The organism is Streptomyces sp. NPDC001351, assembly GCF_042896045.1.
Lineage (GTDB): Bacteria > Actinomycetota > Actinomycetes > Streptomycetales > Streptomycetaceae > Streptomyces.
Genome location: NZ_JBIAWS010000022.1, coordinates 1 through 56,041, shown reverse-complemented (window position 1 = coordinate 56,041; position 56,041 = coordinate 1). Strand labels below are relative to the sequence as shown.

General features: G+C 72.1%; 53 protein-coding genes and 1 pseudogene (1 of these 54 cut by a window edge). 32 read left to right on the top strand and 22 right to left on the bottom strand.

Annotated features, from left to right (window positions below; all coding sequences use genetic code 11):
- The 3 genes in view from ACFY1U_RS46935 to ACFY1U_RS46925 are tightly spaced (each overlapping or abutting the next) and all read left to right on the top strand, a layout consistent with a single transcriptional unit that may run on beyond the window.
- Positions 1–174 carry the 3' end of a Gfo/Idh/MocA family protein gene (locus tag ACFY1U_RS46935; RefSeq protein ID WP_390700221.1) on the top strand. 1,014 nt of this gene lie to the left of the window's left edge, so 174 of the gene's 1,188 nt are visible here — the last part of the coding sequence; its start codon lies off the left edge, out of view; its stop codon occupies positions 172–174.
- Positions 171–1,097 (top strand): PmoA family protein, encoded by a 927-nt coding sequence (locus ACFY1U_RS46930; RefSeq protein ID WP_390700220.1) that lies wholly within the window; start codon positions 171–173, stop codon positions 1,095–1,097. Before ACFY1U_RS46935 ends, ACFY1U_RS46930 begins: the two co-directional genes overlap by 4 nt.
- Positions 1,091–1,810, top strand: a complete 720-nt coding sequence (locus tag ACFY1U_RS46925; RefSeq protein ID WP_390700219.1) for a cupin domain-containing protein — start codon at positions 1,091–1,093, stop codon at positions 1,808–1,810. The genes ACFY1U_RS46930 and ACFY1U_RS46925 overlap by 7 nt, the downstream gene beginning before the upstream one ends.
- A 27-nt stretch (positions 1,811–1,837) precedes the next feature.
- Here the strand turns inward: ACFY1U_RS46925 and ACFY1U_RS46920 are convergent, their stop codons facing one another.
- Entirely contained in the window at positions 1,838–2,422 is a 585-nt protein-coding gene (locus ACFY1U_RS46920; RefSeq protein WP_390700218.1) for a DUF4328 domain-containing protein, read from the bottom strand.
- A 197-nt stretch (positions 2,423–2,619) separates the two neighbouring features.
- On the bottom strand, positions 2,620–3,090 hold the full coding sequence (locus ACFY1U_RS46915; RefSeq protein WP_390700217.1) for a winged helix-turn-helix transcriptional regulator: 471 nt from the start codon (positions 3,088–3,090) through the stop codon (positions 2,620–2,622).
- A gap of 107 nt (positions 3,091–3,197) precedes the next feature.
- Here ACFY1U_RS46915 and ACFY1U_RS46910 point away from each other — a divergent pair, with 107 nt between their 5' ends.
- Positions 3,198–4,367 carry a thiolase family protein gene (locus ACFY1U_RS46910; protein WP_390700216.1) on the top strand — a complete coding sequence of 390 codons (1,170 nt, stop codon included), beginning with the start codon at positions 3,198–3,200 and terminating at the stop codon, positions 4,365–4,367.
- A 7-nt stretch (positions 4,368–4,374) separates the two neighbouring features.
- On the opposite strand, the gene ACFY1U_RS46905 is transcribed toward ACFY1U_RS46910, so the two are convergent.
- Complete coding sequence (locus ACFY1U_RS46905; RefSeq protein WP_390700215.1) at positions 4,375–5,139, bottom strand: TVP38/TMEM64 family protein; 765 nt, start codon at positions 5,137–5,139, stop codon at positions 4,375–4,377.
- 49 nt (positions 5,140–5,188) lie between these two features.
- Between ACFY1U_RS46905 and ACFY1U_RS46900 the strand changes: the two genes are divergently transcribed.
- The 5 genes from ACFY1U_RS46900 to ACFY1U_RS46880 all read left to right on the top strand — a co-directional run bounded on the left by ACFY1U_RS46900 (position 5,189) and on the right by ACFY1U_RS46880 (position 9,963).
- Positions 5,189–5,911 carry a DNA alkylation repair protein gene (locus tag ACFY1U_RS46900; protein WP_390700214.1) on the top strand — a complete coding sequence of 241 codons (723 nt, stop codon included), beginning with the start codon at positions 5,189–5,191 and terminating at the stop codon, positions 5,909–5,911.
- Positions 5,912–6,183: 272 nt separating this feature from the next.
- Entirely contained in the window at positions 6,184–7,353 is a 1,170-nt protein-coding gene (gene tuf, locus ACFY1U_RS46895) for an elongation factor Tu (protein WP_390700213.1), read from the top strand.
- A gap of 278 nt (positions 7,354–7,631) precedes the next feature.
- Positions 7,632–8,471 carry a patatin-like phospholipase family protein gene (locus tag ACFY1U_RS46890; RefSeq protein WP_390700298.1) on the top strand — a complete coding sequence of 280 codons (840 nt, stop codon included), beginning with the start codon at positions 7,632–7,634 and terminating at the stop codon, positions 8,469–8,471.
- Positions 8,472–8,525: 54 nt separating this feature from the next.
- Positions 8,526–9,371 carry a spermidine synthase gene (locus ACFY1U_RS46885; protein WP_390700212.1) on the top strand — a complete coding sequence of 282 codons (846 nt, stop codon included), beginning with the start codon at positions 8,526–8,528 and terminating at the stop codon, positions 9,369–9,371.
- Positions 9,372–9,510: 139 nt separating this feature from the next.
- A complete protein-coding gene (locus tag ACFY1U_RS46880; RefSeq protein WP_389080645.1) occupies positions 9,511–9,963 on the top strand; it encodes a DUF4442 domain-containing protein in 453 nt (150 codons plus the stop codon).
- A 111-nt stretch (positions 9,964–10,074) separates the two neighbouring features.
- Here the strand turns inward: ACFY1U_RS46880 and galU are convergent, their stop codons facing one another.
- Positions 10,075–11,013 carry a UTP--glucose-1-phosphate uridylyltransferase GalU gene (gene galU / locus ACFY1U_RS46875; protein WP_390700211.1) on the bottom strand — a complete coding sequence of 313 codons (939 nt, stop codon included), beginning with the start codon at positions 11,011–11,013 and terminating at the stop codon, positions 10,075–10,077.
- A gap of 361 nt (positions 11,014–11,374) precedes the next feature.
- On the opposite strand from galU, the gene ACFY1U_RS46870 reads away from it, so the two are divergent.
- The 4 genes from ACFY1U_RS46870 to ACFY1U_RS46855 all read left to right on the top strand — a co-directional run bounded on the left by ACFY1U_RS46870 (position 11,375) and on the right by ACFY1U_RS46855 (position 18,185).
- Positions 11,375–13,165, top strand: a complete 1,791-nt coding sequence (locus tag ACFY1U_RS46870) for an RICIN domain-containing protein (protein ID WP_390700210.1) — start codon at positions 11,375–11,377, stop codon at positions 13,163–13,165.
- Between the two features lie 270 nt (positions 13,166–13,435).
- Positions 13,436–15,901, top strand: coding sequence for a beta-glucosidase (locus tag ACFY1U_RS46865; RefSeq protein ID WP_390700209.1), 2,466 nt, complete (start codon positions 13,436–13,438; stop codon positions 15,899–15,901).
- Positions 15,898–17,454: a carboxylesterase/lipase family protein gene (locus ACFY1U_RS46860; RefSeq protein ID WP_390700208.1), complete on the top strand. Its 1,557-nt coding sequence runs from the start codon at positions 15,898–15,900 to the stop codon at positions 17,452–17,454. Before ACFY1U_RS46865 ends, ACFY1U_RS46860 begins: the two co-directional genes overlap by 4 nt.
- 86 nt (positions 17,455–17,540) lie before the next feature.
- Positions 17,541–18,185, top strand: a complete 645-nt coding sequence (locus ACFY1U_RS46855) for a DedA family protein (RefSeq protein WP_390700207.1) — start codon at positions 17,541–17,543, stop codon at positions 18,183–18,185.
- A gap of 47 nt (positions 18,186–18,232) precedes the next feature.
- Here ACFY1U_RS46855 and ACFY1U_RS46850 read toward each other — a convergent pair whose 3' ends face one another.
- Entirely contained in the window at positions 18,233–18,760 is a 528-nt protein-coding gene (locus ACFY1U_RS46850; protein ID WP_390700206.1) for a gamma carbonic anhydrase family protein, read from the bottom strand.
- Positions 18,761–18,866: 106 nt separating this feature from the next.
- On the opposite strand from ACFY1U_RS46850, the gene ACFY1U_RS46845 reads away from it, so the two are divergent.
- Positions 18,867–19,631, top strand: a complete 765-nt coding sequence (locus ACFY1U_RS46845) for an acyltransferase (protein WP_390700205.1) — start codon at positions 18,867–18,869, stop codon at positions 19,629–19,631.
- A 7-nt stretch (positions 19,632–19,638) separates the two neighbouring features.
- On the opposite strand, the gene ACFY1U_RS46840 is transcribed toward ACFY1U_RS46845, so the two are convergent.
- Positions 19,639–20,496, bottom strand: a complete 858-nt coding sequence (locus ACFY1U_RS46840; RefSeq protein ID WP_390700204.1) for an EamA family transporter — start codon at positions 20,494–20,496, stop codon at positions 19,639–19,641.
- 114 nt (positions 20,497–20,610) lie between these two features.
- Between ACFY1U_RS46840 and ACFY1U_RS46835 the strand changes: the two genes are divergently transcribed.
- Entirely contained in the window at positions 20,611–21,183 is a 573-nt protein-coding gene (locus ACFY1U_RS46835; protein WP_030927780.1) for a helix-turn-helix domain-containing protein, read from the top strand.
- Between the two features lie 32 nt (positions 21,184–21,215).
- Positions 21,216–21,770, top strand: coding sequence for a YbaK/EbsC family protein (locus tag ACFY1U_RS46830; protein ID WP_390700203.1), 555 nt, complete (start codon positions 21,216–21,218; stop codon positions 21,768–21,770).
- Positions 21,771–21,849: 79 nt separating this feature from the next.
- On the opposite strand, the gene ACFY1U_RS46825 is transcribed toward ACFY1U_RS46830, so the two are convergent.
- Positions 21,850–22,905: a cation diffusion facilitator family transporter gene (locus ACFY1U_RS46825; protein ID WP_390700202.1), complete on the bottom strand. Its 1,056-nt coding sequence runs from the start codon at positions 22,903–22,905 to the stop codon at positions 21,850–21,852.
- Between the two features lie 62 nt (positions 22,906–22,967).
- Between ACFY1U_RS46825 and ACFY1U_RS46820 the strand changes: the two genes are divergently transcribed.
- Positions 22,968–23,327, top strand: coding sequence for an ArsR/SmtB family transcription factor (locus ACFY1U_RS46820; RefSeq protein WP_390700201.1), 360 nt, complete (start codon positions 22,968–22,970; stop codon positions 23,325–23,327).
- Between the two features lie 12 nt (positions 23,328–23,339).
- Here ACFY1U_RS46820 and ACFY1U_RS46815 read toward each other — a convergent pair whose 3' ends face one another.
- The 3 genes from ACFY1U_RS46815 to ACFY1U_RS46805 all read right to left on the bottom strand — a co-directional run bounded on the left by ACFY1U_RS46815 (position 23,340) and on the right by ACFY1U_RS46805 (position 26,948).
- Entirely contained in the window at positions 23,340–24,557 is a 1,218-nt protein-coding gene (locus ACFY1U_RS46815) for a 4-hydroxybenzoate 3-monooxygenase (RefSeq protein WP_390700200.1), read from the bottom strand.
- Positions 24,558–24,631: 74 nt separating this feature from the next.
- Complete coding sequence (locus ACFY1U_RS46810; protein WP_390700199.1) at positions 24,632–26,269, bottom strand: APC family permease; 1,638 nt, start codon at positions 26,267–26,269, stop codon at positions 24,632–24,634.
- Positions 26,270–26,540: 271 nt separating this feature from the next.
- On the bottom strand, positions 26,541–26,948 hold the full coding sequence (locus ACFY1U_RS46805; RefSeq protein ID WP_390700297.1) for a CoA-binding protein: 408 nt from the start codon (positions 26,946–26,948) through the stop codon (positions 26,541–26,543).
- Positions 26,949–27,101: 153 nt separating this feature from the next.
- On the opposite strand from ACFY1U_RS46805, the gene ACFY1U_RS46800 reads away from it, so the two are divergent.
- The 6 genes from ACFY1U_RS46800 (at position 27,102) to ACFY1U_RS46775 (ending at position 34,350) form a co-directional block, all read left to right on the top strand.
- Positions 27,102–27,434, top strand: coding sequence for a DUF190 domain-containing protein (locus ACFY1U_RS46800; protein WP_390700198.1), 333 nt, complete (start codon positions 27,102–27,104; stop codon positions 27,432–27,434).
- A gap of 130 nt (positions 27,435–27,564) precedes the next feature.
- On the top strand, positions 27,565–28,329 hold the full coding sequence (locus tag ACFY1U_RS46795; RefSeq protein ID WP_390700197.1) for a hypothetical protein: 765 nt from the start codon (positions 27,565–27,567) through the stop codon (positions 28,327–28,329).
- Positions 28,326–28,943, top strand: coding sequence for a SixA phosphatase family protein (locus ACFY1U_RS46790; RefSeq protein WP_390700196.1), 618 nt, complete (start codon positions 28,326–28,328; stop codon positions 28,941–28,943). Before ACFY1U_RS46795 ends, ACFY1U_RS46790 begins: the two co-directional genes overlap by 4 nt.
- Positions 28,944–29,009: 66 nt before the next feature.
- Entirely contained in the window at positions 29,010–29,636 is a 627-nt protein-coding gene (locus ACFY1U_RS46785; protein WP_390700195.1) for a YigZ family protein, read from the top strand.
- Between the two features lie 107 nt (positions 29,637–29,743).
- Positions 29,744–30,907, top strand: coding sequence for an exonuclease SbcCD subunit D (locus tag ACFY1U_RS46780; protein WP_390700194.1), 1,164 nt, complete (start codon positions 29,744–29,746; stop codon positions 30,905–30,907).
- Positions 30,904–34,350: an AAA family ATPase gene (locus tag ACFY1U_RS46775; RefSeq protein ID WP_390700193.1), complete on the top strand. Its 3,447-nt coding sequence runs from the start codon at positions 30,904–30,906 to the stop codon at positions 34,348–34,350. Before ACFY1U_RS46780 ends, ACFY1U_RS46775 begins: the two co-directional genes overlap by 4 nt.
- On the opposite strand, the gene ACFY1U_RS46770 is transcribed toward ACFY1U_RS46775, so the two are convergent.
- Complete coding sequence (locus tag ACFY1U_RS46770; protein ID WP_390700192.1) at positions 34,344–34,790, bottom strand: Lrp/AsnC family transcriptional regulator; 447 nt, start codon at positions 34,788–34,790, stop codon at positions 34,344–34,346. The genes ACFY1U_RS46775 and ACFY1U_RS46770 overlap by 7 nt on opposite strands.
- A gap of 127 nt (positions 34,791–34,917) precedes the next feature.
- Between ACFY1U_RS46770 and ACFY1U_RS46765 the strand changes: the two genes are divergently transcribed.
- The 3 genes from ACFY1U_RS46765 to ACFY1U_RS46755 all read left to right on the top strand — a co-directional run bounded on the left by ACFY1U_RS46765 (position 34,918) and on the right by ACFY1U_RS46755 (position 36,879).
- The gene (locus tag ACFY1U_RS46765; protein ID WP_390700191.1) at positions 34,918–35,400 is read left to right on the top strand and encodes a rhodanese-like domain-containing protein; all 483 of its coding nucleotides are present in this window, start codon (positions 34,918–34,920) and stop codon (positions 35,398–35,400) included.
- 73 nt (positions 35,401–35,473) lie between these two features.
- Positions 35,474–35,992 carry an immunity 21 family protein gene (locus tag ACFY1U_RS46760; protein WP_390700190.1) on the top strand — a complete coding sequence of 173 codons (519 nt, stop codon included), beginning with the start codon at positions 35,474–35,476 and terminating at the stop codon, positions 35,990–35,992.
- A gap of 41 nt (positions 35,993–36,033) precedes the next feature.
- Positions 36,034–36,879 carry an SDR family oxidoreductase gene (locus ACFY1U_RS46755; protein WP_390700189.1) on the top strand — a complete coding sequence of 282 codons (846 nt, stop codon included), beginning with the start codon at positions 36,034–36,036 and terminating at the stop codon, positions 36,877–36,879.
- A 12-nt stretch (positions 36,880–36,891) separates the two neighbouring features.
- Here the strand turns inward: ACFY1U_RS46755 and ACFY1U_RS46750 are convergent, their stop codons facing one another.
- The 4 genes from ACFY1U_RS46750 to ACFY1U_RS46735 all read right to left on the bottom strand — a co-directional run bounded on the left by ACFY1U_RS46750 (position 36,892) and on the right by ACFY1U_RS46735 (position 43,529).
- Positions 36,892–38,583, bottom strand: coding sequence for a DUF885 domain-containing protein (locus ACFY1U_RS46750; RefSeq protein ID WP_390700188.1), 1,692 nt, complete (start codon positions 38,581–38,583; stop codon positions 36,892–36,894).
- A 139-nt stretch (positions 38,584–38,722) separates the two neighbouring features.
- Entirely contained in the window at positions 38,723–40,159 is a 1,437-nt protein-coding gene (locus tag ACFY1U_RS46745) for a GNAT family N-acetyltransferase (protein WP_390700187.1), read from the bottom strand.
- 195 nt (positions 40,160–40,354) lie between these two features.
- Positions 40,355–41,935, bottom strand: coding sequence for an alkaline phosphatase D family protein (locus ACFY1U_RS46740; protein ID WP_390700186.1), 1,581 nt, complete (start codon positions 41,933–41,935; stop codon positions 40,355–40,357).
- Positions 41,936–42,107: 172 nt separating this feature from the next.
- Positions 42,108–43,529 (bottom strand): PLP-dependent aminotransferase family protein, encoded by a 1,422-nt coding sequence (locus tag ACFY1U_RS46735; protein WP_390700185.1) that lies wholly within the window; start codon positions 43,527–43,529, stop codon positions 42,108–42,110.
- Between ACFY1U_RS46735 and ACFY1U_RS46730 the strand changes: the two are divergent.
- Positions 43,520–44,365, top strand: a pseudogene (locus ACFY1U_RS46730) (DMT family transporter); the annotation flags it as partial. The gene ACFY1U_RS46735 and the pseudogene ACFY1U_RS46730 overlap by 10 nt on opposite strands.
- Positions 44,366–44,458: 93 nt before the next feature.
- Here the strand turns inward: ACFY1U_RS46730 and ACFY1U_RS46725 are convergent.
- Together ACFY1U_RS46725 and ACFY1U_RS46720 are read right to left on the bottom strand one after the other, a co-directional pair.
- Positions 44,459–45,289, bottom strand: a complete 831-nt coding sequence (locus ACFY1U_RS46725) for an alpha/beta fold hydrolase (protein WP_390700184.1) — start codon at positions 45,287–45,289, stop codon at positions 44,459–44,461.
- Between the two features lie 110 nt (positions 45,290–45,399).
- A complete protein-coding gene (locus ACFY1U_RS46720; protein WP_390700183.1) occupies positions 45,400–46,053 on the bottom strand; it encodes an NADPH-dependent F420 reductase in 654 nt (217 codons plus the stop codon).
- A gap of 111 nt (positions 46,054–46,164) precedes the next feature.
- Between ACFY1U_RS46720 and ACFY1U_RS46715 the strand changes: the two genes are divergently transcribed.
- Together ACFY1U_RS46715 and ACFY1U_RS46710 are read left to right on the top strand one after the other, a co-directional pair.
- Complete coding sequence (locus ACFY1U_RS46715; protein ID WP_390700182.1) at positions 46,165–47,049, top strand: RNA polymerase sigma-70 factor; 885 nt, start codon at positions 46,165–46,167, stop codon at positions 47,047–47,049.
- Positions 47,050–47,238: 189 nt separating this feature from the next.
- Positions 47,239–48,000 carry a GntR family transcriptional regulator gene (locus ACFY1U_RS46710; protein WP_390700181.1) on the top strand — a complete coding sequence of 254 codons (762 nt, stop codon included), beginning with the start codon at positions 47,239–47,241 and terminating at the stop codon, positions 47,998–48,000.
- Between the two features lie 64 nt (positions 48,001–48,064).
- On the opposite strand, the gene ACFY1U_RS46705 is transcribed toward ACFY1U_RS46710, so the two are convergent.
- The 3 genes from ACFY1U_RS46705 to ACFY1U_RS46695 form a co-directional block, all read right to left on the bottom strand.
- Positions 48,065–49,222: an ROK family transcriptional regulator gene (locus tag ACFY1U_RS46705; RefSeq protein ID WP_390700180.1), complete on the bottom strand. Its 1,158-nt coding sequence runs from the start codon at positions 49,220–49,222 to the stop codon at positions 48,065–48,067.
- A 206-nt stretch (positions 49,223–49,428) separates the two neighbouring features.
- Entirely contained in the window at positions 49,429–50,091 is a 663-nt protein-coding gene (locus ACFY1U_RS46700; RefSeq protein WP_390700179.1) for a response regulator, read from the bottom strand.
- A 14-nt stretch (positions 50,092–50,105) separates the two neighbouring features.
- Positions 50,106–51,263 carry a sensor histidine kinase gene (locus tag ACFY1U_RS46695; RefSeq protein ID WP_390700178.1) on the bottom strand — a complete coding sequence of 386 codons (1,158 nt, stop codon included), beginning with the start codon at positions 51,261–51,263 and terminating at the stop codon, positions 50,106–50,108.
- A 108-nt stretch (positions 51,264–51,371) separates the two neighbouring features.
- Here ACFY1U_RS46695 and ACFY1U_RS46690 point away from each other — a divergent pair, with 108 nt between their 5' ends.
- Positions 51,372–52,292, top strand: coding sequence for an ABC transporter ATP-binding protein (locus ACFY1U_RS46690; RefSeq protein WP_390700177.1), 921 nt, complete (start codon positions 51,372–51,374; stop codon positions 52,290–52,292).
- A 2-nt stretch (positions 52,293–52,294) separates the two neighbouring features.
- Positions 52,295–53,017, top strand: coding sequence for an ABC transporter permease (locus ACFY1U_RS46685; RefSeq protein WP_390700176.1), 723 nt, complete (start codon positions 52,295–52,297; stop codon positions 53,015–53,017).
- Between the two features lie 148 nt (positions 53,018–53,165).
- Here the strand turns inward: ACFY1U_RS46685 and mug are convergent, their stop codons facing one another.
- Positions 53,166–53,717 carry a G/U mismatch-specific DNA glycosylase gene (gene mug, locus ACFY1U_RS46680; RefSeq protein WP_390700296.1) on the bottom strand — a complete coding sequence of 184 codons (552 nt, stop codon included), beginning with the start codon at positions 53,715–53,717 and terminating at the stop codon, positions 53,166–53,168.
- Positions 53,714–55,156: an adenylosuccinate lyase gene (purB, locus tag ACFY1U_RS46675; protein WP_390700175.1), complete on the bottom strand. Its 1,443-nt coding sequence runs from the start codon at positions 55,154–55,156 to the stop codon at positions 53,714–53,716. Before purB ends, mug begins: the two co-directional genes overlap by 4 nt.
- Before the next feature lie 501 nt (positions 55,157–55,657).
- Between purB and ACFY1U_RS46670 the strand changes: the two genes are divergently transcribed.
- The gene (locus ACFY1U_RS46670; protein WP_390700174.1) at positions 55,658–55,915 is read left to right on the top strand and encodes a recombinase family protein; all 258 of its coding nucleotides are present in this window, start codon (positions 55,658–55,660) and stop codon (positions 55,913–55,915) included.
- Positions 55,916–56,041 lie beyond the last annotated feature (126 nt).

Below are 56,041 nucleotides of genomic sequence, written 5' to 3'. Positions count from 1 at the left end.
GACGGGCGCACCAGCCTGGAGCTCATCGCCGCGATCTACAAGGCGGCGTTCACGGACACCACGGTGCGGGCCGGCGAGATCGGTCCCGGCGACGCGTTCCACACGGCGATGCACGGCGGAGCGCCCGGCTGGGCACCCGTCGCTCCCGTGGCGGCCCAGGAGGTGTCCGCATGACCGGGTTGTGCGTCGTGCACGCCCACGGCGACCGCATCACGATCACCGAACGGTCCGGCGGCGTCGAGCTGTTGAGCTACGTCTACGCCCCGGAAGCGGCCTGGGAGTCCCCGAAGCCGTACATCCACCCGCTGCGCACCCTGGCGGGCGACGTGGTCACCGACTACCGGCCCAACGACCACCGCTGGCACAAGGGGCTGCAGCTGACGGCCTCGCACCTGTCGGGTGCCAACCTCTGGGGCGGCAACTCCTACGTCCACGGCGAGGGCTACCTCGAACTGCCCGAACGTGTCGGCTCGATGGCGCACGTCGCCTTCGACGAGGTGGCGGTGCACGACGACCGCGCGGTGATCGCGGAACGGCTGACCTGGCACCCGTACAGCGGGGAGCTGTGGGCCGACGAGGAGCGTCGTGTCGAGATCCACGACGTCGACGCGGAGTCCGGCTCCTGGGCGCTGACCTGGACCAGCGCCGTCACCAACCGCCGGGACGAGCCGCTGCGCTTCGGCAGCCCGACCACCGCGGGACGTGAGATGGCCGGGTACACCGGCCTGTTCTGGCGCGGCCCGCGCGCCTTCCGCGACGGCCGGATCATCGGCCCCGACGCCGAGGGCCCCGGCCTGATGGGCGAGCAGTCTCCGTGGCTCGCCTTCTTGGGCGAACACGACGGCAGCGACGGGCACGCGACCCTCGTCTTCGCGCACGCCCCCGAGAACGACCACCTGGGCGAGCGGGGCACCCACCCCGCCCACTGGTTCGTACGCAACGAGCCGTTCGCCGCCGTCGCCCCGTCCTGGGCGTTCTACGACGAGCTGGAGCTCGCTCCCGGCGACACCCTCACCCGCCGCTACCGGATCGTGGTGGCCGACGGATCGTGGGAGCGGGAGGAGATCACCAAGTACCTGGAGGCGCATCCGTGGTGAGCACAGGGGAGTTCGCGGGACTGCCGGGCTCGGTCGCCGTCTCGCACCTGTCCGTCTACGACTGGCCGGCCGTCGACGGTGTCTGCGGCGGAACTCCCCATATGCACCTGAGCTGTTCGGAGGCGTATGTCGTCACCGGCGGCCGGGGTGCGGTGCAGACCCTCACGACGTCCGGGTACGAGGTCACGCCCCTCGTACCCGGCACGGTCGCCTGGTTCACCCCGGGCACCATCCACCGCCTGGTCAACGAGGACGACCTGCGCATCACGGTGCTGATGCAGAACAGCGGCCTGCCGGAGGCGGGCGACGCGGTCCTGACGCTGCCGCCGCGGTACCTGAGCGACGCGGAGACGTACGCCGCCGCGACCAGGATTCCGGCGGATGTGCCGGAGGAGGAACAGGAGCGGTTCGCCCGCACCCGCCGGGACCTCGCCCTGGAGGGCTACCGGGCCCTGCGCGACGCGGACGGCCCCGAGGCGCTGGCCGCCTTCCATCGCGCCGCCGCGGCGCTGGTACGCCCCCGGCTCGCCGAGTGGCGCGAGCGCTGGCGACAGGGCGCACAGGCGGCCGCCGCAGCCACGGGGGAGCAACTCGACCGCCTGGAAAAGGGCGACGTCGGCCACCTCGCGGGGGCCGTCGTCAGGGCTGAACTGCCTTCGGCGCAGGGGAAGTTCGGGATGTGCGGGTGGTTGGACGTGTACCGGGCCGACTAGGCCGTGCCGCCTTGGGACTGCTCCGCCTCACCGCGCTGCAACAGGTGTGGGTGACGCGGCGCTGAGCGCTGCGCTCTGCAGTGCGGTGATGCGCTGGATCACGAACACCGCGAGCACGGCCGCGGCCAGGTTGAGCGCCTCCGTCACCACCAGCAGGGGCCAGGTCCCGCCCCCGAACCGGGATGCCATGGCGATCACGGTGTGCCCGGCCCAGGCCGCCCACCAGACGTTCACCAGGACCTCGTCGCGGCCCTTCTCCGTCGTGCCGGGGCTGCTCGCCCGCTGGACCTCCAGGACGAGTCCGCGCGGAACCCACAGGTTGACCACCGGTATCAGCCAGGCCACGACGGCCCACACGCCGGGTTGCGAGGCGGCCCCCGGAGAAAGCACCCGTGCGTTTCGCCGGCAGCGGCTGAACCACACCAGGAAGAGCACGACCGCCGCGGTCATGACGTTCACGAACACCATCGATCTGAAGCCGAACTCGTTCAGCGACGCGTTCGTGGGGCGCAGATCATGAGCTCTGAGGGCCAGTGCCCGGAAGACGTCCGCGACGGCTGCCGCGGCTATGGCGGCTTGCGAGAAGCGGGCGAGCAGCCATGGTGCGTTCATGACAGGGCTGTTCGTCGTGCCGACCGGACTGTTCACAGTGGGAGACCTATTTCTGGCGGGGCGGCACGCACTGTGGCGGCGCGGCAGAGGGATCGGGCGCCTCGGATCATAGATCGCCCCGCGCCCGGGCGGGCCGGATCTGCCGCGACATCGCCAGACGCGGGGCGAGGGCGCTCGCCGATCCTGGTTTCTCCGGGTCAGGCCGCCGACGGCCCCTTCACCGTCCACCCCTCTGCCTGCGGGTGGGCGGTGAGGTCCTCGTGGTGCACCGGCTCTCCGCAGGCCTGGCAGGTGACGACCGGGACGAGTTCGTTGCCGCAGATGTGCTCGACCACCATGGGGAGGCCGACCCCGTTGCGCAGGTGGCGGTCGCCCCACTCCTTGAGGGTCATCAGAACCGGCTCCAGTTCGAGCCCCGCCTGGGTGGGCCGGTACTCGAAGCGCTGCGGCCGTTCGCTGTAGGCGCGCTTCGTCAGGATCCCGGCGTCCACGAGGCGCCGCAGACGGGCGGCCAGGACGTCGCGCGGGGCGCCGATGTTGCGCACCAGCTGGTCGAAGCGCCCGTTGCCCAGGCACACCTCGCGCACGACGAGCAGGGAGTACTTCTCGCCCACCAGCGCCAGGGTGTCGGCGATGGAGCAGGGGCGCGGGTCTTTGGTGGCGGCCATGACGCCCAGTCTAGGGGAGGGTTTGTTTTTCCAACCTTCGGAGTTATGGTGAGTTTGGATTTCCTACTCACGAGTAGTTCCCGTCGATCCGCCGTGGAGGCAGACACATGCGTGACGCAGTCATCGTCGAAGCCGTACGCACCCCGATCGGCAAGGGCAAGCCGGGCGGCTCCCTCGCGCACGTCCACCCCGTGGAGCTCCTCGCCCACACCCTGCGCACCCTCGTCGACCGCTCCGGCGTCGACCCGGCACTGATCGACGACGTCATCGGCGGCACCGTCGACCAGGTCGGCGAGCAGGCCATGAACACCACTCGCTACGCCGTGCTGTCGGCGGGCTTCCCGGAGACCGTCCCGGCGACCACGGTGGACCGCCAGTGCGGCTCCTCCCAGCAGGCCGTGCACTTCGCCGCGCAGGGCGTCATCTCGGGCGCCTACGACCTCGTCGTCGCCTGCGGTGTGGAGTCGATGAGCCGGGTGCCGATGTGGTCGAACGTGCCGCCCGGCAAGGACCCCTTCGGCCCCGGCGTCGCCGAGCGCTACCCGGAGGGCCTGGTCCCCCAGGGCATCAGCGCCGAACTCATCGCCGCCAAGTGGTCGATCACCCGCGACCAGATGGACGCCTTCGCCGTCTCTTCGCACCGCAAGGCCGCCGAATCCTGGGCCGGCGGGCTCTTCGACAGCGAGGTCGCGCCCCTGGAGGGGGTCACGCGCGACGAGTGCGTACGGCCGGGCAGCACCACCGAGATCCTCGCCGGCCTCAAGCCCGCCTACCACGACCCGGCCTTCGCCGAGCGCTTCCCGCAGATCGAGTGGAACGTCACCGCGGGCAACGCCAGCCCCATCAACGACGGCGCCTCCGCCGTGCTGATCACCTCCAGCGAGACCGCGGCCCGCCTCGGCCTGCGCCCGCTCGCCCGGCTGCACAGCTTCGCCGTCACCGGCTCCGACCCGCTGCTGATGCTCACGGGCGTCATACCGGCGACCGAGAAGGTGCTGCGCAGGGCCGGCCTGACCCTCGACGACATCGACCTGTTCGAGGTCAACGAGGCGTTCTCCAGCGTCGTCCTGGCCTGGCAGCAGGAGACCGGCGCCGATCTCGCCAAGGTCAACGTGCACGGCGGCGCGATCGCGATCGGCCACCCGCTCGGGGCCAGCGGCACCCGTCTGACGACCACCCTCGTGCACGCCATGCGCGCGCGTGGCGCACGCTACGCCCTGCAGACGATGTGCGAGGCGGGCGGACTCGCCAACGCGATGATCCTGGAAGGCGTCTAGCGGGCCGTCAGCGACCGCGCAGCTGGTGCCGCTTGCGCCAGGCCACCACCGCGGCCGCCAGCGCCGGTACGGCGATACAGGCCATGGCGATCAGGAAGGCGGGGGACGTCGGCGCGGAGGCACGGGCACCGGCGACGGCGTACGCGGCGGTGTTCGGCACCGAGCCGAGCGCGGTCGCGAGCACGAACGGCACCCAGCCCATGCGGGAGACGGCGGCGCAGTAGTTCGCAGCCCAGAACGGCACGCCGGGGAACAGCCGGGCCGCCATCATCGAACGGAACCCGTGCCGGCTGAGCTGCCCGTCCGCCGCCTTCAGCAGCCGGCCCCGCAGCAGCGGGCGCAGCGCGTCCTGCCCCAGCAGCCGGCCCAGCCCGAAGGCGACCCCGGCGCCGAGCACCGTACCCACGAGGGCCGTCCCGGTCCCCAGCTGGGAGCCGAAGAGTGCGCCCGCCCCGAGGTTCAGCAGCGGCCGCGGCACGAACGCCACGGTGCACAGGCCGTACGCCGCCGCGAACACCATGGCCGCCGCTGCCCCGCCGAGCTGCGGCGGCCAGCCGTTCGCCAGCATCCGCTGTGGCTGGAAGAGCAGCACGGCACCGGCGGCACTGGCGAGCAGGACGACGAGCAGCGTCAGCCGCGACCACGGCGAGAGCAGCACGCGCGTGCAGCGCGCGCCGAGGCTCGGCGGTGGTACGGCGACAGCGAGCTCCGTGGCGGCGGCCCGGGGAGAGGCCGTGGCGGTGCCCCCAGAGCGGGTGGTGGCATCGAGCATCCGGTGACACTAACCGACGCATGTGTGTGATCGCCGTATGGTTCGTCCCATGAGCGTCACAGGTGAGGCCATACCGCATGTGCCGTTCAGCACACTCGCCGACACCGTGCTGGAGCGGCTCACCGCCACCTACGCCGCCGCGGCCGACCCGGAGCGCGCCGAGTCCATGCGCGCGTACATGAAGGACGTGGCCCCCTTCCTGGGCCTCGGCACCCCCCTGCGCCGGACCCTGTCCCGCGCCGTCGTCGCGGGCCTGCCGCGGCCCGACGAGGGCGACTGCACGGCGATCGCCCTGCGCTGCTGGCAGTTGCCCGAGCGGGAGTACCACTACTTCGCCGTCGACTTCCTGCGCCGCCACGCGCGCGTGTGCACCTCCGGCTTTCTGCCGGTGGCCCGGCACCTCGTCGCCACCGTCCCCTGGTGGGACACCGTCGACGCGCTCGCCGCCCATGTCGTGGGTGCGCTGGTCGCGGCCGACCCCCGGCTCACGGCGGACATGGACGCCTGGATCGCGGACGACGACCTGTGGATCGCACGCACCGCGCTGCTCCACCAGCTGCGCTACAAGGAACGCACCGACACCGAGCGGCTCTTCGCCTACTGCCTGCGCCAGTCCGGGCACCCCGACTTCTTCATCCGCAAGGCCATCGGCTGGTGCCTGCGCGAGTACGCCAAGACCGACCCGGAGGCCGTACGGGCCTTCCTGGCCCGGGAACGCAGCCGGTTCGCGCCGCTGTCGGTGCGGGAGGCACTGAAGAACATCGGGCCCTGAACCGGAGCGGCACCCGAACTCGTGTGACCTGAAAAATCATTCGACGCCGGGCAACGCGTCGGCAATGATCGGCGTCATGTTCCGGTACGCCTTCCACCTCGCAGCATCCGCAGTCGCGGATGCCCCGAAGGCTGCCGTTCCCACTCTCGTCGCCGCAGTCGACGGCGCCCGAAGCTGACCCTCTCCGGATCGTCCGGCGGACCCCGCAGGGGGAGGGTCGGCGAGTCCTTGGGGTCCCCATCTCTCCTACGAAGAGGCTTCGAGGTATCGCCATGCCCAAGACGGCGTACGTGCGCACCAAACCGCATCTCAACATCGGCACCATGGGCCACGTCGACCACGGCAAGACAACCCTGACTGCCGCCATCACCAAGGTGCTGGCCGAGCGCGGCACCGGCACCTTCGTGCCGTTCGACCGCATCGACCGCGCCCCGGAGGAGGCCGCCCGCGGCATCACCATCAACATCGCGCACGTCGAGTACGAGACCGACACCCGGCACTACGCGCACGTGGACATGCCGGGCCACGCCGACTACGTCAAGAACATGGTCACCGGCGCCGCGCAGCTCGACGGGGCGATCCTCGTCGTCTCCGCGCTCGACGGGATCATGCCGCAGACCGCCGAACACGTCCTGCTTGCCCGGCAGGTGGGCGTCGACCACATCGTCGTCGCTCTCAACAAGGCCGACGCGGGCGACGAGGAGCTCACCGACCTCGTGGAACTGGAGGTGCGCGAACTGCTCACCGCGCAGGGTTACGGCGGCGACGCCGTGCCCGTCGTACGGGTCTCGGGGCTGAAGGCCCTGGAGGGCGACCCGCGGTGGACGGCGTCCATCGAGGCGCTGCTCGACGCCGTGGACACCTATGTGCCCATGCCCGAGCGGTACTTGGACGCGCCGTTCCTGATGCCTGTGGAGAACGTCCTCACCATCACCGGCCGGGGGACGGTGGTGACGGGTGCGGTCGAGCGCGGTGTCGTCCGCCTGGGCGACCGGGTCGAAGTGCTCGGCGCCGGGCTGGAGAGCGTCGTCACCGGCCTGGAGACCTTCGGCAAGCCCATGGAGGAGGCGCAGGCAGGCGACAACGTGGCGCTGTTGCTGCGCGGGGTCCCGCGGGACGCGGTCCGGCGCGGACACGTCGTGGCGGCGCCCGGCAGCGTGGCGCCGAGCCGCCGCTTCTCCGCGCGCGTGTACATCCTGTCGACGCGCGAGGGCGGGCGTTCGACCCCGGTGTCGAGCGGCTATCGGCCGCAGTTCTACATCCGCACCGCGGACGTGGTCGGCGACGTCGACCTCGGCCAGGCAGCCCTCGCCCGGCCCGGCGACACCGTGACCATGACGGTCGAACTCGGCCGTGACGTGCCGCTGGAGCCGGGACTCGGCTTCGCGATCCGCGAGGGCGGCCGCACGGTCGGCGCGGGGACGGTGACGTCGGTCGGTTGAAATGTGCACGGCGCTCGCTTCTTCGGGGGCGGGCGCTGTGTGCCCGGTTGTCCGGCGCTGGGCGCCGCTGTGTTGGCGAGGCCGGTTCGGCTTCGCGATCCGCGAGGGCGGCCGCACGGTCGGCGCGGGGACGGTGACGTCGGTCGGCTGAGCCTGTGCGGCGCCCGCCTCCTCAGGGGCGGGCGCCGCACAGGCGGCCGTTCGGAGCCGATTGTCAGTGCCGTGCGCAAGACTTGATCGCATACGCAGTCGTGGGTCGTGGAGAGACGGGGGAGACCATGGCGGGCAGGGCGTTGGTACTCGGCGGCGGGGGCGTCGGCGGCATCGGGTGGCTGGCCGGGATGGTGTACGGACTGTCCGAGGCGGGCGTCGATCTCGGGAACGCCGACGCGGTGTTCGGTACGTCGGCAGGGTCGGCGGTGGCCGCCCAGCTCCTGGCGGTGCGCACAGTGCAGGAGCTGTACGAGCGTCAACTGGCCGAACCCGAAGGTGAGATACCCGCACGCATGGGCGCCGGTGTGATCGCCCGCTTCGTCTGGGCCACGCTCACCTCACGCACACCCGAGGCGTACGGCCGCAAGCTCGGCCGGATGGCGCTGCGCGCGCGGACACCCTCCGAAGCGGCCCGCCGGGCGGCGATCGAGAGCCGGCTGGTGTCTCCTGGATGGCCGGACGGTCCGCTCCGGATCACCGCCGTGGACACGGGGACCGGGGCGCTCCGGGTGTTCGACAAGAACAGCGGCGTGCCCCTGGCGGACGCCGTCGCCGCGAGCTGCGCGGTGCCGGGCGTGTGGCCGGCCTGGCCGATCGAGGGCCGCCGCTGGACGGACGGCGGGGTGTACTCACCGGCCAACGCCCACCTGGCGAGCGGATACGAACGCGTCGTCGTCCTGGCCCCCATCGCCTCGGGCGGCGGCCCCGTCGCCTCGGTGGCCGACCAGGGCAGACGGCTCGCCGAGCAGGGCACCCGGGTCGCGGTCGTGACACCCTCGGCGGCCGCGAAGGAGGCGATCGGGCCCAACGCGCTGGACCCCGCGGTCCGGGCGGCCTCGGCACGGGCGGGACTGGCACAGGCGAAGGAGCACGCGAGACAGGTGGCGCAGGTCTGGAGCACCTGAACCCACGAGCCCGGACCGCACGCCCGCGGCTCCCGCTCCCGGCACAATGGACCCGTGGACGAGCCGATACCCGTGACCCGAGACGTCGATCACGGCACCGCCAAGCTGATGCCCGACGTCGACCGGAAGCGGGCCTGGCTGCTGACGGTCGACGGGGCGCCGCAGTCGTATGTGGATCTGGACGAGCCGGCACACCTGGAGTTCGAGTACGCACGACGGCTCGGGCACGTCCTCGACACCGTCGCCGGACCGGGCAGCCCGCTGGACGTGCTGCACCTCGGCGGGGGCGCGCTCACCCTGCCCCGGTATCTGGCCGCGACCCGGCCCGGCTCACGACAGGACGTCGTCGAGGCGGACCGCGCCCTGCTGGAACTGGTCCTGGAGCACCTGCCGCTCCCGGACGGCTCGGCCGTCACCCTGCACACCGCCGACGCCCGCACCTGGCTGGAGGCGGCCGCCGCGGACTCGGCGGACGTGCTCATCGCCGATGTCTTCGGAGGCTCCCGCGTCCCGGCACACCTCACCTCCGTCGCCTACGCCCGCGAGGCCGCCCGGGTGCTGCGCGACGGGGGCGTCTACCTGGCCAACCTCGCCGACGCGGCGCCCTTCGCGTTTCTCCGTTCCCAACTCGCCACCTTCGCAACGGAGTTCCAGAACCTGGTGGTGATCGCCGAACCGGCCGTCCTGCGCGGGCGGCGCTTCGGCAACGCCGTACTCGTCGCCGCTCACCACCCCGTCGACACGGCCGCCCTGGCCCGGCTCATGGCAGCCGACGCCTTTCCCGCACGGGTCGAGCACGGGCAGGGAATCCACGACTTCATCGCGGGCGCGCGCCCGGTGCGGGACGAGGACGCCGTTCCGTCGCCCGAGCCCCCCGACGGGGCGTTCGGCATCGGCTGAACCGTCCAGGGGACTCGGCGGAACCGCCCCCCCCCTGATCTGGTGCTCCGCCGCGCGCTGCGCACGTTCGGCACGCGGGCCACCGCCGCTGAAGCAGCCCTCTGGTCAGCGAAGGCTACTCGTGGGTAACATGCCCGACATGAGCGCAGACCAGATGTCGATCGGCGAGATGCTCGCCGCGACGGTGCCGATGGCCCGGACCCTGAACCTCCAGTTCCTGGAGACCACGCCCGAGAAGGCCGTGGTGGCCCTGCCGGACCAGGGTGAGTACCACAACCACGTCGGCGGGCCGCACGCCGGCGCGATGTTCACCCTCGGTGAGACCGCGAGCGGGTCGATCGTGCTGGCCGCCTTCGGGGAGCAGCTCGCGCGGGCCGTGCCGCTCGCGGTGCGCGCCGAGATCGCGTACAAGAAGCTCGCGATGGGAGCGGTCACCGCCACCGCGACTCTCGGTCGCCCGGTGGCCGATGTCGTCGCGGAGCTGGATGCCGGGGAGCGGCCCGAGTTCCCGGTGTCGATCGAGATCCGGCGCGCGGACGGTGCCGTCACCGGCGAGATGACCGTGGTGTGGACGTTGCGTCCCAACGGCTGAGCGCTGACTGCGCACTGGGCCCGGAGGCGCCTCGCCCCGGGCCTAGTGCGCGTCAGGTGCGGTGACCCGCGGCGAGACCGCTGAGGTCACAGCACCCGAGGGCACGCGGTCTCAGGCCGCCAGCGGACGGCGTCCGGGGCCGGTGCCTTCCTCCAGCCCGGCGACGAACTCCTTGAGCCAGGCGGTGAATTCGGGACCGAGGTCGTCGCGGTCGCAGGCGAGGCGGACCACGGTGCGCAGATAGTCGGCCTTGTCGCCGGTGTCGTAGCGCAGTCCGTCGAAGACGACGCCGTGCACCGTGCCGCTCGAGGCCAGTTCCTGCAGGGCGTCGGTGAGCTGGATCTCGCCGCCGCGGCCGGGTGGGGTGCGCTCCAGGGTGCTGAAGACGGCCGGGTCGAGGACGTAGCGGCCGATGACCGCGTAGCTGCTGGGTGCGTCCTGGTGGGACGGCTTCTCGACCAGGCCGGTGACACGGACCACGCCGTCCTCGCCGGTCGCCTCGACCGCGGCGCAGCCGTAGAGGTGGATCTGCTCCGGCGGGACCTCCATGAGGGCGATGACGCTGCCCGCGTGCCGGTCCCGCACGTCGAGCATGCGGCTGAGGAGGGTTTCGCGGGGGTCGATCAGGTCGTCACCGAGCAGGACGGCGAAGGGCTGGTCGCCGACGTGGCGGCGGGCACACAGGACGGCATGGCCGAGGCCGAGCGGCTCGCCCTGGCGGATGTGGTGGATGCTGGCCAGGCGGGCGGGATCGCGCACCGCGTCCAGACGTACCGCGTCGCCCTTGGCGGCGAGAGCCTGCTCCAGTTCGAAGGCGCTGTCGAAGTGGTCCTCGATGGCGCGCTTGTGGCGTCCGGTGACCATGAGGACGTCGTCGAGCCCGGCCGCGGCGGCCTCCTCGACGACGTACTGGATGGCCGGCTTGTCGACCACCGGCAGCATCTCCTTGGGGGTCGCCTTGGTCGCGGGCAGGAAACGGGTGCCGAGGCCGGCGGCGGGAACCACGGCCTTGGTGACCGCACGGGGGGAAGTGGCGTGGGGGACGATCATGCGGCTCATGCTGGCGTACGCGGATGAGAGCCGGCAGAGAGAAACATGGGATCCCGCTGTGCGTCGGCCCGGCAGTGGAGGTTTCGTGTACCAAGCGCCCGGGGGTGTGCACAACTCGCCGGCCGCCCTACGGTTGTTTCGAATGCCGGTGCGGATACCGCCGGTAACTTATCTGAAGTTGCCGCGTTTTGAACTTTCGTCACTTGAACTCCTTGTTTCCCGTACGTCAATTGTGCGAAAGTGAACGGCCCTGTAGCGGTCCCAGAACCTGACCCGACATAGGTATGCACCAAAGAGGCGCCTGCTTTCCTATGGACGCGAAATCCGCCTACCGTCCTGCGGCTTGGAAGGAAATGGTTCAGTGCAATCCCCCCACCCCCCACGACCGCCGTACCCGCCCCGTCCCGGATCGGGGTCCGCCGAGTCCGACCGCAACCTCATCGCGCAGCTGGGCGCGGGCGCAGCGGGCGCCCGTGCGGGCGCGCTGCTGCTGGCCCGGCACTGGCGGGCCACGTACGACTACGCAGTCATATGTCTTGCCTCCGGGGAGAGTCCGGCATCAATGGCCGCGGCCGCCGCGTTCCACCGGGTGTTGGGCCGGCCGGGCGGCGGCGCCCTGCGGCCCCAGCTCCTCACGGCCGTACGGGACACCGTCAAGGAGTGGGCCGCGGATGACGGTATTTCCGCTCTTCTGCCGGAACTCCGCAAACCGACCGGCGGGCGCGGACTGCGTGCCGCGCGGTCCGCGACGCCCGAAAGACGGCATATCGCCGAGCGGGCATTCCGGGCCCTTCCGGGAGCCTCGCAATGTCTGCTGTGGCACTCGGAGGTCGAGGCCGAACCCATAACCGTACCGGCTGGTCTGTTGGGAGTGGATGCGCCCACCGCGTCGGCCGCTCTGGAGCAGGCGCGCGAGCAATTCCGGGTGGGCTGTGTGCGCGCCCACCGGGAACTCGCACCCGGTAGGGAATGCCGCTTCTACAACCGCCTCCTCGACGTCCCGATCCGCCGTGGCGGTGCCCTGCTCCCGGATGTCCAGCAGCATCTGATGGAGTGCCGGTACTGCCGCCACGCCGCCGAACAACTCAGTCATTTCGAGGGCGGCCTGGAGGTGCTGCTCGCGGAGACCGTGCTCGGCTGGGGCGCCCGGCGCTATCTCGACTCCCGCCCCGGCCGCGGCGGAGACCTGGCGTTCACGCCCGGCCGCGGCGGCGCGCGTACCGGTGGCGGGCGGCACCGGCCCGACTCGCCGCGCAAGCACACCAAGGCCGTCGTCGTGGGTGTCGGTCTGACGACGCTCGCCCTGCTCGCCACGGTGCTCGTCAGCAAGGGCTGGTCCGACGACAACGCCGTCCCGGGCTCCGGCGTCACCTGGGGAGCACCCAGCAGCAGCACCCTGCACCCCACGCCCCGCCCGGGCGACGCCTCGTCGGCCGGCTCGCCCTCGCCCGCCTCCGCGGGGCAGCCCGTCGAGGTCGGACGCGGCAGGCTCCGCAACCCGAAGGCCGGACTCTGCCTCGACGTCGAGGGCGGCAGGCCCAGGCCCGGTGCCGCGGCCGTACTCGCGGCCTGCTCCACGTCCGGGTCCCAGCAGTGGTCGTACCAGGACGACGGTCTGCTGCGCAGCGCCGCCGCTCCCGCCCTGTGCCTCGACTCCGACGCCGACAGGAACTCGGTGACCCTGGCCGACTGCGTGGCGCACGCGGGCGCGGTGCGCTACGACCTCACGGTCCGTGGGGAGCTCCTGCTGCGCGGCGGCAAGGGACTGCTCGTCGCACCGGGCAAGCGGGCGGACGTCGTCGTCACCGCGCGGGACGGTTCCGACGGGCAGCGGTGGACGCTTGAAGCCGGCATCGACGGCACCGGCCGCACGGAGCAGCAGGGCGGAGCGCAGGAGAGCGGTCGCTCCGCCGGCCAGGGCTCTTCCAGTCGCGCGCCGCGGCCGCCCGGCTCCCAGGTGCCGGAGCGGAAGCCCGAGGCCGAACCCTACGACGGGCAGTACGAGGAGCGGTTCGCCCAGGTCGACAAGGAAACCGGACCCTCCCGGCCGCCGGCGCCCCTCGACCGGGTGCGCACGCTCCCGGCCGACGCGCTGGGCACGGTCACCTCCGTCGCAGGCATGGCCGCAAAGCTCGGGGCCGCCCTGCACTGATCAACGCTGATACAGGGACATACAACTCATCTGGGGCCGCCCCTTCGGAGCGGTCCCAGCTTCGTTTCTTGTCGACATCAGAGTGATTCTTGTTCGCTTCATTGACACGAGTCACTAGCGGTCATAGTTTTCCCGCCGCGCCCACGGTGCCCTACGGGGTGTCAGGTCGGTCCTGAAGCAGACTGCGTTCAGATGCCGAACGCAGTCGGGGCCGCCGGGCGTGCCTGCGGTTCACATCGTCGTGCCCGCACACCGAAGGAGTGACGGCCCATGACCGACACTGTCTCGCGGAGATCCGCACTACGTCTGCTGGGCGGCTCGATCGCCGTCGCCGCGGCGGCCACCAGCGGTCTCACACCCCCAGCGCACGCACTGGACAGACCAGAGGCGGGGGCCGGCTCCCGCGTCGAAGGCCTGATCGGCAAGCTCACCCTCGACGAGAAGCTCTCCCTCCTGCACGGCGCCACCGACGCGAAGTCGCTCGGCCAGGCGGGTTACATCCCCGCTGTCGAGCGCCTCGGCATCCCCTCGCTCCGGCTCGCCGACGGTCCCGCCGGAGTCCGCGTCACCCGGCGCGCCACCGCCCTGCCCGCCCCCGTCCTGCTGGCCTCCGCCTTCGACCCGGACCTGGCCCGCCGCTACGGACAGGTCATCGGACGCGAGGGCCGCGCCCTCGGCCAGGACGTCCTGCTCTCCCCGATGGTCAACCTGATCCGCACCCCGTACGCGGGCCGCAACTTCGAGACCTTCAGTGAGGACCCGCTGCTCGCCTCCGGCATGGTCGCCGCCGAGATCGGGGGCATCCAGGGCGAGGGTCTCATCGCCACCGTCAAGCACTACGCGCTGAACAACCAGGAGAAGGACCGCATGTCGATCGACGTGCGCGTCGACGAGCAGACCATGCACGAGATCGAACTGCGCGGCTTCGAGGCGGCCGTCGGCGCCGGAGTCGGCGCGGTGATGGGCGCCTACAACAAGGTCAACGGCACGTTCTCCTGCGAGAACAAGACCCTGCTCACGGACATCCTGCGCGACCGGTGGGGCTTTGACGGCTGGGTGATGACCGACTGGTTCGCCGCGCACAGCACCGTCGCGGCGATCACCGCCGGCCTCGACATGGAGATGCCCGACGGCACCCACTTCGGCACGGCGCTCAAGTCGGCCGTCCAAAGCGGCAGCGTCCCCGAGCGCTACGTCGACCGTTCCGTACGCCGCATCCTCACCGTCATGGACCGCTTCGGCCTCCTCGACGGCAGTGCCCCGCCGCGCCCGGACCGCGACGCACCGGCGGGAGCCGCCCTGGCGCTGGAGGTCGCCAAGGCGGGCGCGACACTCCTGCGCAACGAGCGCCACACGCTGCCCCTGGCCCGGGGCGGCACCGTCGCGGTGATCGGCCCGACCGGCACCCTGCCCTTCGTCAGCGGTGGCGGCAGCGCACACGTCGTGCCGGACCACGCCGACAGTCCGCTGGACGCCATCAAGTCCCGGGCGGGGAAGGTCACTTACGCCCTCGGCGAGGATCTGTTCGGCAAGCCGGTCCCGGCGTCCGCGCTGAGCCCCGCCTTCGACAGCGAGGGGCAGGGGGTGGACGCCGGCAAGGTCTGGACGTACGACGGGACGCTCACCGTCCCCGAGAACGACGAGTGGACCTTCGTCCTGCACTTCTCGTCCGCGCCCACGGCCCGCCCCAAGGTCCTCCTCGACGGCACGGAACTGTTCCCGCAGGCCTCGGGCTACGGCGAGTTCTTCACCGGCGGCCTGGTCTCGGCCGCTCCCGACGGATTGTCCGTGCGCCGCAAGACCCTCACCCTCGCCAAGGGCGCCCACACGCTGAAGATCACCGCGCAGGGCGGAGCCGACGGTCTGCTGTTCCGGCTGCGGCGCAGCACCGGCGCGACCCGCGCGCAGGACGTCGCCGAGGCCGTCAAGGCCGCCCGCGCCGCACGGGACGTCGTCCTCTTCGCCTACGAGGACGCCACCGAGGGCCAGGACCGCACCACGATCGCCCTCCCCGGCCACCAGCGGCAGCTGATCGAGGCCGTCACCGCGGCCAATCCGCGCACCACGGTCGTCCTCAACACCTCGTCCTCGACCTCGATGCCCTGGCTGCGGCGCACCGGCGCCGTGCTCCAGATGTACTACCCGGGCCAGGAGGGCGCGGCCGCCACCGCCGCAGTGCTGTACGGCGAGTGCGACCCCGGCGGCCGCCTCACTCAGTCCTTCCCCGTCGACGACGACCACCACCCGGTCGCCGGCGACCCGCGCCGCTACCCGGGCGTGGACGGCACCGAGGAGTACTCCGAGGGCATCCACACCGGCTACCGCTGGTACGACGCCGAAGGAGTGCGGCCGCTGTTCCCCTTCGGGCACGGGCTGTCGTACACCTCCTTCTCGTACGAGGACCTGCGGGCCCGCCGCACGAAAGACGGCATCGAGGTGTCCTTCACCGTCCGCAACACCGGCCGGCGCGAGGGCGTCGCCGTGCCGCAGGTGTACGTCGGACCCTCGCCGGACCTCCGACTCGACCAGGCGGTACGGGTGTTGGGCGGTTACCGGCGGCTGACCCTGCGGGCGGGGGAGCGGCGGCGGATCGCCGTGGAAGTCACCGCGCGCACATTGTCCTCATGGGATCCGAAGCGTCACGATTGGGTGCTCGGGACCGGCCGGCGCACGCTGTGGGTCGGGGCGTCCTCGCGTGATCTCCGGTTGCGTGCGAACTTGGAGGTGGGCACGTGATACGACGCATCGTCATCGGCCTGACGGCCCTCGCGGCGGCCCTTGTCGCACCCTTCCCGGCGCAGGCCGCACCCTCGGGAGGCGACCCGGTCGTCCGCACCGACGCGGGTCTGGTGCGCGGCGAAACCACAGCCCAGGGACGGCAGTTCCTCGGCATCCCGTACGCCCAGCCGCCGGTCGGCAGGCTCCGCTGGCGCGAGCCGCACGCCGTACGGCCCTGGCAAGGGGTGCGTTCCGCCCAGGACTTCGGCAACAAGTGCGTACAGACATCGAGTTGGGACCCGGGCTACGAGCATCCCTCGTACACCGAGGACTGTCTCGACCTCAATGTGTACGTCCCCCACGGCTCCGCCGGACGCTCGGTCCTGGTCTGGTTCCACGGCGGCGGACTGACCGCCGGCGCCGGCCAGGACGTCGTCCCCGACGCCTTCGCGCGGCAGACCGGAACGGTCGTCGTGACGGTCAACTACCGCCTCGGCGCGATGGGTTTCCTCGCCACGTCCGGTCTCGACGGCGACACGCACGACGGGGTCTCCGGCAACTTCGGCATGCTCGACCAGCAGGCCGCGCTGCGCTGGGTGCGCGCCAACATCGGCCGCTTCGGCGGCGATCCGGGACGCGTCACCATCGCGGGCGAGTCGGCGGGCGGCCGCTCGGTCTGCACCCAGCTGGCCTCCCCCACGGCCAGGGGCCTGTTCCGCGGCGCGATCATCGAGAGCGGCGCCTACGACGACTGCACCGCCCGCACCCACCAGGACGCGGTGGCCCAGGGAGCCGACTTCGCCAAGAAGCTCGGCTGCACCACCGTGGCCTGTCTGCGCGGCAAATCCGCCCGTGACATCCTCGAGGCGCAGGGCGCATTCGACTGGAACCCGGTGGTCGGGGGCGCCTTCCTGCCCGTCCAGCCCGAACAGGCCGTCGCGAGGGGAACCGCGGCCCGGGTGCCCGTGATCAACGGCTCGAACGAGGACGAGGGCCGGCTGTTCGCCTTCTCCAGCTTCGACCTGAAGGGCACACCGCTCACCGCCGAGCAGTATCCGCAGGTCATGCGGAACGACTTCGGCGAGCAGGCACTGCAGCGCTATCCGCTGTCGGCCTTCCCGACGCCGACCATCGGCTACGCCACCGCACTGGGCGACGTCCTGTTCAGCTGCCCGGCGCTGCGGCTCGACGGGCTGCTCGCCACCCGCGGTCCGGTCTACTCGTACGAGTTCGCCGACCGCACCTCCCCACCCTTCGCCTCCCTGCGCAATCTGCACACGGACTTCGACTTCGGCGCGACGCACGTCAACGAGGTCCAGTACCTCTTCAAGCACTTCGGACTGGAGAGCCCGCTGAACGCCGAGCAGAAGGCGTTGTCCCGGCAGATGGTCCAGTACTGGGGATCCTTCGTACGGGACGGTGTGCCGCGGGCCGCGGGACAGCCCCCGATGCCCGCGGGCCCGGGCGTGGTCCTGTCCCTGAAGACCGCGTCCAAGGGCGGAAACACCCTGAGCACCACTGTCCATCAGGAACACCAGTGCGACCTGTGGGACGGCGCCTCGGCAGGCTGACCCGGTAGGCTTCCCGGCGTGCGCCCCCGTGCGGCGCACGCCGGGAACACAGGTACCAAAGGGTTACGAATCGGGAGGAACCGGCGTTGCACGTCCAGGAGTGGCTCGACACCGTGCCCGCGGCAGCCGTCTACGCCGTGGTGGCACTGGTCATCGGTCTGGAGAGCCTGGGCATCCCGCTGCCGGGCGAGATCATCCTGGTCTCGGCCGCGCTGCTCTCCTCCCAGCACTCCGGCATCAACCCCATCGTGCTCGGCGCGTGCGCGACCGCCGGCGCCGTCGTCGGTGACTCCATCGGCTACGCCATCGGCCGCAAGGGCGGCCGCCCCCTGCTTGCCTGGCTGGGCAAGAAGTTCCCGAAACACTTCAGCGAGGGGCATGTCGCCACCGCCGAGAAGTCCTTCGAGAAGTGGGGCATGTGGGCGGTCTTCTTCGGCCGCTTCGTCGCCCTCCTGCGCATCTTCGCCGGCCCCCTCGCGGGCGTCCTCCACATGCCGTACTGGAAGTTCCTGACCGCCAACGTCCTCGGCGGCATCTGCTGGGCGGGCGGCACCACGGCGGTCATCTACTACGTGGGCGTGGTCGCCGAGGACTGGCTGAAGAGGTTCTCGTATCTGGGCCTGGTGGCGGCGGTGCTGATCGGCCTCACGTCGATGCTCGTGATCAGGCGCAAGGCCAAGAAGGCACAGACGGCACATCAGGATCCGGAACCGGTCGCCGCCGGGGACTGAGACGCCGGAGCGACCAGCCCCCACCGACCCGCGCCCGCCGTAGAGACCTACTCATGCACCTCGCGGTGCGCCTTCGCGAGCTCCGCATACATCGTGCCGTTCAGCGTCACCCCTTGAAGCTCCTCCTCTGTGAGCTCCCGCTTCACTTTCGCCGGCACTCCCGCAACCAGCGACCCCGGCGGCACCTGCATCCCCTGCGGCACCAGTGCCTGCGCGGCCACCAGTGACCCCGCCCCGATCACAGCCCCGTTCAGCACGGTCGCCCCCATGCCGATCAAACAGTCGTCCCCGACGGTCGCCCCGTGCACCACCGCGTTGTGCCCCACGGACACCCGCTCACCGATGCTGACGGGAAACCCCGGATCGGCATGAAGCGTGCTGTTGTCCTGGATATTGGCCTGCGCCCCGACCGAGATCCGCTCGACATCCCCCCGCAGCACCGCCCCGTACCAGACGCTCGCCCCGGCCTCCAGGGTCACGTCCCCGATCACGGAGGCCGTCGGCGCCACGAAGGCCTCCCCGTCGATCTTCGGTTCCCTGCCGCCGATTCCCGTGATCAACGCTTTGTGCCCCATTGCCTCTCCCTGTTGTCGGTACAACCGCACGGTACGCCACCGGGTGGGGCGAAGATCACAAGCCCTCGACGTCATCAGGGCGCCGCACGCTCAGTACGGTGACTCCGTGCCGAAGAGCAAGAACACGTTCTCATCCTGGCGACGAAGCCTCGCGCAGCGCGCCGTCCACGCGGGCTGGGCCTGGGTGCAGCGCACGGGCTCGGTGACGGCCGAGCGCCCCGGCCGCTTCCGCTTCGGCTCGATCGGCGAAGCCACCCGGCTCGCCTTTCCGCTCGGCACCGTCTTCGGCGAAGCCTGGATCCACATCGGCTCCCACTGCATCGTCGGCGAGCAGGTCACCCTCACCGCGGGGCTGATGCCCGACCTGGACCTCGGCCCGGACCCGATCCTGCGCATCGGCGACGGTGTCGTGCTGGGCCGCGGCAGCCACGTCATCGCCGACACCACGGTGGCCATAGGCAGCGACTGCTACTTCGGTCCGTATGTGTACGTGACGTCCACGAACCACTCGTACGACGATCCGCACGAACCCATCGGCAAGCAGTGGCCGCGCATGGAACCCGTGGAGATCGGGCCGGGCTGCTGGATCGGCACCGGAGCGGTGATCCTGCCGGGCGCGCGGATCGGGCGGAACGTGGTGGTGGCCGCCGGTGCCGTGGTCCGGGGCGTCGTGCCCGACCATGCCGTGGTGGCGGGAGCGCCCGCCCGTGTCGTACGCCGCTGGACGTCCGCCGATGGCTGGCAGCCGCCGCTCAGGACGCCCGCGCCCGTGCCGATCCCCGACGGGGTCACCCCCGACCAGTTGCGGGCCCTCTCGGAGCTGGACGAGGAGACGGTGGCGAGGCTGGCCGAGCTGGAGCCGGAGTCCTAGGCGGGTCCTAGCCCGTCGCCAGGAGCAGGGTGCCCACCAGGGCGAGGCCCGCGCCCGCCGCCTGGATGCCGCGCAGGCGCTCCCTGAGGAAGCCGCGCGCGGCGAGGGCGGTCACCACCGGGTAGAGCGAGGCGAGGACGGCGGCGACGGTGATCGGGCCGTGCTGCGCGGCGACCGAGTACGTGCCGTTCGCCGCGACGTCCGCGAGGCCGACGAAGGCGAGCGCCGGAAGGGACGCCCAGGGGAAGCCGTCGGCCGGGAGGGACTCGCCGCCCCGCCTCACGGAGGCGTAGAGCGCGATGCCGCCCGCGGCCACGTTCGTCAGGCGCTGGACGAAGAGGGCGAGGAAGAGTCCGGTGACGGTCGTCGACGCCTCGGTGATCAGCGCGAACACCGTGCCGAAGCCGAGGGCCGCGACGAGCGTGAGCAGGATGGCCTGACGCTGCACCGGCGCACCCTTGAGCTGGGGTCCGCCCGCGAGGACGACGCCGGTGACGGCCACCGCGATGCCCGCGACCTGCATCAGGCCGGGGCGTTCGCCGAGGAAGAGGCCTACGCCCACCGGGACGGCCACGCTCAGGGTCGCGAGCGGGGAGACGACGCCCATCGGACCCAGCGCGAGGGCCTTGTAGAAGGAGAACAGGGCGACCGGGCCCACCAGCCCGGCGGCGAAGGCGAACCACAGCCGGGGACCGGCCTCGCTGAAGCCGCCCGTGGCCAGCACGATCGCCCCGAGCACGGCCGCGGCGATCCCCTGCGAGACGACGACCACCGTGAGCGCAGGCGTGCGCCGGGTCAGCAGTCCGCCGCCGAAGTCGGCAAGGCCCCACAGCAGGCTGGTGGCCAGGGCGAAGAATGCTGTCACGGGTCGCCTCGCAGTACAGTTCGGTGAACGATCGGGTGCACAACACCGTAGTTCAGCACAGTGAACCCTGTCATCCACAATATTGACCCAGCAGTACATGGATATGGACGGAACGTGTCGGACCTCGATCTGCTGACCCAGTCCCTGGCCCGCAACGTCAAACGCTGGCGAGGCGAGCGGGGTTTCACCCTGGACGCGCTCGCCGCCCGCGCCGGGGTCAGCCGCGGCATGCTCATCCAGATCGAGCAGGCCCGCACAAACCCGAGCATCGGCACGGTCGTCAAGATCGGCGACGCACTCGGCGTCAGCGTCACCACTCTGCTCGACTACGAGCAGGGGCCGAAGGTGCGGGTCGTCCCGGCCGAGCAGGTGGTACGGCTGTGGCACACCGACGCGGGAAGCTACAGCCGCCTGCTCGCCGGTACCGAGGCGCCGGGGCCGCTGGAGATGTGGGACTGGCGGCTGATGCCGGGCGACAGCAGCGCCTCGGACCCGCACCCCGCCGGCACGGTGGAGATCGCCCATGTGACGGCCGGTGAGCTGACCCTCACGGTGGAGGGCGCGGAGTACCGCGTCCCGGCCGGTGCGAGCGTCACCTTCGAGGCCAACGCCCCGCACAGCTACGGCAACCAGGGCGATGTGCCCATGGAGCTCGTGCTCGCGGTCTCCGTCCCGCCCGTGCACTGAGACGGCCCCAGGCGCCCTGTTACCGTGCGGCCATGCGCCCACCCATCGGACACTTCGACCTCGCGATCCCCGCCCCCGACGCCCTCGACGAACTGACCCGCCCGGTCGCCGACGCCGTACGCCACTGGAGCGGCAGCGTCCCCGCCGACCAGATCGTCTACGTCGACACGGACCCGCAGTGGGCCGACACCGCCGTCTTCGTGCAGCACTACGGGCAGGAACTGCTCGAGCAGTCGGCGAACTGCGTGGTGGTGGCCGGCAAGCGGGGCGGGGAGACGACACTCGCCGCGTGCCTCGTGCTCTCCACCTCCCGGGTCGACGTCAACGGCGTCGTCCGCCGCCAACTCGGCGCCCGCAAGGCCTCGTTCGCGTCCATGGACATCGCGACGGGGGAGACCGGCATGGAGTACGGCGGCATCACCCCGATCGGCCTGCCGGACGGCTGGCCGGTGCTGGTGGACTCGGCCGTGGCCGATCTCCCCTACGTCCTCGTCGGTAGCGGCCGTCGCCGGGGCAAGCTGCTGGTGCCGGGGAAGGCCTTTGCGGAACTGCCGGGTGCCGTGGTGCTGGAGGGTCTCGGCGTCTGAGCACGCCGAGACCCTCGGGGTGATGCAGCCCCGGCCCCCCTTGAGAGCGCTGCCGTACCGCACTGGATGCTGAGGCTGCCTAGTGCGTCGCGTGATGCGCCAAGGCCAGGTGCGGGTCCTCCTCGCCCGGTGCCGGTGCCGGATCGGCGTGGACCAGGGCCGCCGTCAGTCTGGGTACGGCGTGCAGCAGGGCGTGTTCGGCCTCGACCGCTATTCCGTGCGCCGTACGCACGGTCGCCTCGCCGTCGACCACGACCGCCACCTCGGCGCGCAGCCGGTGCCCGATCCAGCGCAGCCGCAGCTCACCGACCTCCCGCACGCCCGGCACCTCGCGCAGCGCCCGCTCGGCCCGGTCCACCAGCTCCGGGTCGACGGCGTCCATCACCCGCCGGAACACCTCCCGTGCGGCGTCCCGCAGCACCAGCGCGATCGCCGCGGTGATCGCCAACCCCACGAGCGGGTCGGCGAGTTGCCACCCCAGCGCCGAACCGCCGGCACCCAGCAGCACGGCCAGTGACGTGAACCCGTCCGTGCGGGCGTGCAGTCCGTCGGCCACCAGTGCGGCCGAGCCGATCTCCCGGCCCACCCGGATCCGGTGGCGGGCCACCCACTCGTTCCCGGCGAAGCCGACCAGCGCGGCCACCGCGACGGCCGGTATGTGCGCGACGGGACGCGGATCGAGCAGCCGCTCCACCGCCGCCCAGGCCGCGAAAGCGGCCGACGCGGTGATCGTCAGCACGATCGCGATCCCCGCGAGGTCCTCGGCCCGGCCGTAGCCGTAGGTGAAGCGGCGCGTGGCCGCCCGTCGCCCCAGCACGAACGCGATCCCGAGCGGTACGGCGGTCAGCGCGTCGGCGGCGTTGTGCACGGTGTCGCCGAGCAGGGCCACCGAACCGGACAGGACCACGACCACCGCCTGCGCCACGGCCGTCGCCCCGAGGACGGCCAGCGAGACCCAGAGTGCGCGCATGCCGCGGGCCGAGGACTCCAGCGCGGAGTCGAGCTTGTCCGCGGTCTCGTGGGAGTGCGGGGTGAAGAGATGGCCGAGGCGGCGCCGAAGACCCGTCGGGTGGTGGTGATGCGGGTGCACGTGGTGGTCGTGGTGCTCGTCGTGGTGGTGGTGCCGGTCGCTCACGTGGGGCCCCTTCCGGTGCGCGGTGGTGGACGCGGGACGCCCACGGGGACCATTATGTGCGTATGAGCGCACGCATGCACCTATCAACTGCGAAGGATGCGCATCCGCGCACCCCGGGCGAGGAACAGTTCGCACTCGCCGCCGAGCTCCTCGCCCTGCTGGGCGACCGCACCCGCCTCGCGCTGCTGCATGCCCTGACCGGCGGCGAGGCCGACGTCACGACCCTCACGGAGGCGAGCGGGGCGGCCCGGCCCGCGGTCAGCCAGCATCTGGCGCGGCTGCGGCTGGCCGGCCTGGTGAACACGCGCAAGGAGGGCCGCAGGGTCGTCTACTCACTGCGGGACGGGCATCTGCGGCGGCTCCTGGACGAGGCGCTGAAGGTGGCGGACCACCGACTCAGCGACCGGCCGCTGCACGACTGAGAAGCACGGATTTCAGGACGCGGAGCTCTTGCCGAGGTACTGCTCCGCGAACGCCGCCGCGGCAGCGGGGGATTCGAAGAGACGGCGCAGCCGGGCCAGCGTCGTGCCCGCGCGGTAGGCGTCGCCCGACGACGCGCCGTGGTACACCTCCGACAGCCACTGCGAGAACTCCTGGTAGTCCCACACGCGTCCCAGGCAGGCCGCCGAGTAGCCGTCGAGGCCGCCGGAGTCGCCCTTGGTGAGGTACGCGATGAGTCCCTCGCCGAGCAGGAAGGCGTCGTGCAGGGCCAGGTTCATGCCCTTGGCCGCGATGGGCGCGGTGAGATGGGCCGCGTCCCCGGCCAGGAAGAGACGTCCGAACGCCATGGGCTCGACCACGTAGTTGTGCATGTCGAGGACGCGCTTCTCGATCAGCCGTCCCTCCGTGAGCGGCGGCCGGTCGGCGGCGCCGAGCCGTTCCTGCAGTTCGGCCCAGACGCGTTCCTCCGGCCAGTTCTCCGGATCGTCGCCCGGCGGGCACTCCAGGTAGTAGCGGGTGACCTCGGGGCTGCGGGCCATGTGCCCGGCGAAGCCGTTCGGATGGATGCCGAACATCACGCAGTCGCTGGACGGCGGCGCCTCGGCCAGCAGTGCCAGCCAGCCGATGCCGTAGTCGTGCCGGGCGATCCGGGCCTGCTGCGGGAGCACGGTCCGGGTCACCCCGCGTGCCCCGTCGCAGCCCGCCACGAAGTCGCAGTGCACGAGGGTGCGTCGACCGGTCTCGGGGTCAAGATACGACACCGCCGGCCGGTCCGTGTCCAGGCCGTGCAGCTGCACGTCCCGCACGCCGAACAGGACCGCGCCGCCGCGCACGTCGGCGTACTCGCGCACCAGGTCGGTCACCAGCAGCGGCTGCGGATAGACGAAGTGGTGATGACCTGTCAGATCGGTGTAGGAGAACCGGTGCCGCTGCCCCTGGACGCGGAACTCGCACTGGGTGTGCAGCTGCGCCCGCTCCAGCAGATGGTCCGCGAGGCCCCGCTCCTGGAGCCCGCGTACGGCCCACTCCTCGAGCACACCGGCGCGTGGCCGCTGCTCGATGAACTCCCGCGTCTCGGCCTCCAGGACCAGACAGTCGACCGACGCGGCCCGCAGGATGTTCCCGATGGTGAGACCGGCGGGCCCGGCGCCCACGATCACCACCGGAAAACGTTGCGGGGACGGGGAGTTGGAGTGGGGGGTGGAAGTCACCCGAGCATTATGACGGTGGCCCGTCAGCCACGGCAGGGAGCCACGGCCGACGGGCCACCGTCAGAGGTGTTCGGTCAGTGCGCGGGAGCGTCGGTGACCACGACCTCCTCGATGCTCCGCTCGATCGCCTCGGGCTGCGAGGCGGTCGCCCGGGCCCAGTAGTAGATGACCAGCGAGAAGCCGGCGATGACCAGCATGTCCCACCACAGGCCGATGTTGCCCGTGCCGCCGAAGCTGCCCTGTGCGGAGATGACGCCGATGCCCAGCAGATAGACCGGCAGCCACTGGGCGGCCTTGAAGTCCATGCGGGGCGCGTCGGGCTGGTTGGTGGCATTGGCCCACCAGGCGTATCCGCCGAGCAGCAGGTATCCGAGGACGACCGCGATGCCCAGGCGCCACAGGATGTCCCAGCCGGACCAGTAGATGATCAGGTTGGCCACGACGAACGACAGCGGGGCGAGCACCTTGCCGGCGGGCAGCCGGTACGGCCGCTCGTGGTTCGGCAGCTTGTCCGCGAAGACGCCGTACGCCAGCGGTGCGCCCGCGTACATCAGGACGCTCGCGGAGGTGATGAAGCCGACCAGCTCCTGCCAGCTGGGGAAGGGCAGGAAGCAGACCACGCCGGTCACGAAGGAGATGATCAGGCCGAACCACGGCACACCCCGCGAGTCGGTGCGGGCGAAGATCTTCGGTGCGTAGCCGTTCTTGGCCAGGCCGTAGGAGACGCGCGAGGTGGCGGTGGTGTAGATCAGGCCGGTGCCGCCGGGGGAGATGATGGCGTCCGCGTAGAGCACGACGGCGAGCCAGCCCAGGCCCACCAGGGTGGCGAGGCCGGCCCAGGGGCCGCTGATGCCCGGGAAGTCGAGGTGGGCCCAGCCCTTGGCGAACGTGCTGTGCGGCAGTGCGCCGATGAACACGACCTGCAGCAGGACGTAGATGACCGCGCCGATCGCGACCGAGCCGAGGGTCGCCCGGGGCAGGTCACGCTTCGGGTTGCGACTCTCGCCCGCCAGCTGGATCGCCTGCTCGAAGCCCAGCAGCGCGAAGATGATGCCGCTCCCGCTGATGGCGGTGAGCACGCCCTTGGCGCCGAACGGGGCGAAGCCCTCCGAAGTGAAGTTCGCCGGGTGGAAGTTGCCGATGGCGATGACGAAGATCGCGCCCAGCGGGACGGCGATCTTCCACCAGGTGGCAGCGCTGTTGGTGTGTGCCAGGGCGCGGACACCGAAGAAGTTGACCCCAACGAAGACGGCCATGAGCACGACGGCCGTGACGATGCCGGGGCCGGTCAGCGTCTGGTCCGGGTGCTGGAGGCCCTGTGCCCACTTCCAGTGACCGGCGTAGCCGATCATCGCCTCCACCTCGATCGGCGCCACCGTGGCCGCCTGCAGCCAGGAGAACCAGCCGAAGGAGAGGCCGGCCAGGCCGCCGAAGGCATAGTGCGGGTAGCGGGCCGTGCCGCCGGCCACGGGGAACATGCCGCCGAGTTCGGCGTGCACGAGGGCCAGCAGGACGATGGCCACCGTGCCGATCACCCACGAGATGATCGCCGCGGGACCGGCGGCCGTGACGGCCTTCTCGGCGCCGTACAACCAGCCGGAGCCGATGATGGAACCGACAGAGGCCCACATCAGACCGATTAGTCCGACGTCACGCCTGAGGCCTGTTGGGCCCCGGGTTTCCTCCAGGGAGGTCTGTTCGACGCTCACCATATTTTCAGCGACCTCTCACGAGATGAATACATGTTTTCAGTCCATGCGACGTCGCAGATTAGGAAACATCAGGGGTCGAGCAGAAGACTCATGGTGAAGTTTTGACCAACGGCCGGTCGCTTCCTGGGCAGTCCTTCAGGGGCTCTGTACGTAGCGGAAACCGCTGTCACCGCTGGAACCGCCCATAAAGTCTGCAGTGGATCGGGGGCCGTACGGGAGCGCTTGCTGTGTGACCTGTGGCACATGTGGGGGTTCGTGCGCTCCGGTCGGCTCAGCCGAGCAGCGGTATCTCGATGGCCGGGCAGCGGTCCATCACCATGTCGAGGCCCGCCGCCCGCGTACGGTCGTACGCCGCCTCGTCGATCACGCCGAGCTGGAACCAGACGGCCCGGGCGCCCTTGGCGACCGCCTCGTCGGCGACCGGTCCGGCGACGTCGCTGTTGACGAAGACATCGACGACGTCCACGTCGAAGGGGATGTCGGCGAGGGAGGCGTACCCCTGCTCGCCGTGCACCGTCTCCGCCTTCGGGTGGACGGGCACGATGCGCTTGCCGAAGCGCTGCAGCACCCGGGCGACGCCGTAGGCGGCGCGGCCCCGGTTCGACGAGAGGCCCACCACGGCCCAGGTGTCGCCGGACTCGGTGAGGATCTTGCGGATCGTTGCCTCGTCGCCGTACACCGCAGCCTCCCCGCACCTCGTGGACATGCCCTTCTGTCCGACAACGGCCGGGAGTTCACGATGATTCCCCGGCTTTCGCCGCGCCCTGAACGCCTGTTCGGCAGGCCGTCGGCGCAGTACCGTCTGGACAGTCCGCACGGCAGGGGGTGGCCGATGCCCGGCTACGACATGCTCGCCGCACGCCTGACCATCCACCTCGACGCCGCTGTGTTGTGGCACCACAGGCCCGCCTACGCGGAACTCGTCCACCGGGCGCACCGAGAGGGCCTCATCGGCGCGAGCGTCTTCCACGGCGTCACCGGCTTCGGCGCCGGCGACCCCAAGCAGTCCCCGCTCGCACCGAAGGGACCGTGCGCCGTGGTCATCGTCGACGAGGAGCCCAGGCTGCGGGACTTCCTGCCGCGTGTGGCGGACGTCCTGGGGGAGACGTCGGCGGTGGCGGTGCTCGACCGGGTGCGAATCCACGCTCTGCGCGCGGATGCGTGAGCCTCACGCATGAGGGAGAGGCGCGAGCGAGTGGGGACGGGCTCCGCACGCGCGCGTGCGTCACATCCGCGTGCGACGGTGGCACGCGCGCGTGGCGGAATCCCGCCGACGTGCGCGGAATTCGCGCCGGATGCCTGCGCGTGACCGTCCGCCCGCCTACGCTCAGCCCGTGCTGCGCATCACCGACGCCCGAACCGGCGAGTCCGTCGACGCCGCCCCGGTCCGCCGGGGGCTGACCCGGGTCGAAGCCCATGTGCCGGATTTCCACACCGGCGCCCTGCGGGTGCTGCTGGTCGCCGACCTCCTTGTGCGGGTCCTGGAACTCGGCGGCACCCCGGTGTGGGGCGTGCTGACCGCCGAACGGGGCCAGGCGGAGCTGCGGTCCGCCGCGGCCGCGCTCGGCATCCGGCCCTTCGAGGACCGGCGGGACGTCGGTCCAGGACTGGGCGAGGCCCAGGTTCTGCATGTCGTGCCGGAGGGCGGCGCGACACCCGACGGCGTCCGGGTCGCCGTCGCCCCCGTCGACCCGGAGGCACCCGGCACCACGGAGGGCGCCGACCCGGCCGCCCTGCGCCTGGCCCTGCTCTGCCGGCGCCGGAGCACACCCCTGCGGCTCGACGCGGCCGCCCTGGACGACGCCCGCGAAACCCTCGCACGCTGGCGCCGCGCGGTCGCCGCCTGGGCACGGCAGCCGTCGCGGCCGATTCCCGACGAGGCGCGCGCCCGCCTGCGTACCGCCTGGGAGGACGACTTGGACGTCCCCTCCGTGCTCGACGTGCTGACCTGGGTGGAGACCGAGTCGGAGCTGCCGGACGGCGCCCGGTTCGAGACGTACGCCTACGCGGACCGGCTGCTCGGTCTGGAGCTCACCCGCGACCTGGGATCCGCGGCGTGATCGAGCGCGCGGGAGCCGGCCCGCTGCGCCGCCTGGTGGTACTGCGGCATGCCAAGTCGGCCTGGCCCCAGGGCGTCCCCGATCACGAACGCCCGCTCGCGCCGCGCGGCCGCCGCGACGCACCCGCCGCAGGACGGGCCCTCGCCGAGGCCGACTGCCTGCCGGACCTCGCCCTGTGCTCCACCGCCCTGCGCGCCCGCCAGACCTGGGAACTGGCCTCGGCCCAGTGGGGCACACCGCCGCCGGTACGCAGTGACCCGCGGCTGTACGCCGCCGACGTGTCCGACCTGCTGACCGTCGTGCACGAGGTGCCCGCCGAGGTCGAGACGCTGCTCCTGGTCGGGCACAACCCCGGCCTGGAGGAACTCGTCCTGGAACTGGCCGGGGACAGCCTCGACGACGCCCTGGACGAGGTGCGGCTGAAGTTCCCGACGTCGGCGATCGCGGTAATCGCCTGGCACGGACCCGCCTGGGACGCGCTCGCCCCGGGCACGGCACTGCTGACGAGCCTGCTCGTGCCGCGGGGCAAGAAGGACGGCAAGAACAAGGACGGCAAGAACAAGGACGGCAAGAACAAGGACGGCAAGAACAAGGACGGCGGCACGCAGGACTGAACCGGCCGGCCGCTCGCCCGGGCAGCCGGCGGGGGCGAGGGCATGCGCGCCGCATAGGCTGGCCGGATGCAGGACGAGTACCGCACGGTCGCCCACGCGGGCGTGCACGAGACCGAGGTCAACCGCTCCCGCTTCCTGTGCGCCCTGGCGCCGGCGGCCACCGAGCAGGAGGCCCAGGACTTCATCGCCGCCGTACGCAAGGAGCACACGGACGCCACCCACAACTGCTGGGCCTACGTCATCGGCGCCGACGCCTCCGTCCAGAAGGCGAGCGACGACGGCGAACCGGGCGGCACCGCGGGCGTCCCCATGCTGCAGATGCTGCTGCGCCGGGACATGCGGTACGTCGTCGCCGTCGTCACCCGGTACTACGGCGGCGTCAAGCTCGGCGCGGGCGGACTCATCAGGGCGTACGGCGGAGCGGTCGGCGAGGCCCTGGACGCCCTCGGCACCCTCACCCGCCGCAGGTTCCGGCTGGCCACGGTGACCGTCGACCACCAGCGCGCCGGCAAGGTCCAGAACGACCTGCACTCGACGGGCCGCGAGGTGCGCGAGGTGCGCTACGGCGAGGCGGTCACCATCGAGGTCGGCCTGCCCGACTCCGATGTGGACGCCTTCCGGGCCTGGCTCGCCGACGCGACCGCCGGGACGGCCGGGTTCGAACTGGGCGGGGAGGCCTACGGGGACGCCTGAAGACCGGTACGAAAGGGGCGTAACGGACCGGTGGGAGACGGGTGATGACGGGCCGATACGGGAGTAACCGACCGTGATGTCAGACCCGGCCGTTAGGGTCGGGGATCATGAGGCTGCTGCACACTTCCGACTGGCATCTGGGCCGGGCGTTCCACCGGGTGAACATGCTCGGGGCCCAGGCCGAGTTCATCGGTCACCTCGTCACGACCGTGCGTGAGCGCGGTGTGGACGCGGTGGTCGTGTCGGGGGACGTGTACGACCGGGCGGTGCCGCCGCTGGCCGCGGTCGAGTTGTACGACGACGCGCTGCACCGCCTCGCCGACCTGGGCGTGCCCACGGTGATGATCTCCGGGAACCACGACTCGGCCCGTCGGCTCGGCGTCGGGGCCGGACTCATCGGACGGGCCGGCATCCATCTGCGGACCGAGCCGTCGGCGTGCGGAACACCGGTGGTGCTGTCCGACGTCCACGGTGACGTGGCCTTCTACGGGCTGCCGTATCTCGAACCGGCTCTGGTCAAGGACGAGTTCGGCGTGGAGAAAGCAGGACACGAGGCGGTGCTCGCCGCCGCCATGGACCGGGTTCGCGCCGACCTCGCCACACGCGCGCGGGGCACGCGTTCCGTCGTCCTCGCGCATGCCTTCGTCGCCGGCGGCGAGGTCAGCGACAGCGAGCGGGACATCACCGTGGGCGGGGTCGCCGCCGTGCCCGCCGGGGTCTTCGACGGCGTCGACTACGCGGCACTCGGCCATCTGCACGGCTGCCAGACGATCACCGAGCGCGTGCGCTACTCCGGCTCCCCGCTGCCCTACTCCTTCTCCGAGACCGACCACCGCAAGACCATGTGGCTCGTCGACCTCGACGCCGACGGCTCGGTCACCGCCGAGCGCGTCGACTGCCCCGTGCCGCGCGCGCTGGCCAGGATCCGGGGCACCCTGGAGGAACTGCTCGCCGATCCCGGGCTCGCCCGGCACGAGGAGGCGTGGGTCGAGGCCACCCTCACCGACCCGGTCCGCCCGGCCGAACCCATGGCCCGGCTCACCGAGCGCTTCCCGCACACCCTCAGCCTCGTCTTCGACCCCGAGCGGGCACCGGACGACCCGGACGTGTCGTACGCCAGGCGGCTCGCGGGCCGCAGCGACCAGGAGATCGCCGAGGACTTCGTCGCCCATGTGCGCGGCGCGGGACCCGACGAGCACGAACAGGCGGTGCTGCGGGACGCGTTCGACGCGGTGCGCGCCGACGAGGCTGTGCGGGAGGTGGCGCGATGAGGCTGCACCGGCTGGACATCACGGCGTTCGGGCCGTTCGGCGGCTCCCAGACCGTCGACTTCGACGAGTTGTCCGCCGCCGGGCTCTTCCTGCTGCACGGGCCGACGGGAGCGGGCAAGACGTCCGTCCTCGACGCGGTCTGCTACGCGCTGTACGGCTCCGTCCCCGGCGCCCGCCAGAGCAGTCAGGGCCTGGCCCTGCGCAGCGATCACGCGGCATCCGGTACGCGCACCGGGGTGACCCTCGAACTGACCGTCGCCGGACGCCGGTTGGAGGTCACCCGGCAGCCGCCCTGGGAGCGCCCCAAGAAGCGCGGCTCGGGCACGACACTGGAGAAGGCCCAGAGTTGGCTGCGCGAGTACGACGCGGCGGCCGGCGCCTGGAAGGACCTCAGCCGCTCGCACCAGGAGATCGGCGAGGAGATCACCCAGCTGCTCGGCATGAGCCGCGAGCAGTTCTGCCAGGTCGTGCTGTTGCCCCAGGGCGACTTCGCACGCTTCCTGCGGGCCGACGCCGAGGCGCGCGGCAAGCTGCTGGGCCGCCTCTTCGACACCCACCGCTTCGCCGAGGTCGAGAAGCGGCTCGCGGAGCGCCGCCGCGCGGCCGAGGCGCAGGTACGCGAGGGGGACGCCGCACTGCTGGCCGACGCACACCGCATGCAGCAGGCGGCGGACGGCGCGCTGGAACTGCCTCAACTGGTGCCGGGGGAGCCGGGGTTGGCGGAGGCCGTCATCAGCGCCGCGGCCGTCGCCCGCAGCACCGCGCGGGAACAGCTGACCATCGCGCACTGCCGACTCACGGCCGTGGAATCGGCGCAGGCGGCAGCCGAGCGCGCGTTGAGCGACGTACGGGAAGTGGCCCGGCTGCAGCAGCGGTTCGCCGAGGCGCGCGAGCGCGCCGCACGGCTGGAGGAGCGGGCCGCCGCGCACCGGGAGGCACAGGCGCGCATGGAGCGGGCCCGCAAGGCGGAGGCGGTGGCGCCCACGCTGGAGTTGCGGGACGCCGCCGAGGCGGAACACCGTCGCGCCGCACAGGCGGAGGCACGCGCGCGTGCGCTGCTGCGGGAAGCCCTCGCTGCGGGGCACGCGGATGTCCGGGCGGCGAGCTCCCAAGGAGGCGCGGCGGGGGGCGCGTGGCCGCGAGATGCCCGCGGCAAGGGCGGCGAGGGCGGTGACGCGGCGGGGCTCGCAGCGTGGCGAGACGCCGGTGGCGACAGGGGCGCGGGGAACTGCGCGACCAGCCACGACAAGCCCGCGCTCGGCACACATCGCGTACCCCCCTCTGCTCCCGCCGATGCGGCCGGGATTGCGGGGCCGCAGGACGGTCGCCCAGATGCGGCCGGGTGCGCGGGCCCGCGCGACGGGTTCGCGACCGGCGGCGGGGCCGGTTCTGCGCTGCCGCGGGATGCCGAGGCCGGTACGACCGGACTCGCCGGGCCGTGGGACGCGGGCGCCGACCCCGGCGTGCGCCAGGAGCTGCCGGGCGGCCATGGCGACACCGCCCCACGCGAGGAGCCGCGTGGCGCTCTCGCCGACGCCGGTGCCGCAGGGCTGGCCGCGGCCGCACGCCGGAGTGCCGAGGAGCTCGGCGGACTGGAGTCCGCCCGGCGCGCCGAACAGCGGCTGGCCGAACTCGTCGCGGAGCGTGCCGGTCTGGACCGGCAGGAGCGTGCCGACGAGGACGTACTGCGGGAGGCCGAGGCCTGGCTCGCGGACTGGGAGGCGACCCGCGCCGGACTGCAGGCCCGTATCGAATCCGCGCAGGAGGCCGCGACCAGGGCCGAACAGCTCGGAGTGCAGCGCGAGCCCGCGCGACGCAGGCTCGGCGCGGCCCGCCAGCGCGACCAGTTCGCCCGCGACACCGACGAGGCCCACGCGCGCGTGCTCGCCGCCCGCGAGCGTGCCACCGAGGCCCGCGCCCACTGGCTCGACCTCAAGGAACAGCGGCTGAACGGCATCGCGGCCGAGCTGGCCGCGAACCTCACCGACGGCGAGCCGTGCGCCGTCTGCGGAGCCACCGAACACCCCGCCCCCGCGCGCAAGGTCGCCGGGCACGTCGACCGCGAGGCCGAGGAGCGCGCCCTCGCCGCCTACCAACGGGCCGACGAACAGCGCGCCGAGGACGAGCGGCGCCTCGGCGTCGTACGAGAGGCGCTCGCCGCCGCGACGGCCGAGGCGGGTGACACGCCCACGGACCGACTCGCCGAAGAGGTAGAGGAGTTGGAGCGGTTGTACGCGCAGGTGCGCGGTGCCGCTTCCGACCTGCACCCGGCGAGCGAGCAGCTGCGGCGGGCGGAGCAGGAGCACGAGCGGCGGACCGCGGTGCGGCAGGAGGCGGCGGTCAGAGCCGCCTCACGGGTCGGCCACCGCGAGCGGCTCGACCGCGAACGGAGCGGCCTCGAAGGGGAGTTGGCGCAGGCACGCGGCACCGCGGAGAGCGTGGCCGCGCGGGCCGCGCAGCTGGAGCGGCAGGTCGCGCTGCTCACCGAGGGCGCCGAGACGGCGCGGGTGGCCGAGGACACCGCCCAGCGGCTCAAGGACGCCGACGCCCGGCTCGCCGACGCCGCCTTCAGGGCCGGCTTCGACACTCCGCAGGCCGCGGCGGCCGCGCTCCTGGACGACGCCGCCCATCGCGAGCTCCAACGCCGTCTGGACGCCTGGCAGTCCGAGGAGGCCGCGGTGCGCGCCGTTCTCGCCGAGGCGGACACCGCGGCCGCCGCCGAGCAGCCCCCCGCCGACCTCGCCTCGGCGGAACGCGCCGCCGCCGTCGCGGCCCAGCGGCTGCGCGACGCCGCCTCCGCACGCGACGCGGCCGCCCGCCGCTGCACCGAACTCGACCGCCTCTCCGCCCGGTCCGCAGCGGGCGTACGACGGCTGGCCCCGCTGCGCGAGGAGTACGACCGGGTGGCCCGCCTGGCCTCCCTCGCCGCCGGCACCTCCGCGGACAACGAGCGGAAGATGCGCCTGGAGTCGTATGTGCTGGCGGCCCGTCTGGAACAGGTGGCCGCCGCCGCGACGGTGCGGCTGCGGCGCATGTCGTCCGGCCGCTACACCCTGGTCCACTCCGACGACCGGACCGGACGCGGCCGCAGTGGTCTCGGACTGCACGTCGTCGACGCATGGACCGGGCGCGAGCGGGACACGGCGACGCTGTCGGGCGGCGAGACGTTCTTCGCCTCCCTGGCGCTCGCCCTCGGTCTCGCGGACGTCGTCACCGACGAGGCCGGCGGAGTCCGCCTGGACACGCTCTTCATCGACGAGGGCTTCGGCAGCCTCGACGACCAGACCCTCGACGAGGTCCTCGACGTGCTCGACTCCCTGCGCGAGCGCGACCGCAGCGTCGGCATCGTCAGCCATGTCGCCGACCTGAGACGCCGTATCCACGCCCAACTGGAGGTCGTCAAGGGGAGATCGGGCTCGGTGGTCCGGCAGCGAGGTCAGTGACCGAGGGGCCGCCGGGGCAGCGGGGACGAGTAGACGACGCTCGTGGTCACCGAGCCGAGCGCGCCGATCTTGCCCGACACCTCCTCCAGGTGACGCATCGAGCGGGCGGCGACCTTGATGACGAAGCAGTCGTCGCCCGTCACATGGTGGGCCTCGAGGATCTCGGGCGTCACGGCGACCAGGTCGTGGAAGGGCTTGTAGTTGCCGTTCGGATAGCGCAGCCGTACGAACGCGAGGATCGGCAGTCCCAGCCGCTCGGGGTCCACCACGGCCGCGTACCCCTGGATGACGCCCGCCTCCTCCAGGCGGCGCACCCGTTCGGTGACCGCGCTCGGCGACATGGAGACGGCGCGGGCCAGCTCGGCGAAGCTGGCCCGGCCCTCGCGCTGGAGGACGTCGAGGATGCGCCAGTCAGTGGCGTCCGGGGAAAACGCGGTCATGGCGCAGAAATAGCAGGGGAATCCACGGCCGGGCAAGGAGCAGGCCGGTGAATGCCCCTTCTGGGAGATCATCGGCGCCCGTAGATTTCTGGCCGTAGCGACAACGCCGGAGAAAGCAGGCCAGACCATGAGCAGCACCGCGACCGCCGTCAACCCTGTCCTGCGTGTGGCCCCGGCGGCCCCGGCCGAGGCCGCCGCCTACTTCCGCGCGAGCCTCGTCTTCCATGCCGATGTGTCGGACGTCGCCGCCGCACTCGCCTCCGACGGCGACCCCGGGTTCGTCGTCCTGGACTCCCGCTCCACCGAGTCCTGGGACCAGGGCCACATCCCCGGCGCGGTCCACCTGCCGACCGCGCTCATCCCCGAGCAGGCCGAACAGTTCCTCGACAAGTCGGTGCCGGTGGTCACGTACTGCTGGGGCCCCGGCTGCAACGGCGCCACCCGTGCCGCGCTCGCCCTCGCCGAACTCGGCTACCAGGTCAAGGAGATGCTCGGCGGCTTCGAGTACTGGGCGCGCGAGGGTTTCGAGTACGAGACCTGGCAGGGCCGCGAGCGCCGCCCCGCCGACCCGCTGACGGCCCCGGTGGACGCTGAGGACTGCGGCTGCTGAACCGGGCTTGTGCACGAGGAGGGACGGGGGACGGCGGATTCATGGGTTCCGCGGCCGTGTACGGTTCTGCGCCATGGTGCGATACGCGGAACCCGGTGCGCTGGAATGGGTCGAGTCGGGCGGCGGGCCGCTCATTGCGGTGCCGGAGACGGTGCTGCCGTTCTGGTCGGGCGCCGACGGCGAGGAGACCGCCTCCGACTACGACCGGGCCTGTGAGGTCGACGGATTCGTCGGGCTGCTCCCGGTCGGCGACTCGGCCGCCCTGGTCCTGGGCGACGAACCCGCCTCCACCGCCTTCCTGCCCGAGCACGCCACCTTCATACGGTGGTGGGCGGCGAACTCCGAGGCCGAACTCCTGGCCGGTGTCCCCGCGGCCCTCGCCACGGCGGACTGGGGACACGAGGTGCGCTGGGAAGTGCCCGGCACGGTCGTGCTGTTCGACTCGGCCTGGCCCGGATCCGAGACGGAGCGGACCGACTGCCTGCGGGTCGTGCTGGAACCGGGGCGGTACGCCGTGCGCGCGGCCAATGTCCAGCCGGGCCCGGAGACCTGGCTGGGCCTTGTCCAGCTGCGGCGCGTCGCGCACGGATAATCGCGTGCGCCGGGTCGTGGCCCTGCCCATCATGGTCGTCCATGCCCCGACTCCCGCACCCCGCTCCCGAAGACCTGCGCCGTGAGCCGCTGCCGCTGCGCGGCCGTACCGCCCTGGTGACCGGGGCCAGCAGACGTGCCGGCATCGGACACGCCGTCGCCCGGCGGCTGGCCGCTTACGGGGCGAGTGTCTATCTGCACCATCACGTGCCGCACGACACCGCGATGCCCTGGGGCGCCGACCGCCCCGAGGACGTGATCGCCTCCGTACGCGCCGCACACGGCGATCCGGCGGCCCGGGTCGCCGCGGGACCCGGCGACCTCACCGCCCCGGGCGCGCCGGCCGAGCTGATCGCCACGGCCGCCTCGGCACTCGGCGGCCGGCTCGACATCCTCGTCGCCAACCATGCCCTCAGCGGCAGCGACGGCACCCTCGACACGATCGACTCCGCGATGCTGGACGCGCACTGGGCGGTCGACACCCGCTCGGTGCTGCTCCTGGTCCAGGCCTACGCCCGGCACCGCGCCGCACTGCCGCCGCGCACCCCGGGCGGACGCGTCGTGATGATGACCTCGGGCCAGGACATCGCGGGCGGCATGCCCGGTGAGATCGCCTACGCCCTCCAGAAGGGCGCCCTCGCCTCGATCACCCGCTCGCTGTCGACGACCCTCGCCGAGCAGGCGATCACGGTGAACACCGTCAACCCCGGCCCGGTGGACACGGATTACGCGACGGGAGAGACGTATGAGGCAGTGGCCTCCCGTTTCCCGTCCGGGCGTTGGGGCATGCCCGACGATCCCGCCCGCCTCATCGCGTGGCTCGCCACGGACGAGGCGGACTGGATCACCGGCCAGGTGATCGACTCGGAGGGCGGCTTCCGCCGCTGACCCGCCCCGCCGTCAGAGCTGGGCCAGCTCGTCCACCAGATCGTCCAGGCCGAGCGAGCCCTGCGAGAGCGCCGCCATGTGCCAGGCCTTGAGGTCGAAGGCGGCGCCGTGCCGCTCGCGTGCCTTCGCGCGGCCCTGCAGCCAGGCCCGCTCGCCGAGCTTGTAGCCGATGGCCTGGCCGGGGATGGTCAGGTAGCGGGTCAGCTCGCTCTCCACGAAGTCCGCGGGCCGGCTGCTGTGCGCGCCGAAGAACTCCTGGGCCAGCTCGGGCGTCCAGCGCTCGCCGGGGTGGAAGGGGGAGTCCGCGGGGATGTCCAGCTCCAGGTGCATGCCGATGTCGACGATGACCCGGGCCGCCCGCATCATCTGCGCGTCGAGGTAGCCGATCCGCTGCTCCGCGTCGGTGAGGTAGCCGAGCTCGTCCATCAGCCGCTCCGCGTACAGCGCCCAGCCCTCGGCGTTGGCGCTGACCCCGCCGATGGTGGCCTGGTAGCGGGAGAGGTCCGCGGCGACGTGCGCCCACTGCGCGAGCTGCAGGTGATGGCCGGGGACGCCCTCGTGGTACCAGGTCGAGACGAGGTCGTAGACCGGGAAACGGGTCTGCCCCATCGTCGGCAGCCAGGTGCGGCCCGGCCGGGAGAAGTCCTCCGACGGGGGCGTGTAGTACGGGGCTGCCGCGCTGCCGGGCGGGGCGATGCAGGACTCGACCTTCCGTACCCGCTCGGCGAGTTCGAAGTGGGTGCCGTCCAGTTCGTCGATCGCCTGGTCCATCAGGCCCTGCAGCCAGTCGCTGACCTCGTCGACTCCGTCGATGTGCTTGCCGTGCTCGTCGAGGTGTGCGAGCGCCACCCAGGGCGTCTCGGCGCCGGGCAGGATCTTCTCGGCCTCCTGCTTCATCTCGCCGAGCAGCCGGTGGAACTCGGCCCAGCCGTAGGCGTACGCCTCGTCCAGGTCGAGGTCCGTGCCGTTGAAGTAGCGCGCCCAGCGCCCGTACCGCTCACGGCCGACGGTGTTCGGCGCCCCCTCGATCGCCGGCGCGTACACGTCGCGCATCCAGTCGCGCAGCTCCACGACGGCCGCGGTCGCCGTGCGGGCCGCCTCGTCCAGCTCCGCGCGCAGCGATTCCGGGCCCGCCGAGGCGAAGTCCTCGAACCAGCCGCGGCCCTTGCCGTCGGTGTCCGACCATTCGGTGAGCTGCTGGACGAACGTGGCCGTCGGGCGCGGGGCCGCGTACAGCTTGCGCTCCAGACCGAGGGAGAGGGACTCGCGGTAACCGGCGTACGCGGCCGGCACGGCACGCAGTCGCTCGGCGATCGCCGCCCAGTCCTCCTCGGACTGGTTCGGCGTCACGGTGAACACCTCGCGCACCGAGTGCGCGGGCGTGGCCATGTTCCCGACGCGGCGCAGGCCTTCCTCCGCCTCGTGCACGGCCAGCTCGGCATTCAGCCGCTCACGCAGCAGCCGGCCGCAGCGGCGCTCGATGTCACTGTCCGCGCCGGGCTGCCGCTCGGCCTCGTCGAGCCGCGCCAGGGTCCGCCGTGCCAGCTCCGCGAGGGCCTCCTGGCCCGCGGGCGAGAGGTCGGGCAGCCTGCTCGAACTCTCCTTCACACCGAGGTACGTGCCGGTCACCGGGTCGAGGGCGATGAGTTCGTCGACGTATGCGTCGGCGACCTCGCGGGGCAGCAGGTTCGTGGTCTGTGACATGCGGTCCATCCTCATACGAGTGCCCGCCGCACGTCATCCGGATTGAGCCGAGGGCGTAGGACGTGCTCCGGGGGAACCTCCGTACGCCGAACGGCCCGGCGTTCCCGCCGGGCCGTCCCCAGGTGTCCTGTGCCCGCGGCTAGTCCCGTGCGATCCGCTCGCCGACCTGCTCCTGTGCCACCTCGTACGGCAGCCGGGCGCCGGCCTGGCCCGTCTGCAGGCGGGCCGTGATGACCAGGGTGCCCTCCTCGATCTGGTAGTCGAGGGGGAGCCCGAGGCCCCGCATCGCCGCGACCATGCCGGTGTTGGAGGCCTGCGTCACGGCGTACACGCTCTCGCAGTTCGCCTCGGCCGCCATCGCCACCAGCCGCTCCAGCAGTTCACTGCCGACGCCGCGGCGCTGCCACTTGTCCTCGATCAGGAGCGCGACCTCGGTCTCGTCCCCGTCCCACAGCAGGTGGCCGAGGCCGACGAGGCGTCCCGACGCGGTCTGCACCGCGAGGGTGCGGCCGAAGCGCGGGCTGAGCAGGTGGCTCAGATAGCGGTCCGCGTCGCCGACCGGCCCGTGGTAGCGCATGCCGAGCGTCCGCGCCGAGCACCGCTCGTGCATCGCCTTCGCGGCCTCCAGGTCGCGTACGTCGGCCCGGCGTACGGTGATCTCGTTGCCCTCGGGCAGCGTCAGCACGTCCTGGCTGTGCGGCACGCGCGGCCCGAGCCGGGCGTCCAGCTCCACCAGCGCCCGCGCCCGGGCGAACTCGGTCGGGGTGAACGGCAGATACGGCCGCTCCACGGTGATCACTCCGCCTTCCGGCGCCCGCAGCCGCATCACGGTGTCCTCCAGCACACCCTCCACGGGCACGACGCCAGGGCCGAGGCCGCCGCCGACCGGCGTGGCGGGCAGCTGACGGATGGTGCAGCGGCCCAGCAACTGCCGTAGGGCAAGCGGCAGTTCGGCCGCGTCAAGGGCGGTGCGGGCGGCCAGACCCAGGACTCGGGTGGGGGCGTCCACGAGATCGTGGGCGTCGGCCCGCTCGATCCAGGTGTCGGTACCCCCGGCCAGCGAGACCACCTTGGTGAGCTCGGAGGCCATGACTGCGCCGGGGGCCCGCAGCAGGAACTCGTCCACCGTGCCCTCGGCCAGCGGATGCGTCTGCAGGCTCAGGATGTCGACCTGCCGCCCGGCCAGCGCCGTGCACAGCGCGGCCAGCGACCCCGGTTCGTCCTTCACCGTCGTCCGCATCCGCCACAGCGCGCTCTGACCGGGCTCGGTCTCCGGCGTCGCCGACGACTCGTCGGACGGCCCGGCCTGCTGCCCCTGCGGCAGCGGCCGGGCGTCGGTATCGCCGGCCGGAGGCGCATGACCGTGGCGGCGTGTCCACCATGTGTGGAACGCCGCCGTGGCGGCCAGGGCGACCGCCGAGATCACCAGCAGCGCCGGACCGTCGGGCCCGTGCCCGACCAGGTCCGCCACCCCGTCGGCCACGGCGACGGACGTGAAGAGGGCGGCGAGCTCGACGACGTCGCGCCGCCAGTGGTGCACGGGCCGGCCGTGCTTTGCGCGGGTCACATCAGACATTTCTCGACTCATGCAACCACTGTGAAGGAAAGGTGTTGCGTGATCACGAACGCTTTGTGACTGATCGGTAAAGTGTCGTTATGCTCCATTTGTAGCTGCGAACACCTGTGCGGAGTCGCGGGCTCGCGGCTGCGGAGCGGCACCGCGCACCGGGGGATGACGCCGGTGCGCGGCCCACGGGAAAGGGTACGGGAGTTACTGGCCGACCCGGCCCGGCTGCAGCACCTGCGTGAACAGCACGGTGCCGTCGTATTCGCGCAGCCGTACCGTCAACTCGCCGCTGTCCCCGTCGATGTCGACCTCGCCGAAGAACTGGTAACCCTGGGCCGGCGAGACATTCGCGGTCGTCGGCGCCTTCACGAACACCCGGTCCGGGCCGAAGGTGCCGTCGAGCGCGTTGGCGGGAAAGGCGCCGGCGTTGAGCGGGCCGGACACGAACTCCCAGAACGGCTCGAAGTCCTTGAACGCGGCCCGTGACGGGTCGTAGTGCTGCGCGGAGGTGTGGTGTACGTCCGCCGTCAGCCACACGGTGCCGGTGATCCGCCGGTGCTTGATGAACCGGAGCAGTTCGGCGATCTGCAGCTCGCGGCCCAGCGGAGCGCCCGGGTCGCCCTGCGCGACGGCCTCGAAGTTCGGCTTGCCCTCGACCGGGTCGGGCACGACAAGGCCGAGCGGCATGTCGTTGGCGATCACCTTCCACACCGCGCGGGACCTGGCGAGTCCCCGCTTGAGCCACTCCAGCTGCTCGCGGCCGAGGATGCCCACCGGGTCCGTGGTCTGGTTGTCCGGCGAGTTGGCGTTGCGGTAGGTGCGCATGTCGAGCACGAACACGTCCAGCAGCGGACCGTGGCTGACCTTGCGGTAGATCCGGCCGTCCGGGCGTCCGCTGATGGTGGAGATCGGGAAGTACTCGGAGAAGGCCTGCCGGGAGCGCAGCGCCAGGTCGTCGAGCCTGGTGCCGGCCGGGTAGGGCGTGCCGGTGCCGATGACCTCGCCCGGGTACCAGTTGTTGCGGACCTCGTGGTCGTCCCACTGGATGATGTTCGGCACCTGGGCGTTGAAGCGGCGCAGCGCCTGGTCGAGCAGGTTGTAGCGGAAGTTGCCCCGGTAGTCGTCGAGGGTGGTCGCGACGTGCGACTTCTCCTCGGTGGTGATGTTGCGGTACAGGCTGCCGTCGGGCAGCGCCTGAGTGGCGGAGATGACGCCGTCGGCGTAGATGTTGTCGCCGCTGCACAGGAAGAAGTCCGGGTCGACCTTCGCCATGGCGTCGAAGATCCGGTAGCCGCCGATCGACTCGTTGATGCCCCAGCCCTGTCCGGCGAGGTCGCCGGACCACACGAACTTCACGCCCTGGCGGCGCTTCGCCGGGGCCGTACGGAAGGTGCCCGTCACCGGCTCGCCGGTACGGCGCGGGTCGTCCGGATCGGCCAGCAGCACGCGGTAGTGGATCTGCTCGCCGGACGGCAGTCCGTGCAGCCGGGTGGTGCCGGTGAAGTCCGAGTCCGCGCCCAGCAGCGGGCCGTGCCATCTGCGCGGGTTGCGGAAGGACTCGGTCGCGGACGTCTCGACGATCATCCGGGCCGGACGGTCGGAGCGCACCCATACCAGACCCGAGCCGCAGGTCACGTCTCCCGCCTGTACACCCCAGTTCGCGCTGGGCCGGCCGGACAGGGCGAACGCCGGTGCCGCGCCGAGGGAGCTGGGCAGGGTCAGGGCCGCCGATGCGGCGAGGGAGCCGCGCAGGACGCTGCGACGACCAGGGAGCGAAAGGGACATAGGGGGCCTCCAGGACGGGATCCGGCCAGTGTGCGGTGCCACAACTACTCGGGCGCCGCAGCGCACACGGAAACCACAAGTGAACAACTGGCCACTGAAGCAAGGGAACTGGTGTGCGGTATCGGTGGCCCCGTCGACGCAAGGATTGAGCCATCTGCCGGTCGGCCGATGGTCATACGGCGGTGGCCTGGGCCATCAGCCGTATGCCGTCCCGGATGCGTGCGGGCGGCCGATGCGCGTACCCCAGAACCAGTTGTACGTCCCCGGTCCCGACGTGCCTGTGCGTGTAGTCCGCCAGCCCGCGCACGGCCACTCCGGCCGCCGTCACCCGATCGAGGAACCGCTCCGGCGGCCCGTACCGCTCCGGCAGCCGGACGATGACGTGGAGTCCCGCCGCGATCCCGGCGACCTCCGCGCCCGGGAAGTGCTCCCGCAGCGCGGCCACGAGCGCGTCGCGCCGTTCGCGGTAAGCCCGCTGGCAGCGGCGGAGCTGGCGGTCGTAGTCGCCCCGCTCGACGAAGCGGGCGAACTGCGCCTGGTCGAGGGCGGGATGGCCGAGGTCCATGGTGCGCTTGCGCTCGACGACCTCCTCGGCCAGCGCCTCCGGCACGAGCAGCCAGCCCAGTCGCAGGCCTGGGGCGAGTGACTTGCTGACGGAGCCCGTGTAGGCCACGTGCTCCGGGTCAAGTCCTTGCAGGGCGCCCACGGGGGCACGGTCGTAGCGGAAGTCGCCGTCGTAGTCGTCCTCCAGGACGAGCCCGTCCGCGGACCGCGCCCAGTCGAGCAGTTCGGCGCGGCGGCGCGCGGAGTAGGCGATCCCGGTGGGGAACTGGTGGGAGGGCGTCGTCACGACGGCCCGCACGCCCGAGTCCCGCAGCGCTCCGACGACGATCCCCTCCCCGTCCAGGGGCACGGGCACGGTGGTGACACCGGCCGAGGCATACAGCGCGTCGTGCTGGGGGCTGCCGGGATCCTCGACGCCGACCGTGCGCAACCCGCGCGCGTGGAGCGCGAATCCGAGCAGCGTCGTCGCCTGCGCCACCCCGGAGACGACCACGATCCGCTCCGGATCCGCGACCACGCCCCGGCGGCGCGCCAGCAGTTCCGCGAGGGCGGTGCGCAGCTGGGGCAGCCCGCGCGGGTCGGGATAGCCGAGGTCCTGGTGGGGCAGTTCGGCCAGGACCGCGCGCTGCGCCGCGGCCCAGGCGGCGCGCGGGAACAGCGACAGATCCGGTGTGCCGGGCACGAAGTCGGCATGCGCGCCGGGGGAGCGCGGCGCGAGATCACGCGCGCGGGGCGGCGCGGCCCGCACCGTGCCTCCCACCCAGGTGCCCGCACCTCGCCCGCTGCGCAGATAGCCCTCCGCCGTCAACTGCTCGTACGCCTCGGTGATCAGCCCCCGCGACACCCCGAGATCGGCGGCGAGATCCCGGCTCGACGGCAGCCGGGTCCCGGGCGCGAGCCTCCCCTTGCGCACCGCCTCACGCAGCGCCGCCTGCAGCGAACGTCCACGCGTGCGTGCCGGTGCGGAAGCGGCCGGCAGGAGCAGCTCCCAGGCGGGAGTGCCGGCCTGATTGGTCTCCGATGACGTCATGGAAATGGACCTTAAACCGGACCGCACCGCTGCCTAGCGTCGCTGCCATGAACGCCACCACCACCCGCGGAGCCCTCCTCGCCGCCCTCGCCTGTGTCCTCGTCGGCGGGTCCTTCACCGCGAACAGCGTCCTCGGCCGCTACCCGTACGCGGGCGGTCAGTTCCTGCGCTACGGCCTCGCCTGTGTGCTGCTTCTGCCGCTGGCCGGCGCGGGAGCGTCGGCGCGGCTGCGGCGGCTCGCGCCCCGCCAGTGGGCCCGCCTCGCCCTGCTCGCCGCCGTCGGGATGGTCGGCTTCAACCTGGCCGTCATCGCGGCTGAGCGCTCCGCGGAACCGGCGGTGCCCGGCGTCTTCGTGGGCTGCGCGCCCGTGGTGGTGGCCGTTGCCGTCCCGCTCCTGGAGGGCCGTCGGCCCCAACGCCGGGTTCTGTACGGCGCGTTGCTGGTCGCCTGTGGCGCCTTCACGGTTCAGGGGTGGGGGCGTACGGACGGCACGGGGATCGCCTTCTCGGCCTGCGCGCTGGCCGGCGAGGTCGGTTTCGCCGTGCTCGCGGTGCCCGTTCTGCGGCCCCTGGGCCCCCGGCTGCTGTCCGCCACGGTGTGCGGCCTGGCAGCGGTCGAGTCCGCGGCGGCCGGACTGCTCGCGGACGGCACTGCGTGGCTGCGGCGCCCGGACTCCACCGAGACCGCCGCTCTGCTGTGGCAGGCGGCGGTCGTCACCGTCGTCGGTTTCGTGTGCTGGTACATGGGCATGCAGCGGCTCGGCGCCGAGCGCGCCACGCTGTTCTCCGGTCTCATTCCGGTCGCCGCCGCCTGCACGGCCCCGCTCGTCCGAACGGGCTCCTACGGGGCAGCCCAGGCCGTCGGCAGTGCGCTGGTCGGCGCCGGAGTCGCCCTCGGATCGGGCGCGTTGAGCCTGAGACGGGCCGGGTCAGCGGCTGCCGTCGAGGATGACGCGGGCGACCAGCGCCGGATCGTCGTTCATCGGGCAGTGCCCGCAGCCGGGCAGCCGCACCAGCCGGGCCCGGGGGACGATCTGCTTGGCGCGCACCCCCTGGCGGCGTACGAGCAGCATGTCCCTGGTGCCCCAGGCCACGGTGACCGGGACGGTGGGGATGTCGTCGGTGAACCGGACCCTGCTGCCGGCCCGCAGGGTCGCGTCGAAACCCGTCGCCTGCGCCAGGGCCAGCGTCTCGGCGACCACCGCCTCGGGTGAACGGCGGCCCGGACGGGCGTAGATGGTGCTCGTCAGCATGGTGCGGCCGGCCGCCGAGCGGGACAACCGCTCCACCAGGGGCAGCGGCAGCCGCCGGGAGATGTGCCGCATGGCCAGCAGCACGCCGAAGGCGTAGCGCCGCTCGGCCTCGGACCAGAACCCGGCGGGGGAGAGGGCCGTCACGGACCGCGCGAGCTGCTCGCGGCCGAGCTCCAGGGCGAGCAGACCGCCGAGCGAGTTGCCCGCCACATGCGGACGGTCGAGCTCCAGCGCCTCGCAGAACGCGCCGAAGACGGCCGTCGTCGTGGACAGGTCGTAGGAGAGCCCGTCCGGCAGGGCCGGGGAGACGCCGAAACCGGGCAGATCCACGGCGATCACGTCGCGCTCGGTCGCCAGGATGTCCACCACCGGGTCCCAGGCCTGCCGGTGGTGACCGATGCCGTGCAGCAGGAGCAGCGGTTCGCCGCTTCCGACGCGCGCGTAGGAGACGGTCACGGGCTGCGGGCCCCCTGGAGAGGGGACCTTGAAGGAGACGGTGGCGGACATGGGGGTGCTCCTCGTCTGGGCTCGCCGGCGGACGCCGTGTAGACAGCTTGTCAGCAATTGCTACCGACGGGTAGCCCCTGGTGGTGGCAGACCTCCCGGCCGTACCGCTCTCAACGGCCCCTGCGCACCTCCAGGTTGAACTCCGCGTGCCCGAGATGCCGGAAGAGATCGAGCCACAGGGGCAGCAGCATCTCCACGCTGCGGGCCGACCGGATGCCGCCCAGGTCGAGCACCCGGTGGGGCGGCCACCCGAACTCCCCGAGCATGCCCCTGACCTGCTCCTTGGCGCCCGCGTCCTCGCCGCACACGAAGACTTGGTGCTCGCCCGGCACCAGCGCGGGATCCACCATCACCCTGGAGTTGACCGTGTTGAGCGTCTTCACCACGCGCGCGTGCGGGAAGGCGCGCTGGATCTGCTCGCCCACGCTGTCCGACTCGACGGGAGACAGCCGCACCTGCCCCTCCTCGAACGCCATCGGGTTCGAGACGTCGACGACGACCTTCCCGTCCAGATTCGCCGCACCGGCCGCCTCCAGCGCGGCGAGCGCCACCCGCCCGCCGACGGCGACCACCACCACCTCGGCGGACGAGGCCGCCTCCGCGAACGTGCCGGCCCGCGCCCGCGCACCCGCGCTCCGCGCCCACTCCAGGGCCGCGGGGTTGTCCTTCGTGCGCGAGCCCAGCGTCACCTCGTGGCCCAGCCGCGCCAGCCTGCCGCCGAGCGTGCGGCCGACGTCGCCCGTGCCCAGAACCGCGTACCGCATCGCCACCTCCGCAACTCCGGCCGCCGACCGCCGGCGGCCCGCGGGTCATTCTGCTCCGGGACACATGGATTTCTCCTGGACATGTCCGGACGCGTCGCATGGGATGGTGCCGTGACCACCGACACCGAGACCGACGTCTTCGAAGAGCACCGACCCGTCCTCCTCGGGGTCGCCTACCGCATGCTCGGGCGGGTGGCCGACGCGGAGGACGTGGTCCAGGAGGCCTGGCTGCGCTGGTCCGGCGCCGACCGCAGCGAGGTGCGCGAGCCGCGCGGCTACCTGGTGCGCATCACCACGCGCCTCGCCATCGACCGGCTGCGCCAGATCAAGGCGCGCAACGAGGCATACGTCGGCCCTTGGCTGCCCGAGCCCTATGTGACCGACTTCGGGGACACCGTCCCGGACACCGCCGAGCGGGCCGTGCTCGCCGACTCCGTCTCGCTGGCCGTCCTCGTCGTCCTGGAGTCGCTGTCGCCGCTGGAGCGGGCGGTGTTCGTGCTCCGCGAGGCATTCGGCTACCCGTACGCCGACATCGCCGTGATGCTCGACCGGGGCGAGGCGGCGGTGCGCCAGCTCGCCGGGCGGGCCCGCAAGCATGTCGAGGAGCGGCGGCCGCGCTACGAGGTCGACCCCGGCCGCCGCCGTGAGCTGACCGAACGGTTCCTCGCCGCCGCGGCGGAGGGGGACCTGGAAGGGCTCATGGCGCTGCTGGCGCCCGACGTGCGACTGGTGGGCGACAGCGGCGGCAAGTCCAAGGCGCCGCTGCGGGTCCTGGAGAGCGCCGACAAGGTGGGCCGGTTCCTCGTCGGGGCCGCCCAGAAGGGCGTGCCGGACCAGTCCTTCCGGTTCATGGAGCTCAACGGCGGCCTCGCGGTCGTCGTGCTGTCCGCGGGCAAGCCGGACAGCGTCTTCCAGGTGGACGTCTTCGAGGGGCGCATCCAGTCGCTCTACGTCATCCGCAACCCGGACAAGCTGCTCTCGCTGCCCTCCGCGTAGGCGACGGGGACGGTGCCGTACGAACAGAGTGTGAACCCTGTGCTGCGAGTGCCCCTGTCGCGCCCATGGGTTCCAGGATTGGTCTTGACCAAGGGTTTGGGCCGCCCTATGGTCGCAGATAAGTGCAACAACCTTTAATAAACAAGGGCGCTAAAACGCCGCCGGACCACGGCGATTGCGGAGGACAGGGTGGGGACCACGCAGTTGGAATCGGTGCCGGAACCGAAGTACTGGCATCTCAAGACCGTGCTCAGTGAGGCCTTGGACTCCGAGTTCTCCGTGGGCGAGATCCTGCCCAACGAACGCGATCTGGCCGCCCGCTTCGGCGTCGCGCGCGCCACGCTTCGGCAGGCCCTCGAGCAGCTCGAACTGGAAGGCAGGCTGCAGCGCCGCCGCGGTGTCGGGACGACCGTCGCCCCGCCGCGTGTGGGCGTCGCGGTCGGCACCGAGCAGCAGGCCTGGCCGGGGACCTCCGGGGATGACTGGCAGGCCGTCGACTGCACTCCCGCGGCGCCGCCCGCGGCCGTCGCCGCCGCACTGGGGACGGGCCCCGAGGAGACCGTGTACACGGTGCGCCGCTCCCGCGTCTCCCACGGTCAGCCCGTGGCCGCGGAACTGCTGTACGTCCCGGCGTCCTCGGTGCCGGACCTCTCCGCCATAGACGCGCCGTCCGGACCGGCACGCGCGCGTGCCGTGCTGCGCGAGCTGCAGCGCCTTGAGCTGGAAGGCCGGGAGAGCGCCGTCGAGCTCGGCTCCGCCCGCGCGGACGACGCCAAGGAACTGGACCGCCTCCCGGGGGCGCCCGTCCTCGTGGTCACCACCCGCTTCCTCGCCGACGGCCGCACCGCGGCACTCTCCGTCGCCACCTACCGCGCGGACACCTGCCGGCTGACCTTCGGTGACTCGGGCGGCGTGGAGATCCACCAGGGGCCCGAGCGCCAGGCCTCCTGAATCTCGCCGGACCTCCTGTGCCCCGGAACTCCTCCGGGGCACAGCCCTTTGCGGCGCCGCCGGCTCAGCGCCGCGCCGTCACCGTGCCCTCGACCGCGAACAGTTGCTCCTCCACGTGGTCCAGGGCGAGCCGCAGCGCGCCCGTCGCCACCGCCGCCTCGCCCAGCAGCGACAGGGCCACCTTCGGCGGGCGCAGACAGTAGCGGGCCAACTCGCGGCGCAGGGGCGCAAGGACGCCGTCCAGGCCGGCCGCCCAGCCGCCGACGACGACGAGCTCCGGGTCGAGCGCGAGGACCAGAGCGGCCACGTCGTGGACGAGCCGCTGGATGAAGCGGTCGACGGCCGCGCGGGCCCGCTGGTCGCCCTCGCGGGCCTGTGCGAAGACCTCGGCGACGGCCTGTTCGTCGAGCGGGTGCAGTGGTTCGTCCGTGGTGGACAGCAGTGTCTCGGGGGTCACCTCGCGGCCCAGCAGATGCAGCGCGCCGATTTCCCCGGCCGCCCCGCCGTACCCCCGGTGGAGCTGCCCGCCGATCAGCGAACCGGCTCCAGGGCTCAGCCCGGCCAGCACGAACACCACGTCGTCGGACTCGGTGGCCGCGCCCTTCCAGTGCTCGGCGACGGCCGCGGCGTTGGCGTCGTTCTCGACCAGCACCGGGCACTTGAAGGACCGGCTCAGCCGCTCGCCGAGGCGCAGCCCCGTCCACTCCGGCAGCGCCGCGCACAGCCGCACCGTGCCGTCGGCCTCGACGATGCCGGGTGAGGCGACCCCTACGGCCCGCAGCGAGCCGCGTGCGACCCCGGCCCGGCGCAGCAGTTCGGCCACCGCGGTGCGCAGCCGCTCCAGGCGCTCGTCCGCCGGAGCCGTCTCGTCGACGTCCTTGGCGACCGAGCCGAGCACCCGACCGTCCAGGTCGGCGAGGAGCGCGGCGACCCGGTGGGAGCCGATGTCCAGGCCCAGCAGATGCCCGGCCTCGGCCCGGAACCGGAAGCGCCGCGCGGGCCGCCCCTGCCGTCGCGCCACGCTCTCGTCGGCCGCCTTCTCGACGACGTAACCCGCCTCGATGAGCCCCTCGACGACGCCCTCGACGGTCGGCCGGGACAGCCCGGTGACACGGGTGATCTCCGTCAGTGTCGCCGCGTCCGTGGCACGCAGCGCGTGCAGGACCACCGCGGAGTTGATCCTTCGCAGCAGCGAGGGATCCCCGCCGGTCAGCCGCCCCAACGTCCCGTCCTCCCAGCTCGTGCGCGTGTTGGCCGGATCGTACCGGGTCGCTCCGCTGGGTTGTGCCGCTTGGCGGTGCCGCGATGGGTCGTCTTTCGTCTGCCGCGTCGTTGTGGCTGGTTGCTCCCCCGCTCTCGGCTGCGCTCGAGCGGGGGGACCCCGGAGCCGCATATGGACTCTGCCCCGCGCCCCTTTGGGGCGCTCGATCAGCCCGGGGCCACGAAGCCTGACTCGTACGCGGCGATCACGGCCTGGGTGCGGTCGCGTGCACCCAGCTTGGCCAGGATGGCGCTGACGTGCGACTTCACCGTCTCCGTGCCTACGACGAGCCGGGTGGCGATCTCGGCGTTCGACAGGCCCCGGGCCATCAGTCGCAGCACCTCGGCCTCGCGTTCGGTCAGGCGGGCTCGGTCCATCGTGGCGCGGGCGGCCCGGTTTCCGTCGCCGGCGCCGTATTCGGCGGCCAACTGCCGTACGGACGCCGGGAACAGCAGTGACTCGCCCTCGGCGACCAGGCGCACCGCGTGCACGATTTCGGCCGGGCGGGCCCGCTTCAGCAGGAACCCGTCGGCGCCCGCCCGCAGCGCCTCGTAGACGTACTCGTCGTTCTCGAACGTCGTCACGACGACGATCTTCGGCGGATCGTCGACCGTTCGCAGCACCGCGCGTGTGGCCTCGATGCCGTCCATCAGCGGCATCCGTACGTCCATCGCGACCACGTCGGGCCGCAGCTGTCGCACCAGGGGGATCACCGCCGCGCCGTCGGCCGCCTCCCCGACGACCTCGATGTCGGGCTGTGCCTCCAGCACGGCCCGCAGACCGGCGCGTACGAGGGGTTCGTCGTCGACGAGAAGAACGGTCACCGGCATCCGGCCAGCGTAGATCAACTCAAGGGGAGCTCCACATGTACCTGCCAGTCACCCTCGTCCGGGCCGGTCCGCGCGCGGCCGCCCAGCAGCGCCGCGCGCTCCCGTATCCCGCGCAGCCCGCTGCCTCGTCCGGGCCCCAGTATGGCGGCGGTCAGCGGGTTGCGCACCTCCAGGGCGAGCGCGCTGTCCGTGACCTCGATACGGACGCGCACGGGGACGGAATCCCCATGTCGCAGCACATTGGTCAGGGCCTCCTGGAGGATGCGATAGCCCTCACGGGAGACCGGGCCGGGTATCGACTCCAGCGGACCGGACACCTCCGTGTCGATCTTCGCTCCGGATGTGCGCGCGGACTCCAGGAGACGGTCCGCCTCGGCCAGCGTCGGACGGCTGCTCACCGGCCGCTCCGCCTCGCGCAGCACGCCGAGCACGCGCTCCAGGTCCTCCAGCGCGGCACGCCCGGTGTCCTCGATGGCATCCAGGGCCCGGTCGGTGAACTCGGGGTCGCCCGCCGCGCGGGCCGCGCCCGCCTGCACGACCGCCACCGTGAGGGCGTGCCCTATGGAGTCGTGCAGCTCGCGCGCGATGCGGTTGCGCTCCAGGAGCTGATCCGTGCGCTCCTCCAGAGCCGCCAGACGCTCCGCCGCGGACGGGCCGAGGAGCCGGCGGGCGATCGCGGTGATCAGCTCGCCCAGGCCGACCACGGCCCCGTAGAGGGCGAGAAGCGGCAAGGGCACCAACAGGGCGTACGCCCAGTGGGGTTGGGCCCCGCCCAGCAGGGGGACGGCGTCGCCCGGTGCGTGGCCGAGCGCGATGCGGACCAGCTCGTAGACCAGGGCCGGAAGCCAGACGCAGCTCGCCATCGCCACCGCGCCCAGCCCCATCCGCACCTCGAGCCACAGCACGGTCCGCAGCCGGTCCCGCCATGTCGCGGACGGGTTCACGGAGAGCCCCGAATCCTGCTCGCCCGGCGTCAGCAGCAGCCGCGCCTGCACGCCCTCGCCCATCCGCACGGCAGGAATGAGCCCGACCAGGAGGAGGGCAGCCGCTGGCACCCAGGGCGTCGACATGTCGATGAACAGCCACACGCTGACGACGAGCATCGGCACCCACAGATGCAGCAGCCGTGTGTAGGTCGTTCCCCGGAGCAACGGGCGCAGAAGGCGGGTCATTTCGTCATCGTGCCAGCGGCCACTGACAATGGGCCTCCCTCGCGCGGGGGAGCCGCTCTCCACCGGCGGGGGAGGAGATCACGCCGCCCGAGCGGCGAGGCTGCTGCCATGACCAGCATCGACGTCCAGAACCTCACCAAGGAGTACGGCAGCAGGCGCGCCGTGGACGGCCTGAGCTTCAGCGTCCGCCCCGGCCGTGTCACCGGCTTCCTCGGCCCGAACGGCGCCGGAAAGTCCACCACCATGCGGCTCGTCCTCGGCCTCGACCGGCCCACCTCCGGCTCCGCCACGATCGGCGCCCACCCCTACGCCGCACTGCACGAACCCCTGCGCCACGTCGGCGCCCTGCTCGACGCCCGGGCCGCGCACGGTTCCCGTACCGGCCGGGACCACCTGCTCGTGCTGGCCGCGAGCAACCGCATCCCGCAGCGCCGGGTCGACGAGGTGCTCGCGGAGACCGGCCTCGCATCGGTGGCACGGCGCCGTGTGAAGACGTACTCCCTCGGGATGCGCCAGCGCCTGGGCATCGCCGCCGCGCTGCTGGGCGAGCCGGCGGTGGTCATGCTCGACGAACCCTCCAACGGCCTCGATCCCGAAGGCATCATCTGGATCCGCGCGTTGCTGCGCCGGCTCGCGGGTGAGGGCCGTACCGTCCTGGTCTCCAGCCACCTCATGCACGAGACCGCGTCCTTCGCCGACCACCTCGTGGTCCTCGGACGCGGACGCCTGCTGGCCGACACCCCGATGCGGGAGTTCATCGACGCGCGCGTGCAGCCACGTGTGCGGATCCGGACGACCGACCCCACGGCGCTCAAGAGCGCGCTCGCCCGGCACGGACACGACGCCGTCGAGCACGAGGAGGGGCACTGGATCGTCGACCACGCACGCGTGGACGACATCGGACGCCTCGCCTCCGCCGCCGGTGTGCCGCTGCTGGAACTCGCGGCGGAGGAGGGCACGTTGGAGCAGGCCTATCTGGATCTGACCGGCGCAGAGGCCGAGTTCACCGCACGGCACCAGGAGGCCTGACCGTGGATTTCACCCCCGTACTCCACTCCGAGTGGCTGAAGATCCGTACGCTGCGCTCACTCGTCGGCTGCCTGGCCGCCGTCCTGCTCGCCACCGCCGCGTTCTCGGCGCTCGCCGGAGCCGACACTGAAGGGGCGTCCTCCGCCCCGCTGTTCTCGGTGTTCTTCGGCGTCGGTTTCGGGCAGATCGCGGCGATCGCGTTCGGCACGACCGCCGTCTCGTCCGAATTCCGGGGCGGCGCCCTGCGCGTCACGCTGGCCGCGGTACCGCGGCGTGGCCGGTGGTTCACGGCCAAGGTGGCGGCCGTCGCCATACCCGTCCTGGTGGTGGGACTGGTGACGGGAGGTGTGAGCCTGGTCGTCGGCGAGGCTGTCCTCGGGACGAAGGCGGACGGCCTGACCTGGGGCGAGGAACTGCGCGGAGTCCTCGGTTGCGCCGTCTATCTGACGCTGATGGCGCTGCTCGCGGCAGGATTGACGGCCGTGCTGCGCAGCGGCGTCGCCACGCTGAGCATCCTGATCCCGTTCCTGCTCATCGTGTCCTTCGTCGTCGGGGACATGTCCGGCTCCGTTGCCGACGTCCTGCCGGACCGGGCGGGACAGGTGGTGTTCCACGCGACATGGGACGGTGCCCTCGGACCGTGGACGGGGCTTGCGGTGACGGGGCTCTGGACGGCGGCCGCGCTGTTGGCGGGGGCGTGGAGCATACGGCGCCGGGACGCCTGACACGTCGCCAATTGTCAGTGCCGGCCGCTTTACTGGATCACATGGACAGGCCCCTGGCCGAGTGCGGACGATCTGGGCACGGGACGCTGGGTCAACCCGGCCGTCGCCGACCGCGACACCGAGGAGGAGCCCGGACTCCTCCTCATGGTCACTGAGGCAGACCCGCCCTGACCCGCAGCCTCCCGAACTCCTCGGCCATCGTCTCCACCGTCCAGTGCGCGTTCAGCCCGCTCGGATTCGGCAGCACCCACACCCGCGTCTCGCCGAACGTCCGCTCCTGCGGCCCCACCTGGGCCCTGCGGTTGTCGAACGCCGCCCGGTACGCGGTGACTCCCACCACCGCCAGCCAGCGCGGCCGCAGCCGCGCAACCTTCAGCGCCAGCAGCCGTCCGCCCTCGCGGTACTCCTCCGGACCGAGCTCGTCGGCCCGCGCCGTGGCCCTGGCCACGACGTTCGTGATGCCCAGCCCGTACGACAGCAACTCGCTCTGCTCCGACGGCTTCAAGAGCCTGGGCGTGAAGCCCGACCGGTGCAGCACCGGCCAGAAGCGGTTGCCGGGGCGGGCGAAGTGATGTCCCGTAGCAGCCGTCATCAAGCCAGGATTAATGCCGCAGAAGAGTACAGAAAGGCCGTCCGCGACCACGTCCGGGACGAGGCGGTCGCGGGCGGCCTCCAGTTCCGCCGCGGTGAAGCGGGTCAGAGGATCGCCCCCGGCGTGTAGCCCGCGGCCTGGGGGTGCTGCTTGACGATCTCCTCGATGTGGCCGACGACCACGGCGACCTGGTCGGCGGCGGCGCCCGTGAAGGACAGCTTGTCGGCCATCAGCGCGTCCAGCTGGGCGCGGTCGAGCGGGATGCGCTCGTCGGCGGCCAGCTTGTCCAGGAGCTCGTTGCGCTCGGCGCCCTGCTCGCGCATCGCGAGGGCGGAGGCGACGGCGTTCTCCTTGATGGCCTCGTGCGCCAGCTCACGGCCCACGCCCGCGCGCACCGCACCCATCAGCACCTTGGTCGTGGCCAGGAACGGAAGGTAGCGGTCCAGCTCACGGGCCACGACCGCCGGGAACGCGCCGAACTCGTCCAGCACCGTCAGGAACGTCTCCAGCAGACCGTCCAGCGCGAAGAACGCGTCCGGCAGAGCGACCCGGCGCACCACCGAGCAGGACACGTCGCCCTCGTTCCACTGGTCGCCGGCCAGCTCGCCGGTCATCGACGCGTAGCCGCGCAGGATGACCATCAGGCCGTTGACGCGCTCGCAGGAGCGGGTGTTCATCTTGTGCGGCATCGCCGAGGAGCCGACCTGGCCCGGCTTGAAGCCCTCGGTCACCAGCTCGTGCCCGGCCATCAGGCGGATCGTCTTGGCCAGCGAGGAGGGGGCGGCTGCCAGCTGTACCAGCGCGGTCACGACCTCGTAGTCCAGCGACCGCGGGTAGACCTGGCCCACCGAGGTGAACGCCTGCGAGAAGCCGAGGTGCTGGGCGATCCGGTTCTCCAGGTCGGCCAGCTTGCCCGCGTCGCCGCCCAGCAGGTCCAGCATGTCCTGCGCCGTGCCGACCGGGCCCTTGATGCCGCGCAGCGGGTAGCGGCCGAGCAGCTCCTCGACCCGGCCGTAGGCGACGAGCAGCTCGTCGGCCACGGTCGCGAAGCGCTTGCCGAGGGTGGTGGCCTGCGCCGCCACGTTGTGGGAGCGGCCGGCCATGACCAGCTCGCCGTACTCGCCCGCCAGCTTGCCGAGCCGCGCCAGGACCGCCACCGTGCGGTCGCGCATCAGCTCCAGCGAGAGCCGGATCTGCAGCTGCTCGACGTTCTCGGTGAGGTCGCGGGAGGTCATGCCCTTGTGCACGTGTTCATGCCCGGCGAGGGCGTTGAACTCCTCGATCCGCGCCTTCACGTCGTGCCGGGTGATCTTCTCGCGGTCGGCGATCGAGGCCAGGTCGACGGTGTCGAGGACCCGCTCGTAGTCGGCGATCGCCGCGTCCGGCACCTCGATGCCGAGGTCCTTCTGGGCCTTGAGCACGGCGAGCCAGAGCTGCCGCTCCAGCTTCACCTTCTGCTCGGGCGACCAGAGCGTGGCGAGCTCGGCGGAGGCGTAGCGTCCGGCGAGGACGTTCGGGATGCGGGGCTTGGCGGGCGCAGAAGTCACGTGTCCAGATTCTACTGGCGGTTTGTGCAGGCCAGCGCCACGGGTGTCTTCGGCGGAACCTACGAGACCTGCGTCACGCCGGGGCTCCGGCCGGAAGGTTCTCGCCCCCGCCGCCCCTTCCCTTCCCGTCCCTGGGGGCTGCGCCCCCAGACCCCCGCTTCGGCCTGAACGGCCTCGTCCTCAAACGCCGGACGGGCTGAAAGAGCAAGCCCCGGCCGGCGAAATTTCAGCCCCCGGCGTCCTATGCCGCCGGGCCCTCGTACGGCAGGAGTTCCGGGCGTTTGGCCGGGCGGCCGTCGCCGGACGGTGTGATGCCCTGCGGCCAGGGGGCGGCGCAATCCGAGCACTAAGGGAGCACCACCCCGATGGCCGTCAAGCCTCTCATAGACCTCTACGTGCGCAAGCAGTCCACCGACACGCAGGAAGACTCTGGGCGTCGTTGGGCCGACCGCAACGGCTACACCGTCCGTCGTAGAGATCATCGGCAAGCGCCGTCAGCTCGTGCCTGACCCTGGTCCAGCCAAAATCGTGCAGGAGATCTTCCAGCGGGTGAGCGCTGGAGAATCTGCGCGAACGATCTCCGGTGACCTGAACGCACGAGGCATTCCGGGGCCATCTGGGGGCGCGTGGCAGCACGCAGCTTTGGTCTCGTGCCAGCCGTTGCGGTGGTGCCCAGCCGTTCCGGCGGAACCGGCGGACGACCGGCAGCGCGGCGTACCCGCTGAGCCATCTCCTCGCTCAAGATCACCGTGGCCGTAACACGCGGGGACTTCCACTTGACACGGTCACCATATCGGTAACAGTGTATCCATTATGAGTACCTGGTCCGAGCCCCAGCCTGATTCCCGGTTCGTCGAGGTGGACGGCCTGCGGATCCACTACAAG

Excerpts from the sequence above, each read along its gene's own strand:
- ACFY1U_RS46695 (WP_390700178.1), bottom strand. The coding sequence starts at position 51,263 with ATGACCCGCCTTCTGCGCCCGTTGCTCCGGGGAACGACCTACACACGG.
- ACFY1U_RS46910 (WP_390700216.1), top strand. The coding sequence starts at position 3,198 with ATGCGTGACGCAGTCATCGTCGAAGCCGTACGCACCCCGATCGGCAAG.
- galU (WP_390700211.1), bottom strand. The coding sequence starts at position 11,013 with ATGATCGTCCCCCACGCCACTTCCCCCCGTGCGGTCACCAAGGCCGTG.
- ACFY1U_RS46810 (WP_390700199.1), bottom strand. The coding sequence starts at position 26,269 with ATGGTGAGCGTCGAACAGACCTCCCTGGAGGAAACCCGGGGCCCAACA.
- ACFY1U_RS46795 (WP_390700197.1), top strand. The coding sequence starts at position 27,565 with ATGCCTGCGCGTGACCGTCCGCCCGCCTACGCTCAGCCCGTGCTGCGC.
- ACFY1U_RS46700 (WP_390700179.1), bottom strand. The coding sequence starts at position 50,091 with ATGCCGGTGACCGTTCTTCTCGTCGACGACGAACCCCTCGTACGCGCC.
- ACFY1U_RS46735 (WP_390700185.1), bottom strand. The coding sequence starts at position 43,529 with ATGACGTCATCGGAGACCAATCAGGCCGGCACTCCCGCCTGGGAGCTG.
- ACFY1U_RS46750 (WP_390700188.1), bottom strand. The coding sequence starts at position 38,583 with ATGTCACAGACCACGAACCTGCTGCCCCGCGAGGTCGCCGACGCATAC.
- ACFY1U_RS46890 (WP_390700298.1), top strand. The coding sequence starts at position 7,632 with ATGGCGGGCAGGGCGTTGGTACTCGGCGGCGGGGGCGTCGGCGGCATC.
- ACFY1U_RS46865 (WP_390700209.1), top strand. The coding sequence starts at position 13,436 with ATGACCGACACTGTCTCGCGGAGATCCGCACTACGTCTGCTGGGCGGC.
- ACFY1U_RS46930 (WP_390700220.1), top strand. The coding sequence starts at position 171 with ATGACCGGGTTGTGCGTCGTGCACGCCCACGGCGACCGCATCACGATC.
- tuf (WP_390700213.1), top strand. The coding sequence starts at position 6,184 with ATGCCCAAGACGGCGTACGTGCGCACCAAACCGCATCTCAACATCGGC.
- ACFY1U_RS46800 (WP_390700198.1), top strand. The coding sequence starts at position 27,102 with ATGCCCGGCTACGACATGCTCGCCGCACGCCTGACCATCCACCTCGAC.
- ACFY1U_RS46820 (WP_390700201.1), top strand. The coding sequence starts at position 22,968 with ATGAGCGCACGCATGCACCTATCAACTGCGAAGGATGCGCATCCGCGC.
- ACFY1U_RS46765 (WP_390700191.1), top strand. The coding sequence starts at position 34,918 with ATGAGCAGCACCGCGACCGCCGTCAACCCTGTCCTGCGTGTGGCCCCG.
- ACFY1U_RS46915 (WP_390700217.1), bottom strand. The coding sequence starts at position 3,090 with ATGGCCGCCACCAAAGACCCGCGCCCCTGCTCCATCGCCGACACCCTG.
- ACFY1U_RS46880 (WP_389080645.1), top strand. The coding sequence starts at position 9,511 with ATGAGCGCAGACCAGATGTCGATCGGCGAGATGCTCGCCGCGACGGTG.
- ACFY1U_RS46900 (WP_390700214.1), top strand. The coding sequence starts at position 5,189 with ATGAGCGTCACAGGTGAGGCCATACCGCATGTGCCGTTCAGCACACTC.
- ACFY1U_RS46755 (WP_390700189.1), top strand. The coding sequence starts at position 36,034 with ATGCCCCGACTCCCGCACCCCGCTCCCGAAGACCTGCGCCGTGAGCCG.
- ACFY1U_RS46725 (WP_390700184.1), bottom strand. The coding sequence starts at position 45,289 with ATGTCCGCCACCGTCTCCTTCAAGGTCCCCTCTCCAGGGGGCCCGCAG.
- ACFY1U_RS46785 (WP_390700195.1), top strand. The coding sequence starts at position 29,010 with ATGCAGGACGAGTACCGCACGGTCGCCCACGCGGGCGTGCACGAGACC.
- ACFY1U_RS46850 (WP_390700206.1), bottom strand. The coding sequence starts at position 18,760 with ATGGGGCACAAAGCGTTGATCACGGGAATCGGCGGCAGGGAACCGAAG.
- ACFY1U_RS46690 (WP_390700177.1), top strand. The coding sequence starts at position 51,372 with ATGACCAGCATCGACGTCCAGAACCTCACCAAGGAGTACGGCAGCAGG.
- ACFY1U_RS46830 (WP_390700203.1), top strand. The coding sequence starts at position 21,216 with ATGCGCCCACCCATCGGACACTTCGACCTCGCGATCCCCGCCCCCGAC.
- ACFY1U_RS46905 (WP_390700215.1), bottom strand. The coding sequence starts at position 5,139 with ATGCTCGATGCCACCACCCGCTCTGGGGGCACCGCCACGGCCTCTCCC.
- ACFY1U_RS46720 (WP_390700183.1), bottom strand. The coding sequence starts at position 46,053 with ATGCGGTACGCGGTTCTGGGCACGGGCGACGTCGGCCGCACGCTCGGC.
- ACFY1U_RS46770 (WP_390700192.1), bottom strand. The coding sequence starts at position 34,790 with ATGACCGCGTTTTCCCCGGACGCCACTGACTGGCGCATCCTCGACGTC.
- ACFY1U_RS46920 (WP_390700218.1), bottom strand. The coding sequence starts at position 2,422 with ATGAACGCACCATGGCTGCTCGCCCGCTTCTCGCAAGCCGCCATAGCC.
- ACFY1U_RS46775 (WP_390700193.1), top strand. The coding sequence starts at position 30,904 with ATGAGGCTGCACCGGCTGGACATCACGGCGTTCGGGCCGTTCGGCGGC.
- ACFY1U_RS46740 (WP_390700186.1), bottom strand. The coding sequence starts at position 41,935 with ATGTCCCTTTCGCTCCCTGGTCGTCGCAGCGTCCTGCGCGGCTCCCTC.
- ACFY1U_RS46780 (WP_390700194.1), top strand. The coding sequence starts at position 29,744 with ATGAGGCTGCTGCACACTTCCGACTGGCATCTGGGCCGGGCGTTCCAC.
- ACFY1U_RS46760 (WP_390700190.1), top strand. The coding sequence starts at position 35,474 with ATGGTGCGATACGCGGAACCCGGTGCGCTGGAATGGGTCGAGTCGGGC.
- ACFY1U_RS46745 (WP_390700187.1), bottom strand. The coding sequence starts at position 40,159 with ATGTCTGATGTGACCCGCGCAAAGCACGGCCGGCCCGTGCACCACTGG.